56 protein-coding genes and 1 tRNA gene (2 of these 57 running past the window's edge) are annotated in these 57,474 nt (G+C 45.9%); 37 read left to right on the top strand and 20 right to left on the bottom strand.

Annotated elements, in window-relative coordinates:
- The 7 genes from HXT24_RS06465 to rplI form a co-directional block, all read left to right on the top strand.
- Window positions 1–874, top strand: partial view of a PFL family protein gene (locus HXT24_RS06465; RefSeq protein WP_019261510.1) — the 3' portion only. It extends 491 nt beyond the left edge of the window; the window shows 874 of its 1,365 coding nt (coding positions 492–1,365); its start codon lies off the left edge, out of view; its stop codon occupies window positions 872–874.
- A 65-nt stretch (window positions 875–939) separates the two neighbouring features.
- Window positions 940–1,962 (top strand): ribokinase, encoded by a 1,023-nt coding sequence (locus HXT24_RS06460; RefSeq protein ID WP_422119380.1) that lies wholly within the window; start codon window positions 940–942, stop codon window positions 1,960–1,962.
- Window positions 1,963–2,029: 67 nt separating this feature from the next.
- Window positions 2,030–3,046, top strand: a complete 1,017-nt coding sequence (locus HXT24_RS06455) for a ribose-phosphate diphosphokinase (protein ID WP_004121184.1) — start codon at window positions 2,030–2,032, stop codon at window positions 3,044–3,046.
- A 194-nt stretch (window positions 3,047–3,240) separates the two neighbouring features.
- Window positions 3,241–3,537, top strand: coding sequence for a 30S ribosomal protein S6 (gene rpsF, locus HXT24_RS06450; RefSeq protein WP_004112977.1), 297 nt, complete (start codon window positions 3,241–3,243; stop codon window positions 3,535–3,537).
- 94 nt (window positions 3,538–3,631) lie between these two features.
- Window positions 3,632–4,306: a single-stranded DNA-binding protein gene (gene ssb / locus HXT24_RS06445; RefSeq protein ID WP_019261511.1), complete on the top strand. Its 675-nt coding sequence runs from the start codon at window positions 3,632–3,634 to the stop codon at window positions 4,304–4,306.
- A 223-nt stretch (window positions 4,307–4,529) separates the two neighbouring features.
- Window positions 4,530–4,778, top strand: a complete 249-nt coding sequence (gene rpsR / locus HXT24_RS06440) for a 30S ribosomal protein S18 (RefSeq protein ID WP_004105399.1) — start codon at window positions 4,530–4,532, stop codon at window positions 4,776–4,778.
- A 16-nt stretch (window positions 4,779–4,794) separates the two neighbouring features.
- Window positions 4,795–5,241: a 50S ribosomal protein L9 gene (gene rplI / locus HXT24_RS06435; RefSeq protein ID WP_004121179.1), complete on the top strand. Its 447-nt coding sequence runs from the start codon at window positions 4,795–4,797 to the stop codon at window positions 5,239–5,241.
- Here rplI and HXT24_RS06430 read toward each other — a convergent pair.
- A complete protein-coding gene (locus tag HXT24_RS06430; protein WP_422119379.1) occupies window positions 5,222–5,368 on the bottom strand; it encodes a hypothetical protein in 147 nt (48 codons plus the stop codon). The genes rplI and HXT24_RS06430 overlap by 20 nt on opposite strands.
- 379 nt (window positions 5,369–5,747) lie before the next feature.
- Here HXT24_RS06430 and mvk point away from each other — a divergent pair, with 379 nt between their 5' ends.
- The 6 genes from mvk to HXT24_RS06400 all read left to right on the top strand — a co-directional run bounded on the left by mvk (window position 5,748) and on the right by HXT24_RS06400 (window position 14,866).
- Window positions 5,748–6,905, top strand: coding sequence for a mevalonate kinase (gene mvk / locus HXT24_RS06425; RefSeq protein ID WP_422119378.1), 1,158 nt, complete (start codon window positions 5,748–5,750; stop codon window positions 6,903–6,905).
- A gap of 66 nt (window positions 6,906–6,971) precedes the next feature.
- On the top strand, window positions 6,972–8,111 hold the full coding sequence (mvaD, locus tag HXT24_RS06420) for a diphosphomevalonate decarboxylase (protein WP_422119377.1): 1,140 nt from the start codon (window positions 6,972–6,974) through the stop codon (window positions 8,109–8,111).
- Entirely contained in the window at window positions 8,108–10,579 is a 2,472-nt protein-coding gene (fni, locus tag HXT24_RS06415) for a type 2 isopentenyl-diphosphate Delta-isomerase (RefSeq protein ID WP_422119376.1), read from the top strand. Before mvaD ends, fni begins: the two co-directional genes overlap by 4 nt.
- A 144-nt stretch (window positions 10,580–10,723) precedes the next feature.
- On the top strand, window positions 10,724–10,918 hold the full coding sequence (rpmB, locus tag HXT24_RS06410) for a 50S ribosomal protein L28 (RefSeq protein ID WP_004105392.1): 195 nt from the start codon (window positions 10,724–10,726) through the stop codon (window positions 10,916–10,918).
- A gap of 95 nt (window positions 10,919–11,013) precedes the next feature.
- A complete protein-coding gene (locus tag HXT24_RS06405) occupies window positions 11,014–13,482 on the top strand; it encodes an ATP-dependent DNA helicase RecG (protein ID WP_422119375.1) in 2,469 nt (822 codons plus the stop codon).
- A 235-nt stretch (window positions 13,483–13,717) separates the two neighbouring features.
- A complete protein-coding gene (locus HXT24_RS06400; protein ID WP_101886566.1) occupies window positions 13,718–14,866 on the top strand; it encodes a PfkB family carbohydrate kinase in 1,149 nt (382 codons plus the stop codon).
- A 125-nt stretch (window positions 14,867–14,991) separates the two neighbouring features.
- On the opposite strand, the gene HXT24_RS06395 is transcribed toward HXT24_RS06400, so the two are convergent.
- Together HXT24_RS06395 and HXT24_RS06390 are read right to left on the bottom strand one after the other, a co-directional pair.
- Window positions 14,992–16,413: an MFS transporter gene (locus HXT24_RS06395; protein ID WP_004113477.1), complete on the bottom strand. Its 1,422-nt coding sequence runs from the start codon at window positions 16,411–16,413 to the stop codon at window positions 14,992–14,994.
- 28 nt (window positions 16,414–16,441) lie between these two features.
- On the bottom strand, window positions 16,442–17,380 hold the full coding sequence (locus HXT24_RS06390; RefSeq protein ID WP_422119374.1) for a nucleoside hydrolase: 939 nt from the start codon (window positions 17,378–17,380) through the stop codon (window positions 16,442–16,444).
- A 231-nt stretch (window positions 17,381–17,611) separates the two neighbouring features.
- On the opposite strand from HXT24_RS06390, the gene HXT24_RS06385 reads away from it, so the two are divergent.
- Window positions 17,612–18,193, top strand: a complete 582-nt coding sequence (locus HXT24_RS06385; protein WP_422119373.1) for an RsmD family RNA methyltransferase — start codon at window positions 17,612–17,614, stop codon at window positions 18,191–18,193.
- Window positions 18,194–18,196: 3 nt separating this feature from the next.
- On the opposite strand, the gene trmD is transcribed toward HXT24_RS06385, so the two are convergent.
- The 7 genes from trmD to cysS form a co-directional block, all read right to left on the bottom strand.
- Entirely contained in the window at window positions 18,197–19,021 is an 825-nt protein-coding gene (trmD, locus tag HXT24_RS06380; protein WP_422119372.1) for a tRNA (guanosine(37)-N1)-methyltransferase TrmD, read from the bottom strand.
- Window positions 19,022–19,053: 32 nt separating this feature from the next.
- Window positions 19,054–19,650 carry a ribosome maturation factor RimM gene (gene rimM, locus HXT24_RS06375; protein ID WP_422119371.1) on the bottom strand — a complete coding sequence of 199 codons (597 nt, stop codon included), beginning with the start codon at window positions 19,648–19,650 and terminating at the stop codon, window positions 19,054–19,056.
- Window positions 19,647–19,880, bottom strand: coding sequence for an RNA-binding protein (locus HXT24_RS06370; RefSeq protein ID WP_004113470.1), 234 nt, complete (start codon window positions 19,878–19,880; stop codon window positions 19,647–19,649). Before HXT24_RS06370 ends, rimM begins: the two co-directional genes overlap by 4 nt.
- Window positions 19,881–19,882: 2 nt before the next feature.
- The gene (rpsP, locus tag HXT24_RS06365) at window positions 19,883–20,344 is read right to left on the bottom strand and encodes a 30S ribosomal protein S16 (protein ID WP_004114571.1); all 462 of its coding nucleotides are present in this window, start codon (window positions 20,342–20,344) and stop codon (window positions 19,883–19,885) included.
- 390 nt (window positions 20,345–20,734) lie between these two features.
- The gene (locus HXT24_RS06360) at window positions 20,735–21,964 is read right to left on the bottom strand and encodes an endonuclease/exonuclease/phosphatase family protein (protein ID WP_422119370.1); all 1,230 of its coding nucleotides are present in this window, start codon (window positions 21,962–21,964) and stop codon (window positions 20,735–20,737) included.
- 42 nt (window positions 21,965–22,006) lie between these two features.
- Window positions 22,007–23,707 carry a signal recognition particle protein gene (gene ffh / locus HXT24_RS06355; RefSeq protein ID WP_422119369.1) on the bottom strand — a complete coding sequence of 567 codons (1,701 nt, stop codon included), beginning with the start codon at window positions 23,705–23,707 and terminating at the stop codon, window positions 22,007–22,009.
- 72 nt (window positions 23,708–23,779) lie between these two features.
- Window positions 23,780–25,360 (bottom strand): cysteine--tRNA ligase, encoded by a 1,581-nt coding sequence (gene cysS, locus HXT24_RS06350; protein ID WP_422119368.1) that lies wholly within the window; start codon window positions 25,358–25,360, stop codon window positions 23,780–23,782.
- Between the two features lie 139 nt (window positions 25,361–25,499).
- Here cysS and HXT24_RS06345 point away from each other — a divergent pair, with 139 nt between their 5' ends.
- Complete coding sequence (locus tag HXT24_RS06345; RefSeq protein ID WP_019261800.1) at window positions 25,500–25,847, top strand: DUF3039 domain-containing protein; 348 nt, start codon at window positions 25,500–25,502, stop codon at window positions 25,845–25,847.
- On the opposite strand, the gene HXT24_RS06340 is transcribed toward HXT24_RS06345, so the two are convergent.
- Window positions 25,844–27,253 (bottom strand): nicotinate phosphoribosyltransferase, encoded by a 1,410-nt coding sequence (locus HXT24_RS06340; protein WP_415680984.1) that lies wholly within the window; start codon window positions 27,251–27,253, stop codon window positions 25,844–25,846. The two genes, HXT24_RS06345 and HXT24_RS06340, sit on opposite strands and share 4 nt — an antisense overlap.
- Window positions 27,254–27,589: 336 nt before the next feature.
- Between HXT24_RS06340 and coaD the strand changes: the two genes are divergently transcribed.
- From coaD to HXT24_RS06310, 6 genes are all read left to right on the top strand, one after another.
- Window positions 27,590–28,144, top strand: a complete 555-nt coding sequence (coaD, locus tag HXT24_RS06335; protein ID WP_042904246.1) for a pantetheine-phosphate adenylyltransferase — start codon at window positions 27,590–27,592, stop codon at window positions 28,142–28,144.
- A gap of 88 nt (window positions 28,145–28,232) precedes the next feature.
- A complete protein-coding gene (locus HXT24_RS06330; protein ID WP_004121123.1) occupies window positions 28,233–29,162 on the top strand; it encodes a hypothetical protein in 930 nt (309 codons plus the stop codon).
- 2 nt (window positions 29,163–29,164) lie between these two features.
- Window positions 29,165–29,809, top strand: a complete 645-nt coding sequence (locus HXT24_RS06325) for a YceD family protein (RefSeq protein ID WP_419397873.1) — start codon at window positions 29,165–29,167, stop codon at window positions 29,807–29,809.
- Window positions 29,810–29,910: 101 nt separating this feature from the next.
- Window positions 29,911–30,105, top strand: a complete 195-nt coding sequence (gene rpmF / locus HXT24_RS06320; RefSeq protein ID WP_004113441.1) for a 50S ribosomal protein L32 — start codon at window positions 29,911–29,913, stop codon at window positions 30,103–30,105.
- A 255-nt stretch (window positions 30,106–30,360) separates the two neighbouring features.
- Window positions 30,361–31,281 carry a ribonuclease III gene (gene rnc, locus HXT24_RS06315; RefSeq protein WP_422119367.1) on the top strand — a complete coding sequence of 307 codons (921 nt, stop codon included), beginning with the start codon at window positions 30,361–30,363 and terminating at the stop codon, window positions 31,279–31,281.
- A 42-nt stretch (window positions 31,282–31,323) separates the two neighbouring features.
- Entirely contained in the window at window positions 31,324–32,397 is a 1,074-nt protein-coding gene (locus HXT24_RS06310; RefSeq protein ID WP_422119366.1) for a tyrosine recombinase XerC, read from the top strand.
- Between the two features lie 9 nt (window positions 32,398–32,406).
- Here the strand turns inward: HXT24_RS06310 and HXT24_RS06305 are convergent, their stop codons facing one another.
- Entirely contained in the window at window positions 32,407–32,667 is a 261-nt protein-coding gene (locus HXT24_RS06305; RefSeq protein WP_004113436.1) for a Txe/YoeB family addiction module toxin, read from the bottom strand.
- Complete coding sequence (locus tag HXT24_RS06300) at window positions 32,660–32,923, bottom strand: type II toxin-antitoxin system RelB/DinJ family antitoxin (RefSeq protein ID WP_004113434.1); 264 nt, start codon at window positions 32,921–32,923, stop codon at window positions 32,660–32,662. Before HXT24_RS06300 ends, HXT24_RS06305 begins: the two co-directional genes overlap by 8 nt.
- 220 nt (window positions 32,924–33,143) lie before the next feature.
- Here HXT24_RS06300 and sufB point away from each other — a divergent pair, with 220 nt between their 5' ends.
- From sufB to HXT24_RS06255, 9 genes are all read left to right on the top strand, one after another.
- Entirely contained in the window at window positions 33,144–34,688 is a 1,545-nt protein-coding gene (gene sufB / locus HXT24_RS06295; RefSeq protein WP_004125320.1) for a Fe-S cluster assembly protein SufB, read from the top strand.
- Complete coding sequence (sufD, locus tag HXT24_RS06290) at window positions 34,688–36,001, top strand: Fe-S cluster assembly protein SufD (protein WP_016825288.1); 1,314 nt, start codon at window positions 34,688–34,690, stop codon at window positions 35,999–36,001. The genes sufB and sufD overlap by 1 nt, the downstream gene beginning before the upstream one ends.
- An 11-nt stretch (window positions 36,002–36,012) precedes the next feature.
- Window positions 36,013–36,789 (top strand): Fe-S cluster assembly ATPase SufC, encoded by a 777-nt coding sequence (gene sufC / locus HXT24_RS06285; protein ID WP_004113429.1) that lies wholly within the window; start codon window positions 36,013–36,015, stop codon window positions 36,787–36,789.
- An 82-nt stretch (window positions 36,790–36,871) separates the two neighbouring features.
- The gene (typA, locus tag HXT24_RS06280) at window positions 36,872–38,794 is read left to right on the top strand and encodes a translational GTPase TypA (protein ID WP_004114597.1); all 1,923 of its coding nucleotides are present in this window, start codon (window positions 36,872–36,874) and stop codon (window positions 38,792–38,794) included.
- 9 nt (window positions 38,795–38,803) lie between these two features.
- Window positions 38,804–39,238 (top strand): hypothetical protein, encoded by a 435-nt coding sequence (locus HXT24_RS06275; protein ID WP_016825287.1) that lies wholly within the window; start codon window positions 38,804–38,806, stop codon window positions 39,236–39,238.
- A 118-nt stretch (window positions 39,239–39,356) separates the two neighbouring features.
- A complete protein-coding gene (locus tag HXT24_RS06270; RefSeq protein ID WP_016825285.1) occupies window positions 39,357–40,379 on the top strand; it encodes a prephenate dehydratase in 1,023 nt (340 codons plus the stop codon).
- Entirely contained in the window at window positions 40,373–41,455 is a 1,083-nt protein-coding gene (locus HXT24_RS06265) for a prephenate dehydrogenase (RefSeq protein ID WP_422119365.1), read from the top strand. The genes HXT24_RS06270 and HXT24_RS06265 overlap by 7 nt, the downstream gene beginning before the upstream one ends.
- 24 nt (window positions 41,456–41,479) lie before the next feature.
- A complete protein-coding gene (locus HXT24_RS06260; RefSeq protein WP_422119364.1) occupies window positions 41,480–42,499 on the top strand; it encodes a site-specific tyrosine recombinase in 1,020 nt (339 codons plus the stop codon).
- Between the two features lie 53 nt (window positions 42,500–42,552).
- Window positions 42,553–43,392 carry a ParA family protein gene (locus tag HXT24_RS06255; protein ID WP_004121099.1) on the top strand — a complete coding sequence of 280 codons (840 nt, stop codon included), beginning with the start codon at window positions 42,553–42,555 and terminating at the stop codon, window positions 43,390–43,392.
- A gap of 299 nt (window positions 43,393–43,691) precedes the next feature.
- Here the strand turns inward: HXT24_RS06255 and HXT24_RS06250 are convergent, their stop codons facing one another.
- From HXT24_RS06250 to HXT24_RS06240, 3 genes are read right to left on the bottom strand one after another with little or no spacing between them, the layout of a single operon-like run.
- Window positions 43,692–44,036: a DUF6725 family protein gene (locus HXT24_RS06250; protein WP_415704875.1), complete on the bottom strand. Its 345-nt coding sequence runs from the start codon at window positions 44,034–44,036 to the stop codon at window positions 43,692–43,694.
- A 59-nt stretch (window positions 44,037–44,095) separates the two neighbouring features.
- Window positions 44,096–44,359 (bottom strand): Txe/YoeB family addiction module toxin, encoded by a 264-nt coding sequence (locus HXT24_RS06245; protein WP_004121095.1) that lies wholly within the window; start codon window positions 44,357–44,359, stop codon window positions 44,096–44,098.
- A gap of 22 nt (window positions 44,360–44,381) precedes the next feature.
- Window positions 44,382–44,657: a type II toxin-antitoxin system RelB/DinJ family antitoxin gene (locus HXT24_RS06240; RefSeq protein WP_004121092.1), complete on the bottom strand. Its 276-nt coding sequence runs from the start codon at window positions 44,655–44,657 to the stop codon at window positions 44,382–44,384.
- A 358-nt stretch (window positions 44,658–45,015) separates the two neighbouring features.
- Between HXT24_RS06240 and HXT24_RS06235 the strand changes: the two genes are divergently transcribed.
- From HXT24_RS06235 to HXT24_RS06225, 3 genes are all read left to right on the top strand, one after another.
- Window positions 45,016–45,822: a GTP pyrophosphokinase gene (locus HXT24_RS06235; RefSeq protein WP_116692661.1), complete on the top strand. Its 807-nt coding sequence runs from the start codon at window positions 45,016–45,018 to the stop codon at window positions 45,820–45,822.
- 86 nt (window positions 45,823–45,908) lie between these two features.
- Window positions 45,909–46,670, top strand: coding sequence for a Bax inhibitor-1/YccA family protein (locus HXT24_RS06230; RefSeq protein WP_016813367.1), 762 nt, complete (start codon window positions 45,909–45,911; stop codon window positions 46,668–46,670).
- 84 nt (window positions 46,671–46,754) lie between these two features.
- Window positions 46,755–46,839: transfer RNA gene (locus tag HXT24_RS06225), tRNA-Ser, on the top strand.
- A gap of 241 nt (window positions 46,840–47,080) precedes the next feature.
- On the opposite strand, the gene HXT24_RS06220 is transcribed toward HXT24_RS06225, so the two are convergent.
- The 4 genes from HXT24_RS06220 to HXT24_RS06205 all read right to left on the bottom strand — a co-directional run bounded on the left by HXT24_RS06220 (window position 47,081) and on the right by HXT24_RS06205 (window position 52,087).
- Window positions 47,081–48,403 (bottom strand): hydroxymethylglutaryl-CoA synthase, encoded by a 1,323-nt coding sequence (locus tag HXT24_RS06220; protein WP_422119363.1) that lies wholly within the window; start codon window positions 48,401–48,403, stop codon window positions 47,081–47,083.
- A gap of 127 nt (window positions 48,404–48,530) precedes the next feature.
- Window positions 48,531–49,856, bottom strand: a complete 1,326-nt coding sequence (locus tag HXT24_RS06215; RefSeq protein WP_415704873.1) for a hydroxymethylglutaryl-CoA reductase, degradative — start codon at window positions 49,854–49,856, stop codon at window positions 48,531–48,533.
- 234 nt (window positions 49,857–50,090) lie between these two features.
- Complete coding sequence (locus HXT24_RS06210) at window positions 50,091–51,341, bottom strand: thiolase family protein (RefSeq protein ID WP_415704871.1); 1,251 nt, start codon at window positions 51,339–51,341, stop codon at window positions 50,091–50,093.
- Window positions 51,342–51,505: 164 nt separating this feature from the next.
- Entirely contained in the window at window positions 51,506–52,087 is a 582-nt protein-coding gene (locus tag HXT24_RS06205; RefSeq protein ID WP_004121080.1) for a xanthine phosphoribosyltransferase, read from the bottom strand.
- Between the two features lie 313 nt (window positions 52,088–52,400).
- On the opposite strand from HXT24_RS06205, the gene HXT24_RS06200 reads away from it, so the two are divergent.
- From HXT24_RS06200 to HXT24_RS06185, 4 genes are all read left to right on the top strand, one after another.
- The gene (locus HXT24_RS06200) at window positions 52,401–55,238 is read left to right on the top strand and encodes an ATP-dependent helicase (RefSeq protein WP_032812614.1); all 2,838 of its coding nucleotides are present in this window, start codon (window positions 52,401–52,403) and stop codon (window positions 55,236–55,238) included.
- 375 nt (window positions 55,239–55,613) lie between these two features.
- Window positions 55,614–56,048: a DUF4418 family protein gene (locus tag HXT24_RS06195; protein ID WP_016828767.1), complete on the top strand. Its 435-nt coding sequence runs from the start codon at window positions 55,614–55,616 to the stop codon at window positions 56,046–56,048.
- Between the two features lie 21 nt (window positions 56,049–56,069).
- Window positions 56,070–57,281 (top strand): FtsX-like permease family protein, encoded by a 1,212-nt coding sequence (locus HXT24_RS06190; protein WP_016828766.1) that lies wholly within the window; start codon window positions 56,070–56,072, stop codon window positions 57,279–57,281.
- A protein-coding gene (locus tag HXT24_RS06185) for an ABC transporter ATP-binding protein (protein WP_016828765.1) crosses the window boundary here: on the top strand, window positions 57,271–57,474 show its 5' portion. It continues 561 nt past the right edge of the window; the window shows 204 of its 765 coding nt (coding positions 1–204); the start codon lies at window positions 57,271–57,273; the stop codon falls past the right edge of the window. Before HXT24_RS06190 ends, HXT24_RS06185 begins: the two co-directional genes overlap by 11 nt.

Below are 57,474 nucleotides of genomic sequence, written 5' to 3'. Positions count from 1 at the left end.
GGAGCTACTTGGGCGAGTAATCAAACAAATCGCACAGGCGACTGCAGAATGTGACTCCTACGGGTGCGTGAAATTCGTGGCATTCTGCAACGCTCCAGACGATAACCCGTTTATGGCTGGCGGATTCCACGGCGTAACCGAAGGAGACGCTGTGATAAACGTTGGCGTATCGGGACCAGGCGTTGTTTCGCGCGCACTAGATGAAGCGCGTGGGAAGGATTTTGCGTTCTTGTGCGAAACAATTAAGCGCACGGCTTTTAAGATTACGCGAGTCGGACAGCTGGTTGCGCAAGAGGCGTCTAGAAGGCTAGGCGTGCCGTTTGGCATAATCGATTTGTCGCTTGCGCCAACACCAGCCGTTGGAGACTCTGTGGGCGAAGTCTTAGAAAAAATTGGACTTTCTACTGTTGGTGCTCCTGGCACAACAGCCGCTCTTGCAATGCTTAACGACCAAGTTAAAAAAGGCGGAATAATGGCTAGCAGCTACGTTGGTGGGCTTTCTGGCGCATTTATACCTGTTTCAGAAGACGCAAACATGATTGCTGCTGCAAAGTCAGGCTGCCTTAAAATAGAAAAGCTAGAAGCAATGACGTGCGTTTGCTCCGTAGGACTAGATATGATTGCGATTCCTGGAAGCACAACAGCTGCAACAATATCTGGAATGATAGCCGACGAAGCGGCAATAGGCATGATAAACCAAAAAACCACAGCAGTACGCATAATTCCAGTGGAAGGCAAAAGCGTTGGGCAAATGGCTAATTTTGGCGGTTTAATGGGGTATGCACCAATCATGCCTGTAAATACCGCAAGCTGCGAGGAATTTGTTTCGCGCGGTGGGCGAATTCCAGCGCCTGTGCATAGCTTTAAGAATTAGGGCGATGTCGTCTAAAATTGTGTGAATATCTGTGAATATTTATGAATATTTATGAAAGGGTTTCTATGATAGAAAAAACTACGCCACTAAGCAACGAGAATCTTGCTACCGCTCTTAAAAAAATAGGCGAAAGTCAGAATCGTGTTGCTGTAGTAGGTTCCATGAACGCAGATTACACAATAGTTGCCGACCGTCTTCCAAATCCTGGAGAAACTGTAAACGGAAGTGATTTGCGAGTACTACCAGGAGGAAAATCTGGGAATCAAGCCGTTTCTGCAGCAAAAATCGGCGCGAATGTGCAAATGTTTGGTGCTGTAGGCAGCGACGAAAACGCAGAATTCCTTCTTAACACGCTAGAATCTGCAGGTGTAGACACGTCTAAAATTTTGCACGTAGAAGGCATAAAAAGTGGCGCAACAGTAATAACAGTAGATGCAAAAGCTGGCGAAAACACAATCGTCTATGCTCCAGGATCTAATGCAAAAGTAAGCGTAGATTATATTAGTCAAAACGATGTTAAGAAGGCTATTAGCAGTGCAAGCGTACTAGGATTGTGTCTTGAAAGCCCAATGGAAACTGTAACGGAGGCTGCAAAAATCGCGCGCGCAGCTGGTGTAAAAGTTTTACTTAATAATTCGCCGTTTGTAAGCGAGCTTCCAAGTGAGTTGATTGAAAACGCAAGCATACTTCTTGTAAACGAGCACGAAATGGCGCAATTGCTTAAAATTCGCGAGCCAGAAGATGGCAATTGGGATGATTTTGACTGGTTTGATGCAGCGCGCATTATGCACGAGTATGGCTTTGACGAGGCAGTTGTAACTCTTGGTGCAGAAGGCTCTGTTGTTTTAGATTACAATGCGGAAGATGGTAAAAAGGCTGTTCGCATATGTCCGCAAAAAGTTTCTGCAGTAGACACCACGGGATGTGGTGACGCGTTTATGGGAACCGTTTTGGCAGGACTCGCCGCTGGATTTAGTTTAGCTCAAAGCGCGCAAGTGGCAACATATGTTTCTGCATACGCAGCAACAGGATTTGGAGCGCAATCGTCTTACGGCAGCGCGCAGCAGGTGGTTCGTGCGTTTGAGTAGTGGCGCCGTATGCTGATAGACTAGGTTTGTATGCGTTTTTACCGATTTTGCAAATGGGAAGGCAGATATGTCAACAATTCTTGAAGGCACTCCAAAAAAGCAAATGATGCTAGTAACGGGTAGAGCATATCCGCAACTTGCTGAAGAAACCGCAAAATACCTTGGAATAGACGTTCTAGAAACAACTGCCTACGATTTTGCAAACGGAGAAATGTATGTGCGCTTTACGCAGCCAGTTCGAGGCGCAGACGTTTTTGTTTTACAAGCGCACACCGATCCAATCAACAATTGGATTATGGAACAGCTTCTTATGGTGGACTCTTTAAGGCGAGCATCCGCGCGTAGCATCAATGTTGTTGCACCTTTCTTTGGGTATTCGCGTCAAGACAAAAAGCATCAAGGTCGTGAGCCAATTACGGCGCGACTTATGTTTGACTTATTCCGTTCCGCTGGAGCTACTCGTATTTTGACTGTAGACATGCACGCGGCTCAAGAGCAGGGATTCTTCGACGGACCTGTAGACCACTTAACAGCAATGCCAGTGTTGATTGATTACGTTCGCAACACTATGAGCCTAGAAAACACTACGATTGTTTCCCCAGACGCTGGGCGAATCAAAGTTTCGGAGCAGTGGGCTGCAAAGCTGGGTGGATTGCCGTTAGCGTTTATTCACAAAACGCGAGATACAACAAGGCCAAATCACGCGGAAGCGCACGGAATTATTGGCGATATTCAAGGCAGAGATTGCATTGTTGTAGACGATATGATTGACACGGCTGGTACGATTTGTGAAGCTGTGCGCACGCTTAGAGGAGCAGGCGCGAAGTCTGTTACTTTGGTGGCAACTCATGCGCTTCTTTCGGGACCTGCAGTAGAGCGACTTAAAGGTTGCGGCGCTCGCGAAATCATTTTGACAGACACTGTTCCTGTTCCAGAAGAAAAGCGCTTAGAGAATATGACGGTTCTTTCGATTGCGCCTCTTCTTGCTGCTGGAATTAGGTCCGTGTTCAGGTCTGGATCGCTTGTTTCGCTTAGAAACGCACTTCCGGAAGACATGAAGCATAGAAATATTTACGCTCATTAGTGTGGTTGATTAGCTGCGCGGTGGTGAGTCGCCAGCATGATGTAGACTTAGTAGGTTGTTCGTAAAATTAAATATGCAGAAAATTATGCAAAAAATATTGCGTAATATTGCGTAGTAACTTAATTTGCGAACGATTTGCAAACACACTCCTGCTGTGGAAATGCCACAGCCGAATAGTCCGAAGGAGGTGGGTGATGTCTGCACATAAGTATGAACTGATGTTCATTGCCGATCCAGAGCTTGATGAGCGCGGTCTTAAGAAGTTGACCGAGCAGTATCTTGAGCTTGTCACCAAAGAGGGCGGTTCCGTTGACGGTACCGACTACTGGGGTCGTCGTAAGCTTGCCTATGAGATTGATGGCAAGACTGAAGGCAACTACGTTGTAGTGAATTACACTGCTGAGCCAGCTCTTAGCGATGAGCTTGACCGTGTTTTGAATCTTAACGAGTCTGTAGTCCGCACGAAGATTCTTCGCAAGGACGCAAAGTAAAGTCAAAAGACGCAAAGTAAAGTCAAAATAAAGTTGGATTTTTGTTCTAAAATCTCAAAGTAAGAAAAGTCTTAAAGTAGGGAATGAGGCTGCAATGGCTGGAGAAACTGTTATAACGGTGATCGGAAATTTGGCTAAAGAGCCAGAAACTGCCACCAGTTCTAACGGCAGTGTTAGAACTTCTTTCACAATTGTGTCTAATTCTTCGACTTTTGACAGAAGAACAAATAGCTACATCAATGGCACACCATTATCGCTTAGATGTGTTGCATGGGGAGACTTAGCTGAGCATTGCGCACAAACCCTTGCAAAAGGAATGCGCGTTATTGTTCAAGGTAGGTTGCGTGCAAACAACTACGTTGATAAAAACAGCAACGAAAAGCGATACAGCATCGATTTGATGGTTGACGAAATTGGACCATCCCTGCGATTTGCTACCGCTCAAGTTAATCGTTTGAGCTCTAGAGGCGGTTTTGCGGGGAACAATGGTGGATTCAATCAAGGATCAGACTTTGGTGGATACGCTGGTGGCGCTAATGCTAACGCTGCTGCTGGCGGATACACTGGAGGATATGCTGGAGGCGCGAATTATGCGAATAATGCGGCATCTGCTGCTGGCATTAATTCTGGTTCTCCTATGCAGAATGCTTCTAATCAGGGTGTGAACGTTGAAGATCCGTGGAGCGCTTCGGCTCCTTCAAACGACGGGTTTGCTACGTTTGGAGCTACTTCCGATTTTGGAGGAGCAGACGAAGAACCAGAATTCTAGTTTTTACTAGTTTACTAGTTTACTAGTTTACTAGGCGAGATAATGGCGGTTAATCCGCGGTTGCTTGCGACTATCTGGTTAGGCGTTTGCCAGTCTAATCTAAAATATAATTTAGAATTTGATTTAAAATCTAACTAAAAATTGACTTTTATCAACTTAAAAACATCAGTTTAGCGTATAAACAAAAATAAACGTTTATAACGCATTTAAGAGAGGACATCCTATGTCACGTAAGAGGCCGCAACCACCGGTCAAGCCTTTCAAAAAGAAGCCAAATCCTTTGAAGGCTGCCAAGATTACTGAAATTGATTACAAGGACGTTGCTTTGCTGCGCAAGTTCGTTTCGGACCGCGGCAAGATTCGTTCCCGTCGTATTACTGGTGTAACCGTACAGGAACAGCGCAAGATCGCGAAGGCAGTTAAGAACGCTCGCGAAATGGCTTTGCTCCCATACGCCACCACTGGTCGCTGATTGAGAGGATAAGAACATGGCAGAAACCAAGGTTATTCTCACCAAGACCGTTGCAAACTTGGGTCACTCTGGTGACGTTATTACTGTTAAGGCTGGTTACGCACGTAACTACTTGATTCCACAAGGCTTAGCTTTTGCATGGAATAAGGGTGCTGCTTCCCAGATTGAAGCAATGCGCCGCGCTCGCTTGGCTAAGGCTGTTGCCACTCGTGAAGAGGCTGTTGCAGCTAAGGCAGCAATCGAAGGCACTGTTGTGGAAATCGCTGCTAAGGTTAGCGAATCTGGCAAGCTCTTCGGTGGTGTTTCCGCCGATAAGATTGCTGCTGCTTTGGCTCCAAAGGCCGCTGTTGAAGCACGCGCTATTAGCGTTGCTGCAATCAAGACCACTGGCGAATTCCCAGCAACTGTGGCTCTTCACCCAGAAATCACTGCTTCCTTTACTGTTAAGGTTGTAGCTGAGTAGTTAAACGTGTTCCAGCTTCCCACGCGAGTGTTGCGAGTTTTGTAGGATTCTTGCGGATTTGCGAGTTTTGTAGGATTTGCGCTGTATTTGCGTTGGGAAGCAATCCATTTGGATTGATCTTAAGCATTGGCTCTGTGTGAGTTGTGGCGAGTTTTACTTGCTGCGACTCACACAGAGCTTTTTTTATTCTTCCTCATTTTGTACGTGTTTTGGGTCAAATATGGTACAAAGTGCGGAGTTGTTTTCCCGAGTTTGTTGTTCAACGCGCTGATTAGAGCTACAAAGTGCGGAAGTTTATGTAGTGAGTTTGTACCGAGTTTACAGCGTGTCGCGATACAAACGCACTACATGAAGCGGAAAATGTGAATGTGTTGTGTGCGTATAGCGCAAATCGTGGTGTTTAATCGCTTTAGCGACTAGATTATAAAAGTTGGGCAAATAAGCTTAAACGCGCATCAATTAAGCAGTGCCAACAAATAAACCATATGTGTCGCAAAGGAGGATTAGTGACTGAGTGCAACACTTTAGAGAATTGCCACGCATCCAATCCGTGCGAGAGTAAGAATGCGCACAAGAATGAGCGTGATAAAGAGCACAAGAACGAGTTCAATAGTATGCTCGTGGTTGCGCGCGCAAAAAATCGCGTTGGCAGAGGCACAACTTGCGCAAAAGTGATTCTTTTTGGCGAACACTCAGTTGTTTACGGCTACAGCGCAGTAGCGCTTCCATTGCAAAATCTTAAGATGCACGCAACAGTAACAAGTGCACGAACACTCAACGACACAAGCGCCACAGCAAACGAAGGCAAAAGAGCAGAATTATGCGATTCAGCAGAAGACCTTGGCTGCCAGATGCAAAACCTCATAACACTTAAAGCACTAGGATTTGATGGTCTTTTACGAAGCGCACCTGCGCGATTCGCGTCGATTAAAACCGCAATACAAGAGGCATTACGTTTTGCCAATTGGCAGGGCGAAGCATTGCAAATAGAAACCGCTTGCGATTTTCCTCCAGAGCGAGGATTGGGGTCTTCGGCGGCAGCAGCAGGAGCAGTGATCCGCGCAATACTCGACTACTACAGTATCAATGCCAGCGATGAAAAACTATTCGAGATTACGCAAGACGCAGAACGCGTTGCGCACGGGAAAGCATCTGGATTAGACGCCACAGCAACTAGTGCTATGTTGCAACAGCCAGTTCGCTTCTTAGATGGCAAATTTAGCCGAATGACCATAAGCCCAACAATACGCGCTTGGATTGTGCTAGCCGATTCTGGATTCAAAGGAACAACAAAAGTAACAGTAGAAGCATTACGCAAAAAACGCGATAGCCAGCCGAAAATCGTAAATGCACTTTTGCAAGAGCTTGGTCAAATCGCTCTTAACGCAGAGAATGATTTAGAGTTTGGCAATATAAAAAATATTGGATCGAGCATGACTCGTGCTCACAAAATTCTTGCGGAATTAGGTATAAGTACGCCATTTTTAGACGCTCTAGTTAAAAATGCTTGCGAAAATGGTGCTCTAGGAGCAAAGCTTACAGGCGGAGGCGGAGGTGGATGCATTATAGCCATTGCGCAAAGTCAGGAGGATGCGTCTAAAGTAAGCATAGCGCTTAAAAACGCTGGAGCAGCTAGAACGTGGATTGTAGAAATCGGGCAATAATCAAAACAAATGCGTTAGTATGCTTTAAAAGCGCTTTAAAAACTAAAGACTTAAGAAAGGATACGCGTGGAAAACGTTGAAATTGAGCCAAAAATAGCGTTTAACGTGCTTGATGATTTTGATGCGTTTAATAACAGTAATCGCGGAGCCGCTTTTACAGCTACGGCAAACGCAAATATTGCGCTAATCAAATATTGGGGAAAACGAGATGAAGCTCTGATTTTGCCATATGCTTCCTCATTATCTCTGACTTTAGACGGATTTTCCACAACAACCAAAGTACGATTTGATGATTGCCTAGAGGAAGACTCGATTTGTTTAAACGGAGTAAACTTTACAGGCGATTTACTTCAAAGTTCAGAGCGTACGCGAATAGTAAAAATGCTAGATATTGTGCGAAAAATGGCTGGAATTAAGAGCAAAGCACAAGTCGTAAGCGTAAACACAGTTCCAACAGCCGCAGGATTAGCTTCTAGCGCATCTGGTTTTGCGGCACTTGCGTCTGCAGCATCATACGCCGCAGGATTAAAACTAAGCCCACGCAACTTATCGATTCTAGCTCGCAAAGGATCTGGATCAGCATGCAGGTCGATTTACGGCGGATTAGTATTATGGAACGCTGGCACAAGCGACGAAACGTCTTACGCAGAGCCAATCGAAACACCAGAAGAGCTTCAACTTGCAATGGTAGCTGTTATTTTAAACTCTAGTAAAAAGAAGATTTCAAGCCGTGAAGCAATGCGACGCACAGTAGAAACATCACCAATCTACGTAGACTGGATCAAGAACTGCAAAAAAGACCTAAATACGGCGTTATCAGCTATCAAAAATTGTGATATTCAAGCATTGGGAGAAGTATCGGAGAGAAACGCTTTAGGAATGCACGACGCAATGCGCGCAGCTGCTGAAAGCGTAAACTATTTAACAGATGAAACGCATGTTGTGCTTAACGTTGTGCAAAAAATGCGAGATGAAATCGGACTTCCTGTTTGGGCTACAATGGATGCTGGTCCGAATGTTAAAGTTTTAACTAGCGCGGAGCAAGTTTTGCGAGTTAAAAACGAGTTGAGTTTGCGCGTGTTGAGTGAGATTAAGCGTTTGCGCGAGTCGCAGGAATCGCCGTCATTTAGCAGCTTTGCGCAATCCAATCCGCAGTTTGTTATTGCACGCCCAGGAAGTGGCGTTAGCATACGGAGAGAATCATGACTAATGAGCAAGCTTTAGCGCCTGGAAAACTTTACATAGCAGGCGAATACGCTGTTGTAGATGGATGCGCTGCAATCGTAGCAGCTGTGAATCGTTATGTAAAAGTTACGGTTGACGATGACAACCTACTAATACGTGATAGTCATGGAAAAACGTATAACAGCTGCGACTTTAATAAAAAAGAATCCGAAAAAACTAATCTTAAAAAACTAGATTTACCAACATTTTACGGAAAAATCACGAGTGAGTCTAAAAACTATAAGCCTCTTTATTGGAAGCGTGGAATTTTCGGCAGGGAATTTATTTTAGACGAAAAAGATGCAGAAGATACAAATATGAGCGCAAAAGACTCAACGGATGCTTGCGACTTGCCAGCGGAAAAGTCGCCAGCAACCAGCGATGAACAAAACCAAGATTCTCAAATAAAAAAATTAAAAAAAATCTATTCATACGTATTTTCCGCAATGCAAGTAGTAGACAATTTTGCGCGCGAAACAAAAGAAGTAAAAAACGTTCTACTAGATGAAGGAAATCCAGCCATAAACCTATACAATCTACGAATAGAAAGTGATTTAGACGATAAAAAAACAGGCAAAAAATACGGGCTTGGATCATCTGCAGCCGTAACGGTGGCGGCTGTGCGAGCGCTGTGCAAATGGTACGGATTAACGCTCACAACGCCAGAACTGTGCAAACTAGCCATAATTGCATCGTCGCTAGTAAAAAAGTCGGGAAGCGGCGGAGACGTGGCAGCAAGCACATACAGCGGATGGGTAATGTACCGAGCGTACAATCGCGAATGGCTTGAAGCAGAAATAGAAATGATTGAAAGCGGCGACTCAAGTCTACACAAGCTGCTTAGAAAAAAATGGCCGCGATTTGAAGTAAAACGATTAAAAGTAGGCGCAGGCTTACGACTCTTAGTTGGGTGGACGGGGAGTCCCGCCAGCAGCGCGGAGCTCGTTGGAAGCGTAAAAGCTGGAGTGGAATCTGGCGATTTAACCGCGCACAATCCTGCTAAAACAAGCGCTAAGACTTACGTTAAAACATACGAAGATTTTTGTGTGCAAAGCGAAAAATGCGTGCAAAAAATCGCGAATGCGCTAGAAAACGGGAACATAGACGCATTGTTAAGCGGATTCGCGCAAAATCGTGCGCTTTTAAAAGATCTTGGCGAAATCACGGGAACGCTAATCGAAACGCCAAAACTCACGCGGCTAATAGAAGTTGCGGATAATGTCGGATTGCCAGCAAAAACAAGCGGCGCAGGTGGAGGAGATTGCGGAATCGCGATTGCTCGCGCGGAAGATTTTGATGCTGTGTCTGCTCGCATTGAAGAAGAATGGCGAAACAACGGTATTGAGGCGCTTGGTCTGAAAGTCGCAGAATTTGATGAAAGTAGCGACCTTTCGCTTATTGAACAACGCAAAGACGATCATATAGAAATCGCATATCGTCAATACAATGCGCAAGCGGAGTCTGGTTTTGAACACGTACGATTTATTCCAAACGCGTTGCCACAACTAGCGCTAAATGATGTGGATACAAGCGTAAGAGTGTTTGACGAAACCACAAAATGGGATACTCCGCTGTATATTAACGCAATGACGGGCGGAAGCAAAAAAGGCGAAAATATAAACGAGTCGCTAGCAAGAGTAGCTGCAAAAACTGGCTTAGCAATGGCTTCTGGCTCGCTAAGCGCAGCGCTTAAAAATCCGCGGCTTGCAGAAACATTCAGTGTGATTCGTCGCTTTAATCCGCAAGGATTTGTAATGGCGAATGTAAGCGCAGGAGCAAGCGCTGAGCAGGCAATTAAAGCCGTAGAAATTTTGCAAGCAAACGCATTACAAATCCACCTAAACGCGGCACAAGAGCTTGTGATGAGCGAAGGAGACCGCGATTTTAGTGCGTGGCTTAACAATATTGAGACAATTGTAAGCGCGCTTGACTCAATGAAAGTGCCAGTTGTTGTTAAAGAAACTGGATGCGGAATGAGCGCTCGGGATGTGTTGCGCTTGCAAAATGTGGGCGTGCGCGCTGTAGATGTTGGCGGACGCGGCGGCACGAATTTTGTTGCGATTGAAAACGCAAGGCGTGGGCGTGAAAGCGGCTACGAGTTCCTCGATTCTTGGGGGCTTACAACTGTTGAATCGTTGATAGACATAGCGCAATGCGATGAGATTTTGCGCGAGCCGCGCGATAGTGCGCAAATGCAAGTGTTTGCAAGCGGAGGAGTGAGAACACCGCTTGATGTTGTGCGCTCATTGCGGCTTGGTGCAAGCGCTGCTGGAGTTGCTGGCGAATTTTTGCACACGCTTATTAGCGAAGGAGAAGATGCGCTTGTTGAGCAAATTGAGTCTTGGAAGGCGCAGATTCGTGTGATTATGGCGTTGCTTGGATGCAAGAATATTGAGGATTTGCGCGAAAATTCGCGGATTTTGATTGAAGATAAGTCGTGCGCGCTTTAATGTCGGACGTGGTGATATACTTGTGTAGTTGTGCGTTCAAGCATGCTTATTTGTTTATGCGATTTAGCGTCGGTTAGTCGCGTGGGCGGTTTGCGTGGGTGAGCGACGCAAGACTTGCAAGTCAAAGAAAATAGGAGTCCAATTATGGCAGCTCGTTGCGCAGTATGTGGCAAGGGACCGCAAACCGGTTTCAGCGTTTCACATTCGCACATCCGCAATAAGCGCACCTTCCGCCCGAACCTTCAGCCGGTTCGCACCACCATTGATGGCGAAAATGTTCGCCTTCGTGTGTGCGTAAAATGCATTAAGGCAGGCAAGGTTCAGCGCGTTGAGGCGTGAATCGCGTGTTAGATGTAAGGCCCTGAGCAGTGCTCGGGGCTTTTTTATTTCCCTATTTTTCGCTTAAATCGTAGCACGATGATTATAATCGAAGTATGGCAGCACGCATAACACTAAACACAGCAATATCATCAATCATAAGCAACAAGAGACGCGCGTCTGCCCTAAAATCACTAGGCGTAATCACAGTAAAAGACGCGCTAACATACTACCCATTTAGAGTCACAAATCCGCTAAAATCCACGCATTTAAGCCAGATTATTCCAGGGCAAGAAGTGGCGTTCTCGGCGATAATACAATCCATAAACATAGTGCAAATGGCGGCGCGAAGAGGATATCGGCTAGAAGTAAACGTAGCGCAAGATGCAGCACAAGCACAGATTGTGTATTTTTCAAAGAACAGACAATACGTGCAATGGGTTAGTGGCAGAATTGCAGTAGGACAAACCGTTGTTGTAGGAGGCACAAGCGGCGAGTTCAATGGGAGACTACAGTTTACACATCCGCAGATTCTAACTGTTCGAGCAAAGAGTGGCGAAAGCGATGATTCTGCTTATAATACTGATGCGCGCATGCAAAGCAGCGATGATTTTTCTGTGCAAAGTGTAGAAGAAGGGATTGAAAAACTTTGCGCCCCACAACCGATTTACCACGCAAATTCGAGAATATCTAGTGAACATATTCACGATACGATTTTAGGATTATTGCAACTTTTTAAGAATTGCGATTCCGGCGATTCTAAAGTTGATGCTACAGATGTTCCCGATACAGATGTTCCCGATACAGATGTTCCCGATACAGATGTTCTTTCAGATATTTTGCCAGACGTTCTGCCACAATTCGTGACAAACAGTAGAAACCTAATGCACCGCGCAGCAGCATTCGAATCAATCCACAACCCACAAAACAAAAACGACTTTGAAAACGCAATACACACAATGCGCTACGAAGAAGCATTCATATCACAAATAGCAGTTTTGCAATCACGCAAAAAATCAGGGGAAAATAAGTCATACGCGTGCGAAAACAGCGAGCTAAGAAAACACTTTGAAGAAAGCCTACCATTCGAGTTAACAGAAGGACAAAAAAACGTTATTGCCGAAATAACAGCAGATATGCAGCGCGCGCAAAACACAATACGCAGTGCGGAACAGCGAAATACAGAACAGCGAAATACAGAACAGTTCCCTAAAGAACAACGCCCAATGAGACGCCTATTACAAGGAGAAGTCGGCTCCGGAAAAACAATAGTAGCAATGAGCGCAATGCTACAAGCCGTAGGATCAGGACACCAAGCAGTACTAATAGCCCCAACACAAGTATTAGCATCACAGCACGCCACAAACCTACAACAGATGATTGAGCGTGCAGGGCTAAACGTTGAAATAACGCTCATAACAGGCGGAATGAAGCTAGCCAGCAGACGAAGTGCACTAGCAAAAGTAGCAAGTGGAAAGCCAGCGATTATTGTGGCAACACACGCAGCTTTCTCCGCAAGCTTTAAACCAACAAACCTAGCGCTGGTGATAATCGACGAACAGCACAGATTTGGCGTAGAACAACGAGACACACTACTACGCAAGATAAGCGGAAACGCGGTTCCACACTTGTTAGTTATGACAGCCACACCAATACCGCGATCCGCAGCAATGACATGGTTCGGAGATCTAGACGCATCCTATTTAACAGAGCTTCCAGGCGGACGCAAACCAATCCGCACCTTTGTAATAAACGAAGAAGACTCGCACAAGATGGCATCCATGTTCTACCACATTCGCTCCAGAATCGATGCAGGAGAGCGAGCATACGTTGTATGTGCTCGAATAGACAGTGAAGACACTGAAGAAAACAACGATAATACTTACAATACTTACAATAATGCGGATGCAGTCTACCAAGAAAACCAAGACTCATACACACTAAATTCACAAAATACACAAATCACACAGCGAGAAGTACACACAGTTTTACAAATATCAAAACGCTTACAAAACCTACCGCAATTCAAAGGCGTAAAATTCGCACAACTAACAGGTCGTACAAGCGACGAAGAAAAACGCGAAATAATGCACAAATTCGACAGTGGACAAATACAAATCCTAGTTTCCACAACGGTTATAGAAGTCGGAGTAGACGTAGCAAAAGCCAGTTGTATAGTGATTTTCGACGCAGACCGCTTCGGGCTAGCGCAACTACACCAGCTCAGAGGACGAGTTGGACGTTCAGGCACACAATCCTGGGCTTTCCTAGTTTCAAACGCACCAAACAACCAGTTAGCAGCTGAACGTTTACAAGTAGTAGAAAACTCGTTAGACGGCGCCATAATAGCCCAAAAAGACCTAGAATTAAGAAACGTTGGAGACGTTCTAGGAGACAGCCAGTCAGGTGGAAAATCCAGTCTAAAACTATTAAGAGTAGTAAAAGACGCAAAAATCATTGCAGAAGCAAGAGAGGACGCAAACAAGCTACTAGAACACGACCCAAACTTACTAGAACATCCACAAACAGCTGGAGCAGTCTTAGACTTTACGCAAGGTAGCAGCACAGCAATACTAAGCAATTAGATTCATAAAATCAGATTAATAAAACACAGATTGCCCAAGTAGTTTTGTACAAAAATCGCTTTTAATAAGCTGAAAGCACTATTAAAAGCGGCTGATAACGATTCAACACCCAGACGCCAAATAAAAAATAATAAATAAAAAAATAATATATATTTTCACAATAAACGTGCGAAAAAAACAATTTTTGAATATCCTAGATATATAGAAAGGTAAAATCGCGAGAGATGAGGCAAAGATGACTGAGCGCGAACAACAAATTCTATCGTGGATTCAACAGAACCCTATGATTAGTCAGCAAGAACTTGCAGACCTAGCAGGAATAACAAGATCAGGCGTAGCTGCACACATTTCCAATCTTATTCGCAAAGGATACCTTAGAGGAAAAGGATATATAGTCACACCACCTAGCTACGTAACAGTAATAGGCGGAATAAGTATGGACGTTCTGGGAATCGCGTGCGGAGACCTAATGGACTACACTTCAAACGCTGCAAAAGTACGATACGCGCTAGGCGGAGTCGGACGAAACATAGCTGTGGCACTAGAAAGAATGAACACACGAGTAAGCCTAGTATCCGTGTACGGCGGCGACCACAACGGAGAATTATTCAAAGTCGACGCGTCTGTAAACGGATTAGAAATAGGATACTCAAAGCAGCTACCAGACGCAATGACAGCATCATACATGTATGTAGGAGACGCATCGGGGCAAAGGCTTTTAGCACTAGACGATATGAGCATCTACGATTACATGACACCAGACTTCTTGCGCGAAAGAATATCGATAATAGAAAACGCAGACATAGTTGCACTAGACACCAACATTTCACAAAAATCCTTTGAATGGGTGTGCGACAACTATCACAGACCAATAATGGTGCGCGCAATAACCGACGCAAAAGCTCCACGAATACTTTCCAGACTACACTGCATAGACACACTCATATTAGACACAGCCGAATCGCAGGCGTTAACAGGCATTTGTGCGGTAGACGAAAAATCTGCAGTAAGATGCGCTAAGGTATTGCTAAAACGCGGAGTTGGACATGTGTTTGTTAACTCGGGGCGCGAGGGAGTAGCGTATGGCGTAGCGGACGAGGGAGTAGCGTTCTATCCCGTACCGCTAAAACGTGTACAAAGAATGATTGTTGCGCGCGGAAACGGTGGAGAAGGCGTGCGCGCGGTTGGCAACGACAATGGATCAAGCGATGCTGCTACAGCGGCGTTGATCTACGCTAGGTATAATCATTTTGATAACACAAAGACAGGGCGATTCGCTGTAGCCGCCGCAGCTCTTAACACGGAGTCAGTAGAAGCTGTGCACGAGTCGATGACTCCAGAGCTTGTAATGGAGAGAATGGAAAACATTCACGAGCGCGTGTGAGTGCCGAATCTCTACCTTTGGTGTTGAGCAAAAAATTAGCCTGAGAATGGTGCGCAAAATATGATTTCTGCAACATTCTCAGGCAATTATTAAAAGAATGAAAACGAATGAATTAGATTAGTGAATCACTCGCAATCTTCTGGCTTAGGAATCAAGAACGAGCATGCAAACGCCAAAGCAAGTAGCACGATTCCAGCAACCATCGAAGCAATATATCCAGCTGATGCTCCAGCAGATTGTACAAAATTAGTCATAACAGCGTAAAGAATCGCAAAGCTCAAGCCTGCACCAAGATTAAACGCGCCAGCATTCATTCCAGGCAAATATCCAGGATTATCCTTTGGCGAAAGCACAATTCCAAGACCGTTAAGCATAATGTTTGCAACGCCAGCATAACTTATACCAAGCCACAAAGAAAGCACTACAAGCGCCCAAACAGAAGGCGAGGCTGCAACATAAATTCCAAATACCACGCCAAGAACGCTCACAAGAATTCCAGCACGCAGCACCAGACGATACCCGAACTTTGCAGCAAGCATACCCGCAACAGGTCCAAACACGAAGCCGATGATTGCGTAAGGGGTAAGAGTTGCGAAGCTTACGATGTCCGCACCCATTCCAGCGCCAGCCTTAGCATCTTGAGCTAGCTGTGGAACAACGCCGTTCATAATTGCAAATACTCCAGTCATAGTAAGAAGTGTGCAAGAAAGCAAGCCCCAAGTGCGGCGTTGACTCATATATTTTGTAGAAACAAGAGGAGCAGAGTTTTTGCCCTCTACGTTCCAGAACACTACAAAGAATACTGCTGCAAGAACCACAAGACCTGCTACAAGACTCAAATTCGCGCCAGCAAGTTTACCAATCTCGTTGATAGCAAGATATGCTGCTAGGAATGCTATGCCAAGGGTTACAACTCCAACCCAATCCATCTTTGGAGTATCTTGAGCATGGGATTCTTCAGCATAGAAAGCAACCAAAAGAACAGCGATTATACCAATTGCTGCCATAGTCCAGAATACGGATCTAAAGCCAAAGTTTCCTGCAAGCCAGCCGCCAAGAAGCGCATCAACGCCTGCAATACCGCCGTTCACAGAAGTCAGAATTGCCATTAGCTTTGCGTAGCGTTTTTCTTCACTAACGCGCACGCGAAGCATAATCAAGCACATTGGCACAACAGGTCCGCTTGCTCCTTGAAGGATTCGTCCAATCATAAGAACTGTTACATTTGGCGCAATAGCGCTAACTGCACAACCCAAAATAGTGGAGATTAAAATTCCAGTAAGAACCTTTTTTCGTCCAACAAGATCAGCTAAACGCGGCAAGAACAGCGAGAATAATGCTGCTGCAGTAAAGAATACTGTTTGCGTTAAGGCGATTTGAGAATCCGTTGTTTTAAGCTCTCGAGTCATTGTTGCTAGAGCTGGAGAAAGCATAGATGCGTTAAGCTGGAATGCGAAAATCGCCACAAGCAGCGCTACCATAAGCGCTACGATTGATCGTCCACCCTTATCCAGCATAGATGGTTTTTTAGATGAAACCTCAGTCATGATTAACCTCTATTTTCAATTACCTCAATTATTTCAATTCTTTTAAAGCGTCAATAATCAAATCCCAGAACTTGTTAAAGTCGAGTTTAGTTGCCACTTGAGTATGGCACTTGTCAGCCGATGGCTCTGGTCCACGCAAATCTGCTACCGTCATGCCAAGCGTCAAATCTCCATTAATCTCAACGTCTACAGGGCATCTGCGAGTTTGTACAACGCTGTGATCTATCAAATATGCAACCGTGCAAGGATCGTGAACTGGTGGGTCGATAAAGTCTTGGTTGTTCTTGTATGCCTTACGGAAGAAGTCCATCAATCCGCTTGCAAAAGCAGAAAGAGGCGTACCGATAGCGTCAATCCTAGCTTGTACTTCTGGAGTGCAAAGTGCCTGATGAGTTAAATCAAGACCAACCATTGTAATAGGCCAATCTTCATTAAACACAACGTGAGCGGCTTCAGGATCTACCTTAATGTTAAACTCTGCAACTGCGCTCCAATTGCCAACGTGATAGCCGCCGCCCATGAGAACGACTTCCTTAACTCGGCTAACGATTCGTGGCTCTAAGCGAACTGCCATAGCGATGTTTGTAAGAGGTCCAGTTGGTACAAGTGTGATCGTGCCTGGCTCATGACTCATTATTGTGTCAATAATCCAGTTTACTGCGTGTCCCTCATCTAAAGGACGAGTCGGCTCTGGCAGAGTCACGCCATCCAAGCCAGTTTCTCCGTGAACAGCAGCAGCAACTTCTAGAGGACGGATCATTGGGCGGTCGCAACCTGCGTGCACAGGGATATTTGTAGCATGTGCCATTTCTAGCGTTGCTCGCGCATTGTAAGTCACCTTTTCTAGGCTTTGATTGCCGCCGACTGTTGTTACGCCAAGCAAATCGATGTTTGGATTGCCAAGCGCTAGCAGAATAGCCATAGCGTCGTCATGACCTGGATCGCAATCTAGAATGATTGAGGTCATTTTAACTCCTTAGTTGTTTAGTTATATTGATATGTCAGTTGTAGATGGGATTTAGATATTTTATGCTTAGGCTTTTTAGCAAACTTCATTGTTTAGCGTAGTCTGGGATAAATCGTCAGAAACCTGTGCTAAGCAACATTTGTTTATATAAATAAACAAATGACCGTTCCAAGTATATCAATAACAAAATTCGACACAAGTCTAAATAATTTAAAATGATATGCTTGAAACATGCACGTAATTGCAGGAAGATTTAAAGGCACGCCATTATGCGCTGCAAAGTCATGTACAAGACCAACAACAGATCGCACAAAAGAGGCGATTTTTTCTAGACTCGACTCATGGGGAGTATGCGATGGCGCTCGCGTACTCGACTTATTTGCCGGAACCGCGGCGTTAGGCATTGAGGCGATTTCTAGGGGCGCAAAAGAACTCGTGTGCGTAGAAGCGAACGCAGCTGCGGCGGCGTTAATAACAAAAACTGTTAAAGTACTACAAAGTCAAGGCGCGTGGAGTGAAGATTTAAGCGCTCGCGTAAATAAAAAGCGCGCGGAGCAGTTTGTGCAAGACTACAGCGGCGAAGCTTTCGATTTGGTGTTTATAGATCCGCCGTACGCATTAGAGACAGAGCAAGTTGAGCTTTTGATTGAGAATATGGTCAGTAAGGGAGTTGTAAGTGCCGCAGCTGACACGCTTATTGTTTTAGAGCGTAGCGCGCGCAGTGTTGCGCCTAAGATTTGTGCTGGGTGGGAGATTTTCGACACGCGCAACTATGGCGAAACTGCTGTTATGTTCATTCAATCTACTAATTGACCTTTATAGGCGTTTTGGTGAATCGCCAGAAACCTCCCACCCAAGGCTAATCAGAGTTTTTCTATCCTGCTTACTAAGCGACTTGCAATCAAGTTTCTCAATCAAATCTGGTCTAATCCGGCTAGTGCGCGCTAGTGCATCATCTCTGCGGAATCGATTCACTTTAGCGTGGTCGCCCGAAGTAAGAATCGCAGGCACGCTAATGTCGCGCCAAGTTGTGGGACGAGTGTATTGGTGATGCTCAAGAATCGCATCCGCGCCAGTGTACGACTCTTCAACAATCGACTCTGGGTTACCCATAAAGCCTGGAATCAAGCGCGTAATGGCCTCTACCATAACGCTAACAGCCACTTCTCCGCCGTTAAGAACGTAGTCGCCAATGGAATATTCGCGCACATCTACTCCGCGCGATTTATAGTATTCTGGGATTCGCGCGTCATAGCCTTCGTAGCGTCCGCACCCAAATACGAGTCGCTTTGCGCTTGCTAATTGTGTAGCGTCTTTTTGCGAAAACAGTGGGGCAGAAGGGTTTGGGAAGATTAGAACTGTGCCGTTATCGCCATTATCGGCTTTGTTATCGTCATTATCGGCGTCATCTCCATTATAAAGCAGCTCATCAAGGCATTCCGCCCACACTTCTGGCTTCATAACCATTCCAGCGCCGCCCCCAACTGGCGTATCATCAACAGATTGGTGAACGTCATGCGTCCATTTTCTAAGATTATACGCGTTGATTTTAAGCAAGCCATTATCTTGCGCTTTACCAAGCAAGCTCAGATCTAGCATGCGAAAATATTCAGGGAACACGGAGATTATGTCGATTTGCATTTTATAAAGCCTTTAAGCTTAAATCATGTGTTTTAGATTCCTGGGATTAATCCACCTGGAGGATCTAAAGTCAAATATTTTTCTTTAAGATTAACTTCTGGAACCAGTGCTTGAACGAAAGGCACTAGCGCAGTTTTCTCATCGCCAACAGGAGTTGAAAGTCGGATTTTAAGCAATGATTGAGCACCATCAATAACGTCTACGACTTTGCCGATTTCACGCGGCGCAACTCCAAGTGAATTATTCTCACAAATGCGCGCGCTAAGACCCACCAAATCCTTAATATACCAAGCATTTTCTTGCTCTAACTCTTGCGCGCTTTGAGCCTTAGTGTAAAGCTCCAAGCCGTTTAAGGCCTCTGCATCGTTGCGATTTAGACTTTGTTCAAAAAGCAAAATCCAACGGCTTTTAAACGTTCGCGCAGACTCGATTGTAAACTCGCGCTCGCCGTCTTGCGTGTAAAGCACATTGCCTGCTTTAAAGCGCTCATGAGGTTCGTCGGTAAAAATTTGGACAGTGACTTCGCCTTTTAGTCCTTGCGCTTTTCCAATACGACAAACCCTCAGTAGGTTGTTTGAACCTTGCTGAGGGTTGTCAAAAAGTTGGTTTTTAGCCACGTTCAATCTCACTTACGTACGTCCATAATGTCTACGCGAACGTTGTGGCGGCTTAAAGCCTGTACAACAACGCGAATGGCATTAGCGGTACGACCGTTTCTTCCAATAACTCTACCGATGTCTTCTGGATTTACGCGCACGCGCAAGAGTTCGCCGCGAGCGTTTTCGTGAGAACGCACGGACACGTCATCTGGAAAATCAACGATGTTTTTAATGAGATGTTCCACAGCTTGAGCCAGCATAATTACTCAGCCTTTTCCTCGGCTTCAGCATCTGCTGCTGGAGCTTCTTCAGCTTCGTTCTTAGCGGCTTCTGCAGCAGCCTGAGCCTTTGCAGCGGCTTCGGACTTAGCAGCCTTAAGCTTCTGAGCTTCGGCTTCTACAGCCTCAACGCGAGCCTGTGCGTCTGGACCAGCTTCGCCAGTCTTCAAAGTGCCTTCTGCACCTTCAAGACCCTTGAACTTCTGCCAATCGCCAGTAATCTTTAGCAGCTTCAACACTGGTTCGGTTGGCTGTGCGCCAACGCCAAGCCAGTACTGTGCGCGGTCAGACTTAATCTGAATCAAAGATGGCTGCTTGTTTGGATCGTAGATGCCGATCTCTTCGATGGACTTGCCGTTACGCTTGTTGCGTGAATCAGAAATTACAACGCGATAGAAGGCGTAGAACTTCTTGCCCAATCTCTTAAGACGAATCTTGGTTGCCAAAATGGCTCTCCTTATAACTAGAGTCGTAGAATTTCGCTCGGGTGTGGGGCACTCCTTGCGAGTTCCACTGTTCCTCGCGTGGTCGATAAGAGGGCTTCGATTCACGCGAATAACTTTTCTATTATGACTGATTGCGTGGACGTTCGCGCGCTTAGACCGCGCGAGCGAAACATCTCATTCGCTGCGAAAAATCTCGAATCTCTACCTGACTTAGTGGGGTATTGTATGCAAAGAGCATAGTTATTCGCGTGAAGAAGCGCTTTGACTGAGCTTGAAATTGCATAACGCATTTCAAGCTCCTTCAAAGCGTGATTTGGCTCAAGCATAAAGTCCAGTGGACTTTATGTGCCAAATCAGCCGAGCGGCTACTAATATCCGTGAGGAATAGAGCTAGATGTGGATTGAAACGCAAACGATTAACGCAAAGTGGTCGCTTCCATCCACGCGAATCGCGCGTTGCTCTGTGGCTATAGCGTTGCATCCTGTTGATTTTACTAGCACATGGTCAAGTGCAAGATTCGGCCATTTCTGCCACGTTGGCCAAGTCTTTAGTCGCTTGCCGATTTGCATTGATGCGTCTAAAAAGCCTGATTTTAGTAGCGCTCTAAAGCTTGGGTGATCTGGAGTAGAGTTTAAGTCTCCGCCGATTATTGTGACTTTTTTGACGTCTTTGACGTTGTTTTCATTATGATTTTCGCCGATTTTTGCAAGCGCCATTATTCCGTTGCTCCAAGCCGCACATCCGCGCATAGGTGACTTTGGATGCGCAGAAGCGAATGTTATTAAAAGATTTTCCGCGGATGAGTCGCAAGTAACCGCCGTAACAATTGGCACGTTTGCTGCATCAATTTTAATCGACTTACCAAAAGATTTAACATTGCTTAATCGCGTATAAATCGCGTTAAAGCCGCCATTTTCATGTCCGTTCGCGCTTCCCAATTGCACATGCGCAAAATCGTGTTTAATCCCAAGTTTTTCAAGGTTTTTTACAAGTTTTTTGCTTACTTCTTGTAAAAGAATCGTATCGATTTTATGCGTTTTTGCTAACTTTATTATTTGACTTGCGTTTGCGCGACCATATCTGCAATTAAGCGTCATAACGCGGATTTCTCTCGATTTTTCTAATTGACGCTCTAGAGTATTTTCCCACGTTTGTTTCCGTTTTTGCTGTTTTGGTAAACAAATGCGGGCATGTGTTCCCGCGTTTGTTTCCGTTTTTGCTGTTTTGGTAAACAAATGCGGGCATGTGTTCCCGCGTTTGTTCCCGTTTTTGCTGTTTTGGTAAACAAATGCGGGGAAGTGTTCTTGAATTTGTTTCCGCAATCTTACTGCCCAATACGGCGTATACGATTTTAAAGAGATTAAGAACAACACAGCATATGCAACGCACAAGAGTACATAAGATTTATAAAATTCATTTTGCGAGCGCGTTGCAACCGCAGCCACAGCGCTAACGACTAGCCCAAGCACAGCGCAAAACGGCGCAATTGGAAGCAACGCAATAACATAGGGCAGTGGCTTTAGTCTATCCGCTCCAGCTGGCAGCCACCTAAGTAGCTGCCAAGCTAGAAGCAAAACAAGTGCAACAAGTAAAATCGCAAGTAAAATCGCGTAAATCATCTACTGATTGTTTGGATTATATGTTTATTTGCGTTATTCACATTATCTGCCGAAAAGACCTGCGAGTCCGCCGCCCAAATTAGGCGGTAAATCAGGCATTTCGTCAGCAAAGTCGCCTTCGCCACTCATAAGATTTTGAAGATTTTCTGGCAAATTATTAGGCAAATCCTGCTTCTTCTTCATAAAAGCAGACTCGCCATTCGCGTCATCATTTGCACTATTTGCAGAAGAATTTCCAGACAAGCGTTCTCTAAGCGCGCGCTCCTCGGCCTCGCGACGCATAGGATTACCAGACTTTCCGCCCTTCTTCTTGCTCTTCTTGTCTTTACGCTTAGACTTTCCGCCAGGACCGCCAAACCCAGGCATTCCGCCCATTCCAGGCATTCCTGCGCCGCCGCCATTGCTCATGCGCTTCATCATTTTAGCTGCTTGCTCAAAGCGTTGCAAAAGCGCATTCACTGCAGAAACTGGAACGCCTGCGCCAGATGCAATGCGGGCGCGCCTAGAACCATCAATAATCTTGGTGTCTTTGCGCTCTTTAGGCGTCATCGAACGAATAATCGCCTCTGTGCGGTCTATCTCGCGGTCGTCAAACTGTTCAAGTTCCTGCCTGTGCGCTGCCATTCCAGGCATCATACCAAGAATCTTCTTCATAGAACCAAGCTTTTTAACCTGCTGAAGCTGATCCAAAAAGTCGTCTAGTCCAAAAGTTCCTTCAGATATTTTAGCGGCAGCTTTTCTAGACTCTTCCTCGTCAAACTGCTTTTGCGCATTCTCAATAAGCGTTAGAATATCGCCCATGTCGAGGATTCTTGAAGCCATTCTATCTGGATGGAAAATCTCAAAATCCTTCAAACCTTCGCCAGTAGAAGCGAACAAAATCGGCTTTCCTGTAACGCTTGCAACAGATAGCGCAGCGCCGCCTCGTGCATCGCCATCTAACTTAGAAAGAACAACGCCCGTAAAGTCAACGCCCTCGTTAAACGCTTGAGCGGTGCGAACAGCGTCCTGACCAATCATGGCGTCTATAACAAACAGAATTTCTTGCGGATTAACAGCATCGCGAATTTCGCGCGCCTGCTGCATAAGAGCATCGTCCACGCCGAGGCGACCAGCGGTATCGATAATAACCGTGTCGTACATTTTTGCGCGCGCGTAGTCAATAGAATCTCGCGCAACTTTAACAGGGTCTCCAGTGGCTAAACCAGCCGAAACGACTTTGCTGCCGCCGTCACTTTGTACGCCTCGCTCTGGCGCAAAAATCGCCACACCTGCACGCTCTGCAACAACTTCAAGCTGCGTAACGGCGTTAGGACGTTGCAAATCCGCCGCAACAAGCAAAGGCGTATGACCCGAATCCTTAAGCCAGTAACCCAACTTTCCAGCGAGCGTTGTTTTACCAGCGCCTTGCAAACCAGCAAGCATGATTACAGTTGGTGGATATTTTGCAAAGTTCAGCGGTCTATCAACGCCTGAACCCAAAACGTTTGTAAGCTCGTCGTTTACAATTCGCACAACTTGCTGAGCAGGATTCAGCGCGCTAGAAACTTCCTCGCCTAGTGCGCGCTCGCGAATTTTAGCAGTAAACGATCGCACAACATCTAGAGCTACGTCTGCGTCTAAAAGCGCACGGCGAATTTCACGAATCGTGCCGTCGATGTCTGCGTCGGATAATTTCCCTTTTCTGCGCAAGTGTTTGAATGCGCCAGAAAGTCTTTCTGTTAACGAACTAAATGCTGCCATAATTGCTCTATTCTACAGGTTGTTTGGAATGTTTTGTTGTATTGCTTTTTATTATGTTTACATTGCTTTTGCTTAAGACAAATGCCACGATGATCCTTGTGCGCAATCTTCGATTACAACGCCGGCGGCGGTTAAAGAGTCGCGAATCGCGTCTGCGCGTGCAAAATCCTTAGCTGCGCGTGCAATCGCTCTTTGTTCAAGCTGATTTGCAATCAAAGATTCAAGAGCCTTGTGTTCCGCGCTTGCGCCATTATTCGCACCCAAATCCTGCGATTTTTGCGCGTTGCTGCGCCATTGTGGAGAGTAAGGATCTAGTCCAAGAGTGTCTAGCATTGCGCGAACTTGCAAAACACAAGTCCTAATAAGGCTTTTAATGCCGTTGCTTTGATTTTCGTTTTGATTTTGCGCATAGTCATCCAAAAGCGCGTTACCAGAGCGAATCGCAGTAAAAATCGCAGCCAGTGCGCCCGAAACGTTAATATCGTCGTTCATAGCTTTAGTAAAATCTTCTGGAAGATTATCTGCATCAATGCTTTGAACTTCCGCATAATCTGGCTGATTTTCGATTACGCGATTTGCGCGCTCGAGGAAGTTAGATACGCGATCATAAGCAGATTGTGCTTCGTTCAGAGACTGATCTGACCACTCAAGCATTGCGCGATATTGCACGCCGCCTAGCGCGTATCGCACAACCCACGCGGATTTTTGAGCCAAAACAGATGGAACAGAAAGACCGTTTCCCAGGGATTTGCTCATTTTTTCGCCTTTAGATGTAACCCACGCGGAGTGCATCCACACGTTTGCGCTTTTCCATCCAGCAGCAAGTGTTTGCGCCATCTCGTTTTCGTGGTGTGGGAAGCGCAAGTCAAGTCCGCCGCCGTGAATGTCGAAAGCATCGCCAAGATAGCGGTGGCTCATTGCCGAGCATTCAATGTGCCAACCTGGGCGTCCTGCTCCAAACGGCGTGTTCCAGCGCGCGTCTTTTTGGTCAAAATCGCAAGGTGCTTTCCAAAGTGCAAAATCGCGAGCATCGTGCTTATCTGGGCTTGCGTCAGCTGGGTCAATCGGATTGTATTTGTCGGCTTTGTCAGCACTATTGCTGTCATCAGAATTACCATTTTGATGCGTTAGCGCGCCGTAATCTTGCCAACTTGGCACACTAAAATACACGTTTCCAGTAGGATTTCCATTTGCGTCTGTTATTGCGTATGCATGACCGCGATCAATAAGGCGTTGTATAAGCTCCACCATATCGTTTATGTGACCAGTTGCGCGCGGCTCCACAGTAGGCGGCATAACGCCAAGAGTGTCGTAAGCTTTAGTGAACTCGCGCTCGTAAATGTAGGCGCGCTGCCACCATGTTTGACCATTTTCGCTAGCTTTTTTGATGATTTTATCGTCAATATCTGTAACATTTCTAACAAAAGTGACAGTGTAGCCAAGGCGCAAAAGCCATCGGCGAACAACGTCGAAGGCGATTGCGGCGCGAATATGACCTATATGAGGCGAGCTTTGCACAGTCGCGCCACACACGTACATTCCAACGTGGCCAGGAGTAACCGTTGTAAACTCGCTAGTGTTGTGCGTTGCTGTGTTATATAGGCGCAATCGTGCCGCTGCTGCTGTAAGAGTTCTGTTCGTATTTTCAAGCATAATCTCAATTATATGTTTAGCTAATAACTCACGCGTTAAGCTCGAGGTTGTCGATTCGAGTATTTGTTGCGATTATGACTTATGCTTGTATAAACATGAGTCGCAATCAACAAAGCGCGATTTGTACGAAAGGGATGCAATGACGTTTTCAAATGATTCAAAGTATAGCGAAGATCCAAACGCTGCTAATTTGAACGCTGTTATGGAAGACGATTCACAAAGCCTCCCAGATTCTGGGTCTAGCACAAGCACGAGCGTACTTGAAAAGCCAGAGGTAGATGAATCAGCGCGAATGGACGATGGCGGTGATGCAGACCGCTTTGCACACTACGTTTCCAAGGATCGCGTAATCGAATCGCGACTAACTGGCCGTCCTGTTGTAGCACTGTGCGGAAAAGTATGGATTCCAAAGCGCGAAGCTAACGACTACCCTGTTTGCCCAGAGTGCAAAAAAATCTACGAAGAGATGAACAGTTTTGGGTTCTAGCCTAAAACGTTGATTTCTGTAGGAATCGCAGGGTCGCCACGCATAAGACTTTGAGCAGAAATCGGAAGTCTGCTAAGTGCTTTAGCACAATAGTCCTGTGCGCGCATAATTGCGTCATGACCCATAAACTCTGTATTAAATTCGCCATTTTGCACATAGTCAACTAGCAAATCTTCCCAAGAATCTTGCGGCTTAAAAGTCGCGAGCGCATTCTCTGAGCCAGAAATTACATGCTCACAATCGGCTACGCCATTGCTAGCTACGCCACCATTCACATCGACGCTAAAATCGTAGGAACGGTACGCAAGCTTACGCCCTGGAACAGTCGCCTTATTCTTAGACTTCTTAGCAACAGGTTGCATAACTCCATCCGCGCCTTCACGTTCTGTGAGTTTATAAACCATTGCGCAAGTAGGCGCGCCCGAACCTGTAACAAGCATTGTTCCAATGCCGTAGGAATCGACTGGCGCATTTTGCAAAGACGCGAGCGCATACTCGTCCAAATCGTTCGTAACCGTGATTTTAGTATTTTTAGCACCCAACGCATCGAGCTGTGCGCGAACGCGACGAGCCATAACGCACAAATCGCCCGAATCAATGCGCACGCCGCCAAGATCCGCACCAGCAACTTGCACGGCGGTTTTAACAGCCTCTTCTACGTTGTACGTGTCTACAAGCAATGTTGTGCCTTTTCCGAGTGCTGCAATTTGTGACTCAAAGGCATCGCGTTCCGAATCGTGCACAAGCGTAAAGCAATGCGCGGCCGTTCCAATCGCCTTAAGCCCGTAAAGCTTTGCCGCAAGCAGGTTTGCCGTGCCTTTAAAACCGCCGATTACCGCCGCGCGAGAAGCAGCCACAGCCGACCACTCGTTTGTACGCCTGCCACCCATATCCATGCACGGCCTTCCAGCAGACGCGGAAACCATGCGTGCGGCGGCGCTCGCCACTGCGCAATCGTAGTTAAGCACGGAAAGTAGCAACGTTTCTAGCAACGTGCACTCGCCAAAAGTGCCTTCAACTTGCAAAATCGGCGAATCTGGGAAGAACATTTCGCCTTCTCTGTAACCGCGGATTTTGCCGCTAAAATGGTAGTTTTCTAGCCATTTAATAGTGTCTTTGCTTACAATTTTGCGGTCTTGCAAAAATCGCAAGTCATCGTCGCTAAAGTGGAATCGCGCTAGCTCCTCTAGGATTCTGCCTGTGCCTGCTACCACTCCGTAGCGGCGGCCTTGAGGAAGGTGACGCGCAAAAATCTCAAAAACGCATTTGCGGTCTGCTGTGCCGTCTTTTAGCGCCGCGTCTAGCATTGTGTACTCGTACATGTCGGTCATGAGTACGGAAGAGTTTGTGTAGGACTTTACTTCGGACTTTGCTTCAGACTTTGAGAAATCAAAAGAATCAAGCATTTTCAATCCTTTCTTGCGATTTTAGTAATCAAACTTAAAGCGCGTTCTTTACGACTTTTATACGCGACTTTTACCTGCAGCCAATCATAGTCCTATGCCTATCTACGATTAGTGCGCGACGACCTGCCTTTTCGCTTAGAGCGTAGCGCGAAAAGGCAATTCGGAGCGCTGAGCCGCTCAAACGTAAAGTCCAGTGGACTTTACGTGCGGCGAAGACGTGAGCGCGCTGTAACGCGCGAACGACACAATACGCCGTAAATCCAGTACAAACTCGTGCAAAATATGCTAGTTGCGGCTTGTGTCAGACTCGTGGCAGATTCGTGGTAACCTAAAAATATGACTATAGCTGTTTGCCCAGGCTCGTATGACCCCGTTACAGCCGGACACTTAGACGTGATACAACGTTGTACGCATCTCTTTAAAGAAGTGCATGTTTTGGTGGCTGTTAACGCGGCAAAAACGCCAATGTTTTCCGAATCGGAGCGTGTGGATATTATTCGCAATGCTGTTAAAAACCTAAAAGATGATTTTCCAGTCGGGAAATTTGCTCCACCTTTATGCGGAGCAGCACAGTCGCCAGCGTGCAAAATAGTTGTTGCCTCCACAGATGGTCTTATCACAGATTATTGCAAAAAAGTCGGCGCAACCGTAATAGTTAAAGGATTGCGTCAAAATGGCGACTATGAGGCGGAGCTTGGAATGGCGCTGGTTAATCGCAAGCTTGCTGGGATAGAAACCATGTTCCTTCCTGCAGACCCTATTTTGGAACATGTTTCTAGCTCCGTTGTAAAAGATGTTGCTCGTCACGGCGGAGACGTTTCTGGAATGGTACCAGATAATGTGGTTCCACTTTTACAGAACGTTTTTTCTAAAACAAGTGCAATATCATAAAAATACGTACAATAAAGTCATAAAATTAAAATAATAAAATAAAATTATTAGGAGAAACAGAGAGCAGCTACTTAGCGAAGGAGACAAAATGAGCGAAAACGAAGACGACACAATGGAAAGCCAAGTATCGGCAAATCGCAGCCAAAAGTTGCCATTAAATCCAGTGATTGCAAACAACGATGATTCGCCCAGTGCTGCTTTTGAAGCTTACGACGCAGTACCTGCGGCAAATAAGACTAACGATGATAATGCTGGCGATTCTGCGGCTGCTGGCGATTCTTCTTCTGATTCTGCGGCTGCTGGCGATAATGCGCAAAACTTGTTCCCAATGCCAGATTTGCGTGAACGCGAAGACGGTGGTGCAATAGAGTTTGAAGATGAAGAAGAAAACGTGTTTAAAGCCGCGAATCCGCAAACAGTAAGCGAAGAAGTGCGAACAAAGTCGCGTGAAGAATTCACAACAGTTTACGACATAATCGACACAATGGAAACTACGTTAAATGAAGCAAAGGGCGTGCTGTTTTCTGCTGGAATGGCGAAGATTGATCGCGAAGAATTCGGCGATTACTTATCTAGGTTAAAAGACATGCTACCAGTGCAACTTGAGCGCGCGAGTGCATTAATGCGAGAGGCAGAGAGACGCTTGCGTACAGCTCAGGCTCAAGCAAATTCAATCGTAAGTTCTGCGCAAAGTCAGGCTGCTCAGATGGTTGAAGAAGCACAAGAGAGGGCTAAATTCTTGGCTGGTCAAGAAAACGTGGTTGCCATTGCAAGAAATCAGGCGCGAGGAATCGTAAACGAGGCGCAGGCAAAGGCTGATAAACTCACGCGTGGTGCGGATCAGTACAGTGCTACGGTTATGGAAGGTTTAAAACAGCAGTTAGACAAGCTAGAGCAGGATGTTCAGGCGGGTCAGCGCGTTCTAGAAGAACGCAGGCGTGCGGCGGCGCATGTGCAAGACGAGATTAACAGACAAGTTAATGGAGAAGTTGTAAACGAAAGCGAAGAAAGGAACTAAAAATGGCATCGCATCCCTCCCAGTCTTTATGGGCGGTACCAGTTGCGCAAATGGCGGCACGAGCAGGAAGTAGCATGCAATTGCATCGTGTGTTTCCAGCGCCAGAAGGTATAGGAGACAGCGTTATTGGCGTGAAGCCAGGGAGCGATGTTACAGTAGACGGCAACTTTGATTCCGTAGTGGACGGGCTTATGTTTCAGGGCACGATTACAGCGCGCGTACACGCAGAATGCTCTAGATGCCTGATGTCGTTGCATAGGGATTGGAGTGTTGATGTGTGCGCGTTCTTTGCGCAGGTGGAAAGCAAGGGCGGTGCGCGTTTCAATAATTCTAAATCTAATAGAGCTAATGGCGATAATGATGATTTAGAAGACGCTGATATTTGGGACGAGGGCGACGATTCTGGAAACGTGTATCCTCTGGTTGGCGGAGGAGACTTTGCTGATATCGAGGCATTGATTCGAGACACAATGGTTAGTGAGCTGCCGCTTAAGCCTTTGTGTGAGCCAGATTGCAAGGGTCTTTGCTCGCAATGTGGAGAAAACTTGAACGAACATCCAGATCATCATCACGATATTACGGATATTCGGTTTGCGGCGCTTGAAGGACTTAAGCAAAAGCTTGAAAACTCGCAAAATCGCGGCTGATTTACACTAATTGCGTAGTGTGTTTGTACATAATGTATGGCGCTTGCTGTAATATACAGAACGCTTAAGCTCAATCGGTTGAACGAAATAGAGGAAAGATTATGGCACTGCCAAAGTACAAGACCTCGCGCGCTAATACTCATTCGCGTCGCGCCAATTGGAAGGCTTCTGCCGTGCAGACTATTACCTGCCCGAACTGCGGTTCGCCAGCGTTGTCTCACATGGCTTGCCCAACCTGCGGTAACTTCCGCGGTCGCGTGTATCGCGAAGCAATTCGCTCTGCGCACACCAAGTAGGTTGTATTTTAAGAGAACCCTGCCATCGACGGGTGGCAGGGTTCTTGTGTTTTTCCTAGTTTTTGTTGTTTCCCGAAAATGTACGTGATTTAGGTCAAATTTGGTACAAAGTGCGTCAGTTTGTTCCGGTTTTTGTACGTGATTTAGGTCAAATTTGGTACAAAGTCGGGAAAAGTTGACGGGTTTTGTTGTTTTGCACGCTGATTATAGCAACAAAGTCGGGAAGCGAATAGTGTAAATCAACGACTTCAACGCATGCGCTATAATGTTGAAAATATGAGTGGGAACAATACAAAAGATCAGCATTATGGCAATAATGATGTAAAAAGTGACGTCAAAAGTAATGATAAAAATGACGTTCAAAATCGCTCTTATCAGAACCCAAATCATCCAGAAAATGCTAGAACTAGCAGCATAGGTGTTACGCGTTCTAAAGACGGACATACGCATGATGGAGACCCTACTCAGGAGCTTTTACGCGCGCTCGGTACTACGATTTCGCCAGATTTACTTGTGGAGGCGCTCACTCATCGCTCGTTTTCGCACGAGCATCCAGGCACTAAAAACTACGAGCGTCTAGAGTTTTTGGGAGACGCTGTTTTGGAGCTTGTTTCTACAGAAACGCTGTTTTCTGCTCACCCAGATATGACGGAAGGTCAGTTGGCTAAGCTTCGCGCTAAGGCTGTTTCGGAGTGGGCTTTGAGCGCTGTTGCGCGAGATAAGTTGCATGTTGGACCGTATATTCTTTTGGGTCATGGCGAGATGGAGCATGGCGGCGCTCAAAAAGACTCGATTTTGTGCGATATTGTTGAGGCGCTTATTGGCGCGACTTTTGTTGAGCATGGCATTGACGAGGCGCGCGCTGTAGTGCATCGCTTGATTGATGACACTTTGGCGGAGGTTCTTACAGAAGGTCCTGCTCTGGATTGGAAGACTTCGCTTACGGTTTTGGCGCACGAGATGGGGCTTGACGAGCCGCAATATAGGATGTCGGTTTCTGGACCAGATTACGCGCCCGTGTTCCATGCGCGTGCGGTTTTGGCGCACGAAAGCGGCGACGAGTTGTTGGGTGAGGCGGATGGCTCTAGCAAGCGCAAGGCTCAGCTTGCTGCTGCAGATAAAGCTTGGCACGTGTTGGATAGAAGGCGTAAGTCTAGCGGAGAAAGCGGTAATTAGAGCTTTCTGATTGCTGTGATATAAGCGATTTGAGGCGGTTCTATGGCTAGCAGTCGTAATAATAATGATTTATTATTTGACGATGGTTTGGTATCGTCAACGGAAGCTTCCGACTTATCCGATCGGTATATTGATTATTTGCGTTCAAATAAAGGCCTTGGAAGTCGCACTCTCCGCGCATATAGGGTAGATGTTTTGCAATGCCTTGAATGGTGTGGTGTAAACGATCTTTCTGATTTAAATTCTGTGTCTACAAGCGTTCTGCGTCAATGGATGTATTGGCTTAATAAGAATCACGCGCGCTCTAGTTTGGCTCGCAAAGTAGTGGCTGTGCGCGGTTTTTTTGCATGGACTACACACGTTGGTTTAATTAGTTCGGATCCTGCGCAAATTCTTAATACACCTAAAATTGTTAATGAGCTTCCTACGGTTTTAGACGAGGCGCAAGCGGAAAAGTTGTTGGATTGTGCTGAGGATCGTTCTGAAGATTATGCTGTGGATAAGTCGCCAGAAACCGAGCATCAAGAAAATACACCACTAAAGTCGCAAATAAAAATGCGAATAAAATCTAAAATAAAATCTCAAACAAAAACGAAACAAGAGTATGTAATCGCACTCAGAAATGCTGCGATTTTAGAACTTTTATATGCCACGGGCATGCGTGTGGGGGAGCTTACGGGTCTTAATGTGCAAGATATGGATTTTGAAAATCACACTGTAAAAGTTACAGGTAAGGGAAACAAGCAGCGTGTAGTACCATTCGGTGTTCCTGCTGCAAAAGCGTGTAAAAAGTGGCTTGACTGTGGGAGGAGTGCGCTGCAAGAAAAATCTGCCGCAAGCTCGCCAGCGTTGTTTTTGGGCGTGCGCGCAAAACGTATCGATCAGCGCGTTGTTAGGGATATTGTGCACGCTGCCGCTGCGGCTGCAAACGTGCCCGATGTGGCGCCGCACGCACTTCGCCACAGTGCTGCAACTCATATGCTCAACGGGGGAGCGGACCTTCGCGAGGTTCAGGAGCTTTTGGGGCATTCATCGCTTAACACAACGCAGCGCTACACGCATGTTTCTATTCAGGCTCTTAAACAGCGTTACTCGCAAGCCTTCCCGCGTGCGTAGATTTTGCGATCATCTATCATAATGTGAACCGCACTGAACTATTCTCATTATGTTTCCATCGATTCGGTAAACTATTCTGTTACAGTCATCAATCCGTCTACTCCAGTATCCAGAAAAATCACCTTTCAGAGGTTCTGGTTTACCTATGCCGTTGTATCCGTTGCGATCAATATCTTTAAGAAGCTGAAGGATCCTCTTAAGAGTTTTCTTATCTTGCTTAGACCAGTACTCAAAGTCTTCCCACGCTTCATCTGTCCAGGCTTTAATCATCGAGCGGGACCTCGTGTATAGTTCCGCCTGTTTCTTCCATGTGTGCTATGGATTTTTTCAGACGACTTATATTCTCTGGATTGTAAAACGGATCTGCTGAAACTTCGAATGGTATTCTGTGTTCTCTTCCAACTTTCTTAGCAAATATTGTGAATGCTGCACTCATTGAAAGTCCTAGTTCTCGGCAAACATTTTCCATAAGTCGTTTATCGTCTGCATTTAGCTTGAAATTAATGTTCACTGTATTTGTTGTCATCTAAATTACCACCTTTCAAATAAGATTTTAATAAAAATGCAATAAAAAATAAAGTATTTTTCTTTATTTTCATTTATGCGGACAACGTTTATGCAGAAAATGCAAAGATGTGATTTGAGTCACGTTTGGCGGCAAAATGACGCAAAGTCAAAAATCTCGGAGCGTGCGTTGCGTGGCTAAATGTATAATCGATTTATAAGCTTGATAGGAGGGTAAAACAGTGGTTGATGATTCAAATAAGCCTGAATCAAGCGCATCATTGAATGAGAATGTAGCTAATCAAAACGAATCCAGCGCCGCAGACGTTGAAATGAGCCAGTATGTGGCAGATCGCGCTCGCGTAAACGAAGAGAAAATTCGCCAAGACGAGCAAATCGTTGCCGAATTTGGTGAGTACAATTACGGTTGGCATGATTCGGATGCTGCAGGCGAAGCTGCTAAAAAGGGTATTGATGAGTCGGTTGTTCGTGCAATTTCTGCCGACAAACACGAGCCAGAGTGGATGCTAAACCTTCGTTTGCAAGGCTATCGCGCGTTTCTGCAAAAGCCGATGCCTGATTGGGGTGTGGATTTAAGCGGTTTTGACGCAGACGATTTTAAGTACTACGTGCGCCCAGTTCACGATCAAGCGAAAACTTGGGATGATTTGCCAGAAGATATTCGCAAAACTTACGATAGGCTTGGCATTCCAGAAGCGGAGAAAAAGCGCTTAGTTTCAGGTGTTGCAGCACAGTACGAGTCGGAAGTTATTTACAATTCGATTCGCGAGGACTTAGCGGCTCAAGGCGTGATTTTTGTGGATACGGATACAGCAGTTCAAAAGTATCCGGAGCTTGTAAAAAAGTATTTCGCAACTGTGATTCCAGTTGACGACAACAAGTTTGCGGCTCTTAACACAGCGGCTTGGAGTGGCGGCTCGTTCGTATACGTGCCAAAAGGCGTGCATGTGGATATTCCGCTTCAGGCTTACTTCCGCATTAATACGCCAAACATGGGTCAGTTTGAGCGAACTTTGATTATTGCAGACGAAGGATCATACGTGCATTACGTTGAAGGTTGCACGGCTCCGATTTATTCCACGGATTCTCTTCACGCTGCAAACGTTGAAATCGTTGTGGAAAAGCATGCGCGAGTGCGATACACAACTGTGCAAAACTGGTCAAATAACGTGTATAACTTGGTAACTCAGCGAGCTTACGTGCGCGAAGGTGGCACAATGGAGTGGGTTGATGGAAACATTGGCTCCAAGGCAACGATGAAGTATCCTGCTTGTATTCTCGCCGAGCCGTATGCAAAAGCGGAGACTATGTCTTTGAGCTTTGCTGGACGCGGTCAGTATCAGGATACGGGTGCAAAGATGATTCATTTGGCTCCGCACACGAGTTCCACGATTGTTGCTAAGTCGATTTCGCGCGGCGGCGGACGCTCTGCCTACCGCGGTCTTGTGAAGATTGTTAAGGGTGCTAGCGGCTCCAGCTCTTCGGTTGTGTGCGATGCTTTGCTTGTTGACGATTTTTCGAGATCTGACACTTATCCGCATGTTGACGTGCGCGAAGATAACGTTTCTATGGCTCACGAGGCAACTGTTTCCAAGGTTTCCGAAGATCAGCTTTTCTACTTGATGAGTCGAGGGCTTGAAGAAAAAGAGGCTATGGGAATGATTGTGCGCGGATTTGTGGAGCCGATTAGTCGCCAGCTTCCGATGGAGTATGCTTTGGAGCTTAATCGTCTTGTGGAATTGCAAATGGAAGGATCCGTGGGGTGATGAGCGAAGATTTGAAAAAGAATTTGAGCGATAATTTGAGCGATAATCTAGGCAATAAAATGACGGAAAAAGAAATCAATATTCCTGTGGCAGACCCTAACGATCCTTACGCAATTCCTGCTGCAATGCCTTCTAGTGCAGATAAATCCGTGCGCTCTTTTAACGTGCAAGACTTTGCGATTCCAACTAGAAAGCAAGAAGATTGGCGATATACGCCAGTTGAGCGAATTTCTGAGTTTTTTGAGAGCTTTGAGCCGTCTAATGACGTTACAGTAGCGCTAAAAGGCGTTGATGGTGACTCGCAGGCAACGCTGCAAATTTTGCCGAAAAGTGAGGCTCCACACACTGAAATGAAGCCTTCGGATCGCGTGGCTGCTGTTGCGTGGAATTCTGCAAAGTCGGCGTACGTTTTGCATGTTTGTGGCGAAGTTACAAAGCCAGTAATATTGCAAATTCACGGGAATAACTTGCAATCATTAGACTCTGCGCAATCGCTAGACGCTTTGCACTTAGTGATTGAAGCTGATCCCAGAACAAACGCGGATATTATCGTAGAACACACGGGAGTTGCAAAGCTTGCAGAAAGCGTGGAAATAATTCTTGGAAAGCATGCGCATGTTTCTACAACGTTCATTCAAGAGTGGGATTCTGGCAGCAAGCACGTTGGAAATCATAGGATTCACGTGGGTGAGGGTGCTTCTTTGCGCCACACGATGGTCACTCTTGGCGGAGACGTTGTGCGAATCCGCATGGATCAGGATTTTGGCGGCGAAAAGGGCGATTTGAACATGCTTGGCATGTATTTTGTTGACCCAGGCGAGCATGTTGAGCATCGCACGATGGTTGTGCACAATCACCCAGAATGCAAGTCGCGAGTAGTGTATAAGGGCGCGCTTTACGGCAAAGGAGCGCATTCTACGTGGGTTGGAAACGCTCTGATTAAGCCAGAAGCTCCTGGCACGGATTCGTACGAGTTGAACCGAAATTTGGTGCTAACTCCTGGCGCGATTGCTGATTCGGAGCCGAATTTGGAAATCGAAAACGGCAATATTATTGGCGCAGGTCACGCAAGTTCTGTAGGCAGATTCGATGACGAGGAGCTGTTTTACTTGCAATCTCGCGGAGTGAGCGAAGCGGATGCTAGAAAGCTTGTTGTGCGCGGATTCTTTAACGAGCTTATTGAGGAGATTGGCGTTCCGCAAATCGTAGATCATTTGATGGCTGCGATTGAGCGTCGTTTAGCTAAGACGGAAGATTCAGTAAAGACGGAAGATTGCGCGAATGCGGATAAGTCGCCAGCAACCGAAGAATAGGAGATAGAAACATGTCAACTTTAGAAATTAAGGATTTGTACGCGTCTGTAGAAACAAAAGAAGGACGAAAGCAAATCTTAAAGGGTGTAAATCTTACAGTTAATTCTGGCGAAACGCACGCGATTATGGGTCCTAACGGATCTGGAAAGTCTACTCTCGCATATACTTTGGCAGGTCATCCAAAGTACGAAGTGGATTCGGGTCAAGTGCTTCTCGACGGCGAAGATATTTTGAAGATGACTCCAGACGAGCGCGCAAAAGCTGGTCTGTTCCTTGCGATGCAATACCCGGTGGAAGTACCAGGCGTGTCGATGACGAACTTTTTGCGTACAGCAAAAACAGAAGTGAGTGGCGAGGCTCCGACTTTGCGCGCGTGGGTTAAAGAACTTAACGAGGCAATGAAGCGCTTAAGAATGGATCCAAAGTTTGCGTCTCGTTCTGTAAACGAGGGATTTTCTGGCGGCGAGAAAAAGCGTGCGGAAGTTTTGCAACTAGAAATTTTAAAACCAAAATTCGCGATTTTAGACGAGACTGATTCTGGACTAGATGTGGATGCTTTGCGAATTGTTTCGGAAGGCGTAAATCGTGCCAAAGAAAGCACTGGTTTAGGCATTATGATGGTTACGCATTACACGCGAATCTTAAAGTATATTAAGCCAGATATTGTGCACGTTTTTGCGCAAGGTCACTTTGTAAAGACGGCAGGACCAGAGCTTGCGGACGAGCTGGAAGAAGAAGGATACGACAAGTATTTGCCAGAAGGCGCCAGCGAATCTGCGATTGCGTGAGTTTGCGATTGCGTGAGCGGCGTGTCTAAAGCCGCGAGTAAACTCGTTTAAGTTTGGCTAAATAAAACGGAAGAGGTTTGTAATGACTGTTCGCGGTGATATCAGAAATGTGGCAATCGTAGCGCACGTTGACCATGGTAAGACAACGCTCGTAAATGCCATGCTTCAGCAGTCGCACGTATTCTCTGAGCGAGAAGAAGTGCCAGACCGCGTAATGGACTCCAACGACCTCGAGCGCGAAAAGGGCATCACTATTCTTGCCAAGAACACGGCAGTGCAGTACACTGGCCCGCTGGCAGAAAAGTACGGTCATCCAGAGGGAATTACAATCAACGTAATCGATACCCCAGGTCACGCTGACTTTGGCGGCGAGGTGGAGCGCGGAATCTCCATGGTTGATGGCGTTGTGCTGCTTGTTGATGCTTCCGAAGGCCCACTTCCGCAAACTCGATTCGTTTTACGCAAGGCACTTGAGGCAAAGCTGCCAGTGATTTTGTGCGTTAACAAAACGGATCGTCCAGATGCGCGTATTGACGAGGTCGTGAGCGAAGCTACAGATTTGCTTCTCGGTCTTGCACAAGACGTTGTTGAAGAAGGAATCGATCTTGATATTGATTCGCTTCTTGATTTGCCTGTGATTTATTGCGCTGCAAAAGCTGGCTATGCATCCTTGAATCAGCCAGAAAACGGCGGTTTGCCAGACAATGATAATTTGGAGCCGCTTTTTGACTCTATTATTTCCAACATTCCAGCACCAGAATACGAGGAAGGCGCACCTCTTCAGGCTCATGTTGCAAACATCGATTCCTCTGACTTCTTGGGTCGTCTTGGTTTAGTGCGAATCTACAATGGCACTTTGGAAAAGGGTAAGACTTACGGGCTTTCTCGTGTAGATGGCTCGATTGAAAACTTCCGCGTTTCTGAGCTTTTGCGCACGCAAGGCTTGGAGCGCACTCCTGTTGCATCTGCAGGTCCTGGCGATATCGTTGCAGTTGCAGGCGTTAATGACATTATGATTGGCGAGACGATTGTGGATCAGAATGATCCAAAGCCTCTTCCGTTGATTCACGTTGACGATCCAGCTATCTCCATGACTTTCGGCATTAACGATTCGCCGCTTGCTGGAACAGAAGGCAAGGATCACAAGCTTACAGCACGCATGATTAAGGATAGACTTGATCGCGAGCTTATTGGTAACGTGTCTATTAAGGTTCTTCCAACAGACCGCCCAGATGCTTGGGAAGTTCAGGGTCGTGGCGAGTTGGCGTTGGCAGTTTTGGCGGAGCAAATGCGTCGCGAAGGCTACGAGCTTACAGTTGGTCGTCCTCAGGTTGTTACTAAAACCATTGATGGTCAGATTAACGAGCCTATGGAAAACACTACGATTGACGTTCCAGAAGAATACATGGGTACTGTTACGCAGCTTATGGCGGATCGCAAGGGTCGCATGGATTCTATGAGTAATCACGGATCTGGCTGGATTCGCTTGCAATTTACTGTTCCTTCGCGTGGTCTTATTGGTTTCCGTACAGCTTTGCTTTCTGCTACTCGCGGAACGGGTATCGCAAGCTCTATTTCTGCGGGCTACGCGCCTTGGGCTGGTCAGATTGTAACTCGTCAAAATGGCTCTATGGTTTGCGATCGCAAGGGTGTTGCTACTCCTTATGCTATGCAGCGTTTGCAAGCTCGTGGCGTGTTCTTTGTGGATCCGCAAAGCCCTGTTTACGAGGGCCAAATCGTTGGTATTAACAATAAGCCAGACGAGTTGGATGTTAATATTACCCTTGCTAAGCATATGACTAATATGCGTTCTTCTACAGCAGATGTGCTTGAGACTTTGACGCCACCAATTAAGATGAGTTTGGAAGAGTCTCTTGACTTTGCTAACGAAGACGAGTGCGTGGAAGTTACACCTGAGTCGATTCGCGTGCGCAAGATTATTTTGAGCCGTGACGAATGGTATAAGTGGCGTGCTAAGCAGCGTCGTCAAAATAATGCTGCGTGATTCCTTAAAATGATGTTCAACATGAAGTCGCATTCTGTGCTATTTGCTAGCAAGTGTGCGGCTTCATGCGTTTTAGCGGTATTTTGCGCGGTTTTGGGCACTTTTGCGCATCGAATGGGCGCTATGTACGGCTTTCCGTATGGGCTTATAATCGCTCTTTTGCTTGTTACTCTTGGCGCGTGTTTTTCTCGCATGCTTTGTGGCATGTTTGGCTTGATTTTGCACGCAATTGTGTGTTGCTCGGTTGTGTGGATGATTGCGCTTGGATTGTTTAGGATTTTTGGCGCGTTTCGAGGCGTGCTTGTTGCCGTTGGTTTTGGCGTGGATAATCTTCCTTGGATCGCGCAAAATGCTGGATATTTTTGGCTTTATGGTATTATCATCGCTCACGTAGTTTTGCTTTGTATGCCTAATAAATTTTTTATTATTTCTGGTGCTAAATAAGTGGTGCTAAATCAATGTAAGGTAGTCTTACTTATAGTCTTAGTCTTATAGTCTTAGTCTTATAGTCTTAGTCTTACAGTCTTAGTCTTACAGTCTTAAAGTAGTTTGAGGAATAGTCATGAATAGCAATAAGAACAGCGGTAATGCCCGTAAATTATGTTATTTAGGGCCAGAAGGTTCTTTTACTCATCAAGCGGCTTTAAAAGTTAAAGAGCACTGTAAATCGTTGGATACTTTGCGCCTTATTCCAACTGCGTGTGAGAATGTTTGTAATATTGCTAGTGAAATTGAAGAGAAACATCATTTGGGTATTATTGCGTGGGAAAACAATATTGAAGGCGTAGTAATACCTAATTTAGATTTATTAATTGATGCAAAGAATATGGTTGGCATTGCTCGCTTGGGTGTTGATATAAGTTTTGATGCTGTTGTCTGCAAGTCGGATTCAATCGATAACTGTTCGACTATTGTTGCTCACCCTCACGCGTTGGCACAATGCCGTAAGTTTGCTCAAAAGCGCGGATTGAAAGAAAAAACTGCGTCTTCAAACGCTGCTGCTTGTAGGGATTTAGTTCCTGGCGAAGTTGCTTTGTGCCCTAAAATTTGTGCTGACTTATACAATAGGCGGATTGTGAGCGAAGCTGTTGAAGATTTTTCTGGCGCACGCACTGAGTTTTTGGTGCTAGCTCCTAGAGATGAGGCTTTAAATTTTGTTAATATGCAGCGAGAAAGTTCTTCATCTTTTTCTTCAATTATTGCTTTTATTCCGCGTTCTACAGGTGCTGGAGTATTAGCAAATTTGCTTGATGTTGTGCGCGATCATGGGCTTAATATGACTTCTTTTATGTCTAGACCGATTAAAGGTCAGGATGGTTTATATAGTTTTATTGCAACTGTTGATTCTGCTCCTTGGGATTCTACGTGTAAAGCTATGATTCAAGAAGTTGTTGAACATGGTGATTGGGTTCGAGTTTTAGCAGTGTATCCTTCTGATAATCGCAATAATCCGGTTATGAATGATTGGATGCTGCCTAATGGTGGAGTGTGCATTGATGTTTCGGCTGATGCTTCAGCTGATGTTTCGGTTGATGTTTTGAGTACTTTGAATGTAATGCGTGCAGAAAGAGAATTATTATGGTAGAAGATGCTGAATTTTCTCAAAGATTTTCTGTTGGTATTGTAGGGCTTGGGCTTATTGGAGGCTCAATCGCAAAACGCTTGGCGGCGACTGGTGCTTGCAAAGTGTACGCGTACAATCGCCATCAAACAATGTATGACGAGGCGCGCGCACTTGGAATCACTTGCGTTGAAAGCGTTGCGGATCTTGCGCGCATGCAGCCAAATGTTTTGATTTTGTGTAATTCGCTTGCCGCTATGCCAGAAGTTCTTGGCGAAATTTCGCGCGGAATCAACAAGCAGCGCACTACTTTGACGGATGTTGGCAGTGTTAAGGGGCTTGTGCGAGAGCAGGTTAAGGTCGCAGGTCTTGGTGATTGCTACATTGGCGCGCATCCTATGGCTGGAAGCGAGTTTACGGGTTGGCAAGCGTCGAGCGCGGAGTTGCTGGACGGCGCGCTTTGGGCAATTAGCGTTGATGAGAGCAGTGATTTTTGGCGATTTTTGGCGATTTTGCGCGTGATTGTTAAGCTGTGTGGCAACCGTGCGCTTGTGTTGAACGATTCTATACACGATGCTTCAGCGGCGTTGATTTCGCACATGCCGCACGTTGTTTCTACAGCTCTGGCGAACGTTTTGTGTGGAAGCGCGAATCGCAATATTGCGTTGCAAATGTCGGCTGGTTCTTGGCGAGATATGACGCGAGTGGCGCTTACGGACCCAAATCGCACGCGCGCGATGGTTGCGGAAAATCGGCGAAATGTTGCGGATTTGCTGGGAGATGTGATTGAGGAGTTGAGTTTTGCGAAGAAGATGCTTGAGGAGGGCGATGGCGATTCTGCGGCGGTTGCTGGCGATTTGGTTGCTGGCGATGAGCGCGCGTTTTTTGCTAAGGCTGATTCTTGGCGCGAGTACAAGTATAAAGAGCGCGCAGCGGCTTTCGATGAGTCTGGCGATTTGCGCGAGCTTCGATTTGCGCTTGATTGCCCAGGTGATTGGCAAAGTCAGCTGATTCAAAGCGCGCAAAGTGGCGAGCAGATTGTTGGCGTGGCGTTTAGCGACTCTGCGGTTGCTTGCGCATTACGCAACTCGAAGTGGTAGATTCGAGCGGCATATAATTAACATATGACCGAATCGCAGCAATCGCCATTTTCCCCAAAAATCCAGCAGTTTCTAAACCACATAAGCGTGGAGCGCGGGCTTTCTCCCAAAACCGTTGAAGCCTACGAGTCGGATCTTACAAAATACACGAACTGGCTGCGCGAATCCCAAAAAATCAACGATGTTAATGAAATCACGCAACTAGATATTGAAGAATACGTGCGCGCGATGTCATCACAAGCAATGGCATCACAAAGTTTAGGTCCTCGCACGATTGCACGGCGAATCGCAAGCATCCACGAGTGGAACAAATTCATGCTTTCCAACGCGCAAATCACAAGCGACCCTTCTGCAGAAGTCAAAGCACCAAAGCAGTCGGAGCATCTTCCAGACGTACTCAGCATTAGCGAAGTGGAGCGTGTAATCGATGCAGCTGGCGGCTTTGGCAGCACGGATGCTGTCTCGCTTCGAGACCGTGCGCTTGTGGAATTTTTGTATGCTACGGGCGCGCGCGTTAGCGAGGCGGTTGGCCTAAAATTCGAGGACATTGATTTAGATGAATCGGTTGTGCGTCTTACTGGCAAGGGACAAAAGCAGAGGCTCGTTCCGATTGGAAAGTGCGCGGTATGCGCATTGCGCGATTATTTAGCTAACGCCAGACCTATTCTTTTAAGTCGCGCGCAAAAGTCGCCAGCAACCGCAAAGTCGCAAGTAAAGTCGCGACTCAAGTCACCCTTAAACTCATCGTCAAAATCTGCTAATACTCACGTGATTTTCCTCAACAAACGTGGCAAATCGCTATCTCGTCAATCCGCGTGGGAGGCGATTTCGCGTGCTGGCAAAATGGCTAAAATTGGCAAAGAATTGCATCCGCACACGCTTCGACATTCTTTTGCAACGCATTTGATTTCGGGCGGAGCTGATGTGCGCACTGTGCAGGAGCTGCTTGGTCATGCGTCCGTTACAACTACGCAAATTTACACGCATATAAGCCCAGACGCGCTTATGGAGGCGTATGTTATGAGCCATCCGCGCGCGAGATAGCTCCACAACGACGCATCGATTCACTGAACATACCTTTTGATAGACTGAAGTTTATGCCTACTGATTTACTTGGACGCGAATATGAGACTTTCCGCGCGCCAGATGCGCTTACAACGCACGGTCCTGCGCGCATTATTGCTATGTGCAACCAGAAGGGTGGCGTTGGTAAAACCACCAGTTCCATCAATATAGCTGGTGCGCTAAGTCAATACGGTAGGCGAGTTTTAATTGTTGACTTCGATCCGCAAGGCGCTGCAACGGTGGGACTTGGGATTAATGCGAACGCACTTGATAACACGGTTTACACGGCGCTTTTTGATTCTTCTGTAGATGTGCACGATGTGATTCGCCACACTGCCACCGAAAACATTGATGTTATGCCTGCAAACATTGATCTTTCTGCTGCCGAGGTCCAACTTGTTACCGAAGTTGGTCGCGAGCAGATTTTGGCTGGCGTGCTGCGCAAGGTTCGTAACGAATACGACGTTATTATTATTGACTGCCAGCCTTCGCTTGGCTTGCTTACCGTCAACGCGCTTACGGCGGCGGATGGCGTGATTATTCCTGTTGCAGCGGAGTTCTTTGCGCTTAGAGGCGTGGCGCTGCTTATGCAATCTATTGAAAAAGTGCAGCATAGAATTAACCCAGATTTGCAAGTATTTGGCGTGCTCGTTACTATGTTTACGCGCACTTTGCACAGCGAAGAGGTTTTGCAAAGGATTTACGAGGCTTTCCAGGGGCGCGTGTTGCATTCTGTGATTTCGCGTTCGATTAAGCTGCCGGATTCTACTGTTGCTGCAGTTCCGATTACGATTTTTGCTCCTGAGCATAAGACTGCTAAAGAGTATCGCGAGGTTGCGCGCGAGCTCATTTCCAACGGCGTTGTTGCGTAGCGCGCCAACCTGCCGGAGCGCTTGAAGCGTAGCGCGCTAGCGACGTTCTTGCTTTTGTTTCCCAAATCGACCAAAAAGGGAACAAACGCAGGCACATTTTCCGCGTTTTGTAGTGTGTTTGCGCGATGACCTGCCTTTTCGCTTAAAGCGTAGCGCGAAAAGGCAATTCGGAGCGCTGAGCCGCTTAAACGTAAAGTCCAGTGGACTTTACGTGCGGCGAAGACGTTCGCGCGCGTAGACCGCGCGAACGACACAAAACAACAAAATCCAGTACAATCGCACTACATAACTCGCGTGGATTAGCCGCGATGTTTGCGTTCGGGTATTGGCTTTAGTCTTACGATTGTGTGCGCGTCGATGAACATTTCTTGCTCGGGTCTGCTTCCGTTTGCGGCCGCGTCGCGCATAAGATGCAATGTTGCGCCGTCCCAGCTGATTACGTGACCAATCGCGTCGTGGTATTCGATTTTTGGCGCGCGACCAGTTGTTGGAGCGCTTGCGATTATTGGTGCGATTCCACTTGTTTCTGTGCTGCTAGCTGTTTGAGTGCTGCTAGTTGTTTCTGTGTTGCCAGCGGTTTGTAATCTTTCGTCGCCGCCTAATTGCGCGACTTTGTATGTTCGAACTACGATTCGTGCTCCCACTGGTATAAATTCTGGCAGAATTTGCCGTCTGATTAAGCTGCTCGTAGTGCGCCTCCGCGTTATTTATCGTCGTAGTGGCCTTTGCATGCATAAATTATAATCGTGTCATCTGTAAACGAGTATACGATTCTATCTTTATCGCTTACTCGTCTACTCCAACAACCAGAATAGTTTCCTTTAAGTGGTTCGGGTTTACCTTTTCCGTCGATTGGATTCCGCATAATCTCTTTAATAATATTGTTAAGCTTTTTACGAGTTTTATTATCGCTTTCCCAATAGAGATAGTCACTCCAAGCGTCTGGAGTCCAAGCAATTTTTCTCATTGTTTGAATCCTAAGGTTTAATCTAATCCATGATTAAATTGTGCTCTTCGAGCTTTATGGTGCCATTTTTAACGCCATCAATCTGCGATTTCAAATATGCTTGATTTGACGGCGAGTAAAATGGGTCAAGCGAAAAATCTAACGGTATTCTCTTTTCGCGACCAATCGTTTTGATAAACACGTTCAGCGCGGCGCTCATAGAGATTCCGAGTTCTTTGCAAACTCGTTCTGCGTTGAGTTTGTCTTCTTTCTTTGCGCGAAAGTTTACGTTTACTATGTCTGTTGTTACTGTAGTCATCTTGGTTCCTGCTCTTATGTTTTAGTGTAGAATTTTATACTTTTGCATAAATGTATACGATAATTATATATGATGTAACGTAAATGTCATTAATTATGCAAGCAATTGTTGATGATTTTAGTGTGCTCCGAATTGCCTTTTCACGCTACGCTTTAAGCGAAAAGGCAGGTCCTGTCGTTCGCGCAGATTAGATGCGCTCACGTCTTCGCCGCGCAGAAGCAGTGCTTCTGCCTTGAGCGGCTCAGCGCTCCGAATTGCCTTTTCACGCTACGCTTTAAGCGAAAAGGCAGGTCGGAACGCACGCAGATTCTCAGGCGATTATCAGACTTGTAACAAAATTACGAGTAGAATAAGAACTGTGATACTTGATCGTCATAATCGTTTAAATTTGGCTGAACTTTACGCAAGCTTGCAAGGTGCTGGCGATGGTGAGTCGACAGAAACCGCTGCGGAAAAATCGCAAGCAACCGCCGACGAAAAGTCCGCGCAAAAATCACCTATAAAAAGCGAAACTCCGCATCTTCCGCCCGAGCAGATGGACGAATTTGTAAACATGATGCAGGTGTATGAAGGCGCGATGTACGAAATCAGCACGAAGCTGGAGATTTTGGACGGTGAGTTTCAGGTGCGATTTTCGCACAATCCCGTGCATCACATGGAGCGGCGATTAAAATCCGTGCACTCGATTTTTGAGAAGCTGCGCCGCAGAAACCTAAGCATATCAACGCGTTCGATTCGTGACAATCTGTTCGATGTGGCTGGAATCCGCGTGATTTGCAACTATCGCGATGACGTGTATGCGGTTGCGCAATACCTTTCCAAGCAAACGGATATTCAAGTGTTGCAGGTTAAGGATTACATTAAAAACCCAAAGCCGAACGGGTATCGCAGTTTGCACGTGATTTACGCTGTGCCAGTGTTTTTGTCGTCGGGCGCGCATTACACGCCTGTGGAGGTGCAGTTCCGCACGATTGCAATGGATTATTGGGCGAGTTTGGAGCACGCGTTGCGTTATAAGGCGGATTTGCCTGACGCAAAGTTGGCGGAGCATTCCAAGACGCTGCTTGAGTGTGCGCAGAATTTGCAGGCAATTGAGGCGCAAATGCAGGGGATTCATCGCGATATTAATGGTGCGCCGCGCGTGGAGGATGCGCCTGAGTCGTAACAAGCTAATTCATATTGATCTGTGCGACACACATAGTCGTACAAATGTACTATAATTAGATACTTAATAATGATTTAGGAGGAATTATGGGAGATTTTGGAAATTTTAACAGCAATTATGCTGGCAACTTTGCACAAAACCCAACAATTGTCGACGCGCAGGCTACTTATGTGCGTGAGCAGGCAGAGCGAGTGAGTGTGCGTCGAGTTTACGCAGAGATGACCGTTGGACTAATCGTCACAACGCTTGTGGCAATGTTTACGCAAAGTACGGGTGCGCTTTACTATTACTTGTATGCTACGGGTCGATTTGGATTCTTCGGCATTATTATTGCGCAAGTAGCGCTTGCTGTTATTCTTGGAATGCGCGTTATGAAAATGAGCGTTTTTGCTGCGCGTGCGATGTTCTATGCGTATGCTGCACTTACTGGCTTTACGCTTAGCGCGATTTTTACTGTGTTTAGTCTCGGCTCTATTGCAATGGTTTTGGCTTTAACTGCTGGATTCTTCCTGTGTCTTACAATGCTTGCACTCACTACGAAGGTGAATATGCTTAAGGCTGGCCCGATTCTTATGGTGGCTTTGTTGGTGTTGTGCGTGAGTCAGGTAATTCTTATGTTTGTTGCTCCAAGTGCTGGAACAATGCGACTTATTGCTGCGATTGCAGTGCTGATTTTTGCAGGTCTTACGGCTTATGATGCACAGAAAACTCGTGCGATTTTTGAAGCGTATGCTGATCAGCCAGAAATGATTAAACGTATTTCGATTATTTGCGCGTTTAATCTTTATTTGGACTTCATCAACATGTTTGTCTATTTACTGGAATTGCTTGGGAATAGGCGCGACTAGATACGAGTGTGTGCGTTTTCCTAGGGATTATGATAGGCTATTCGCTTGTGTGATTGATGCGCATATTGCGTAGCGAGCACACATGGATGGGTGTCCGAGCGGTCTAAGGAGACGGTCTTGAAAACCGTTGTAGGGAAACCTACCGCGAGTTCGAATCTCGCCTCATCCGCGAACGGGGTTTCTAGCCAATCGCTAGAAGCCCTTTTTTCATGCCAAAAACCCTTGAAATATCAACGTTTTTGGCTTGTTTACAATGTTTTTCTGTTTTGCATCTTGTTGTATTAAATGTCATTATTTTTGATTACGAACGGGGTGTTTGGCGGGGTGGTTTTGATATCAAGTTGAGAGTTTTTGCCGAGAATGTACGCATTTTGTGTGTTTTTATATATTTATATTTTCGGGAAACTGGATTAGATAGAACGATAGTGACGCTCTTGAGATGTGATTGAGTCAAGCACAAATTGCGCGCCACTTCTATTCTCCTGGCTGCTTACAAAATCTTGCGGAGAATAAGGCGCCGCGCTGTTAAACATTTCCTCGTATTGCGAAACGCTTAATTGAGTGCGATTGTTTAGCGCTTTTAAGTGCCGATTAGAAAACAGCGCGCTACGCCAGTCTGGAACAAGTGTTGCACTAAAGAATTCTGCTACAGCACCAGAACCATATGAGAACAAGCCGATTTTTTGGCCTGGGAGTAGGGGAGAAGACGGTGATTCGTTTGTGTGTGTTCCAGAAGATAAGTCGCCAGTAATCGACGAATCATAAGAAACCGACGAATCGCCAGCAGACTCTGACGAATAGTCAAAATTCCTAAAATAATCGTAATCAAGTAAAGAAATTAAGCCTAAATAGAGTGAACCAGTGTAAATATTTCCGATTCGGCGACTATATTGTGTGCTGTCTTGGTATCTAGCAAGAAGACGTTCGCGCGTATCGTCCGTAAGAGACGCGCACGAATTTGCCTCAAAACCAGCTCGAAGCGCTTTAAGCCCCATTTTTGTGTACGGAAGATGGAAGCAAATCGCCTCAAAATCGTTGAAATTGCAGTCGTTTTTCGCGCTGTATTGCTGCCACACATCGCAGAACATGTGAATATATTGTTCGGTTGAAAACTTTCCGCGCGCCAAAGCAGTGCTTTGATATACGGGTCGCCAAAAATCCTGAATTTCTGCCGATTTTACAACGCTGTCGTCGTTGATTTGCAACACGTGCGGATTCTCGCTAACAAGCATTGCCGCAGCGCCAGCGCCTTGCGTAACCTCGCCAGGAGTTCCCACGCCATAGCGCGCGATGTCTGCCGCAATCACCAAAACTTGCGCGCTAGGATGCGTCAAAACGTAATCACGAGCCATCATAAGCGCCGCAGTTCCGCCATAACATGCCTCTTTTACTTCAACGCAGCGCACCCACGGACTGAGATCCAACAGTCGGTGAATGTAGAGCGCACTGGATTTGCTGGCATCGACGCCGCTTTCTGTGCCAACAATCACCATTTTGAGGCGGCTGTTATCGATGTACGGCAGCAGCGGCAGCGCAGCTTGAGCGCCAAGTGTTACGATATCTTGATGATTTGGCGGCACTGCTTGCTGGCTTTGACCGATTCCGATCGTGAATTTGTTCGGGTCTATTCCGCGCGCGATCGCCAGATCTTTCATGCTTAGATAGCAATTTGGAGTTGCGAAAGTTATGCGGTCGATTCCGACTTTTGGCGTGTTTTTTGAAGTATTGCTCATGGTTTCCTATTTTTTTTTAAGGGCGATTTTAGTGGTGTAAATTTTACGGCGCGGTTGCTGGCGACTTATCCCAAACAGAAGAAAGTCGTAGTTAACCGAGTAACACGTGTAATTATTATTGTAAACTCTAAGTATTTTTGTCTTTTCGTAAATTATCAAGAATCATCCTTGCAGAATTCGTGTTCAAATCTGAACGCTTTTCGTTTAGAAGCGCGTGCACAACCTTCTGAATTTCGTCTCCATGTGCGCCAGATGCGATAGCGATGTTTGCGGCTTGAAGGCGCATGTGACCAGCTTGGATTCCAGGACCTGCGAGTGCGCGAAGGGCTGCCAGGTTTTGTACGAGTCCAACGGCGGCAAGAACGTTACGGAAATCATTGGCGTTTTCGACTTCAGCAACTTGCAGCGCGACTTTTGACATTGGAAGTGAGGAGATTGCGCCACCTACTGTGCCGATTTGCAATGGTATTTCGATACGACCGTAAAGGATTTGACCTGAATTTTGCAAGGTCCATGTTGAAAGAGGCATGTAACGACCGGATTTTGCTGCACATTCGTGCGCTGCTGCTTGTAATGCGCGTGTGTCGTTGCCAGATGCGAGTGCTGCTGCCACTATTCCGTTTAAAATTCCTTTGTTGTGGGTTGCAGCGCGCTCCGCGTCTACGGCGGCTAGGGAGCTTAAGGCGGCGATGCGGCGCGCAAGGCGCATGCCGTCGGCATCTCCAGCCGCGGCTGTTTTTGCGCTATGCACAAGCGCTTCTACAGGTAGGTGAATTTCGGCGATTGTTGCCGCGCGGCTGGAGTTGGCAAGAATTGCCACTAGCGCCTTGCGCCCCACCCAGCTTTCCAGCTGGGTTTTCACGGCTTCGCCAATGGTGTTTGCTATGTTTGCTCCCATTGCGTCGCACGCGTTTATGTCTAGTGTTAGTTTGGCGAAGCCGTTCAATGTCGCCGCCTGTGCGCGTTCTAATCCGCCGCCGCGTTGGTATATTGATGGGTGTGCGGAGCGCGCAACCTCACTAATCGTCGTGCGTTTTGACTCGTCGCGCATTATTTCGTCTAGTTTTTTGGCTACACTTCCGTCTTTGTCTTCAAACACGATTTGTGTACTCGTAACGTAATGTGCGCTGTGTGCCACAACGCCATTTTCTAGGCTTTTTGACGCTATTTTTGCACCGTTGCATGCAGCAGCGATTACGGATGGCTCTTCTGTAGCCATCAGCACGTTTCGCGTTACTCCGTTTACTTTTAGTCCGCGCACAACGCCTACTGGCAGGCTGAATCGCCCGATTTGATTTTCGATCATGCTGTTCGCAACGCTTGCAGGAATGTTTGTTTCGCTGCTTTGTGCGAGCTGTTCGAGCATCAGTTGCGCGCAATCCTCACTAAGCGCGCCTTCTGATTCCAGAGTTTTTATGCGCTGTTCTACGCTTAATTCTCGAAAAGCTGCCATGTTTCTCCATTTTTTTTTTTGCGCTATTTTCACGATTTTCACTTTTGCAATGTTGCTTTGACGCTATTGACGCTATTTTCAAGTCGCCAGCAACCGCAAAGTCGTAAGTAACCGTCCGCGTTGTAGCCAACCGCCATAGTCGCCATCAACAGCAAAGTCGCCAGAAGTACCGCCATAGTCGCCAGTAAACTCGCGTATTGCAACGCTACTACTACGGACTACTACGGACTACTACTACTTTCGCATCCTAACTTGCATGCTCACTCCGATTCCGCCGCCCACACACAACGCCGCAACGCCGTTTTGCATGTGATTGTCTTTAAGCGCGTAAAGAAGTGTTGTTAAAATCCTGGCTCCGCTGGCCCCCAAAGGATGTCCGAGCGCTATTGCTCCGCCTCTTATGTTCAGTTTGCTTTCGTTAATGTTCAGCTGCTGGCAGACTGCTATGCTTTGTGCGGCAAACGCTTCGTTAATCTCAAAAAGGTCAATGTTTTCAACGGTGTATCCCGTGTTTTTTAGCATGCGTTCCATAACGTGTTTTGGCGCGTATCCCATAAGATCTGGGCTGATTCCGCCTTCTGCAAATCCCACGATTTCTGCCAAATAGTCGATTTCGTGCGCGATTGCGTAGTCTTTGCTCATCAAGACGAGTGCTGCGGCGCCGTCATTGATGCCACTCGCGTTTCCAGCGGTTACAGTAGGCGAGTGTTTTGCGCTAAAATCCGCCTCGCAAGTTTCATCCGCTTCGCACATTCCATCCGTCTCGCGCACATCAAAATCCGCTTTAAACAACGTTTTAAGCTTAGCAAGCTGCTCCATAGACGTGTTGGCTCGCGGATGTTCATCGCGGTTAATCACAGTTCCGTCATAAAGTTGCACTGGCGTAATTTCTGCGTCAAAATCGCCATTATTTTGTGCAAAAACAGCTTTTTGGTGGGATTTTAATGCGAAAGCGTCTTGCTGTTCGCGCGATATTCCAAATTTTGCAGCCACGTTTTCCGCGGTAACTCCCATTTCTTTGCCAGTAAAAGCGTCACAAAGACCGTCTTTTTTTAGTCCATCAACCAGTGCGCTATTGCCGTAGCGAAGTCCACCAAATCGCACGTTTTGTGCATAAAAAGGCACGTTGCTCATGCTTTCCGTGCCGCCAGCAACTACAATCTGTGCGTCGCCCATGCAAATCGCCGTCTGTGCGAGTCGTATGGCTTTAAGACCAGACCCACAAACTTCGTTGATTGTCATCGCGCAACTTGACTCGTCAAGTCCAGCGCTAAGAGCGATTTGGCGCGCAACATTTTGACCGCTACCTGCCTGAAGCACGTTTCCAAAAATCGCTTGATCTACGGATTTTGGGCTGATTCCTGCGCGTTTAATTGCGGCTTTTGCTGCGATTGTTCCTAACTCAACCGATGTGAGCGATTTTAATGCGCCTCCGAATTTACCTATCGGTGTGCGCGCTGCGCTTACAATCACAACATCAGTCATACGTTTAGCCGCCTAATCAGTTGAAACTAGCCTATCTAGCCTATTGAAAGTATCATGCTGAAAACACTAACCGAACTACTTTATCGTATTTTTACGCAAAATTGCGATTTGTGAAGAATTATGCTTAATTTTTTCACAATTTGCGCACAATCACATTGACTAGTCTATTTGCGGAAGGTGATTGACCCATCGTTAGGATCCATTGCGTCCACAATCGCAAGCGAATCCAAATCATACCCAGCTTCGCGCAATGCATCTCCGCCGCCTTGGAAGCCTTTTTCAATTGCAATACCGATGCCAGCAACCGTGGCTCCAGCGTGGTTGCAAATGTCAATCAACCCTTGTAAAGCCTTGCCGTTAGCCAAAAAGTCGTCCAGAATCAAAACTCGGTCGTCTGCGTTTAAATACTTTCTAGACACAATCACTGGGAACTCGCGCTGCTTTGTGAACGAGAATACGGTAGACACGTATTGGTCTCCGTCTAGATTGATCGATTGCGCTTTCTTTGCAAAAACCACTGGAACGTTGCCGAAATGACGAGCCGCAACGCACGCGATTCCGATTCCCGAAGACTCAATTGTTAGAATTTTGTTTATTTGTGAGTTTTTAAAATGCTTCGCCCAAGCTGCGCCCATTGCGTCAAAAAGCGCGCAATCGCACTGGTGGTTAAGGAATGCGTCAACTTTCAAAACATTTCCCGGCTTAACAATGCCTTCTTTTTGGATGCGTTCTTCAAGTTCTTGCACGATTATTCCTTTCAAATTGCGCCGTATTTTGCGTATGTAGCGTGTATTTGTATAGCTTACCCCTCGCTTTGACTCACTTAGCGCGTTACTCTTTAAGCTCGAAGGTATGTCGTATAGCACGAGTTTGTTTCTTTCCCCGAGTTTGTTTCTTTCCCCCTGCATTTGTTTACATTTCGACCCAAAAAGGGAACAAACGCGGGAATAGCGCGACTAATCGTCGATTCGCAAAACGCTGCGATTGTGTTTAGCTGGTGTTCGTTAAAATTGGTTAGAGTTTAATTTTTGCGATTTGAAACACAGGAGCGAGGGGCTTTTGAGCAAGTACGGTTATGATTTTGATTTGTTTGGCAATCCAGAAGATTCCAGCGAGCAGAGTAATTCGCTTATTAATAAAGATATGACGAGCGAAGTTTCTGCTTCTACGGTTGCTGGCGACTTTTCCGTGCAATCTTCAAATTCCGCACAATCTTCCCAAACAGCTCAATCTTCTGCCGTTGCCCAATACGCTCAAACATCCGCACAATCTTCCGACCTACCCGAAATCAATCCACAATCGCTTTTAGAAGGTCTAAATCCTCAGCAATATAAGGCTGTTCAATACGAGGGTCCCGCGCTTTTAATCGGTGCAGGTGCAGGCAGTGGCAAAACGCGTGTTCTTACGCGTCGAATTGCTTGGATTTTGGCTAATCGCAAGGCGTGGCCGAGTCAGATTCTTGCAATCACGTTTACTAACAAGGCTGCAGCTGAGATGCGTGAGCGTCTTGCGAACCTAATTGGCAATAATGCAAATAGCATGTGGGTCTCCACTTTCCATTCTGCTTGCGTTAAGATTCTTCGCGCTCATGGTGATTCAATCGGCTTAAAATCAGGTTTTTCTATCTACGATTCTTCGGATTGTGAGCGTCTTGTCAAAATAATCGAATCTGAATTGAATATCGACATTAAAAAGTTTACGCCTAAACTTTTATTGTCTAAGATATCTGATTTTAAAAATAATTTGGTTACTTGGCAGGAAAATCTTAAAAATTGTGCTCCAGATTATAAGCCAGGCGCGTCTGTATCTGGTGCATCTAGCTTTAATGCTGCTGGCAATGCTGATGCGCTTTACGCTGCTGTTTACGCGGAGTATCAAAATAGGCTTAACGTGTCGAATGCTGTTGATTTTGACGATTTGATTATGTTAACGGTTAGGCTTTTGCGCCAAAATCCGCAAGTTAGTGCGTATTATAGACGAAAGTTCCGCTACATTTTGGTTGACGAGTATCAGGATACTAATCACGCGCAATACGTGTTGATTCGTGAGCTTGCAGGTGTGGATGATGCAGGTGTGGATGATTATTCCGCAGATTCATCAGTTTCATCAGATTCATCAGATTCATCAGATTCCACTCAACTTCCGCAGTCTTCAATCACGGTTGTTGGTGATTCAGACCAGTCGATTTATGCTTTCCGCGGTGCAGATATTCGCAATATTCAAGACTTTGAGCAGGATTTTCCAAACGCTACAACAATTATGTTGGAGCAGAATTATCGCTCTACGCAAACCATTTTGGACGCTGCAAATGCAGTAATCTCCAACAACGCTAATCGAAAGCCTAAAAAGTTGTGGACTTCTTTAGGTAAAGGTTCGCCGATTATTGGTTATGTTGCTGATAATGCGCAAGGTGAGGCTTCTTGGGTTGCTCAAGAAATCGCGCGTTTGCGTGGCGAAGATGGCATAAACTACTCGGATATTGCGATTATGTATCGCGCAAATTCGCAATCTCGTAGCTTGGAAGATGCGCTTATTAAGTCGGGTTTACCGTATCAGCTTGTTGGCGGAACTAAGTTTTATGAGCGTCGCGAAGTCAAAGATGCGCTTGCTTACTTGCAATCTATTGCAAACCCTGATGACGATGTCAATATGCGCCGCATTTTAAACGTTCCAAAGCGTGGTCTTGGAGCACGTGCTGAGTCGCAGATTACGTCTTATGCAAAAGAAAATTCTATAAGTTTTTGGTCTACTCTTAATCAAATAGATAAGATTGCAGAACAAATTGGTATTTCATCTCGAACTTTTAATGCGCTTAAGAGTTTTAGGGATCTTATGACTTCGCTTATCGACTTTATGAAAGCTAACGATTCCAAGCCTTCTAAGGTTGTAGAGAACGTGCTTAATCAAAGCGGATTGTTGCAGGATTTGCGAGAGTCTAAGGACCCTCAAGACGAATTTAGAGTAGATAACTTGTCTCAATTGCAATCGGTTGCAGCTGAATATGAACAGAATACGCCTGATGCTAATGTTGCTGGTTTTTTGGAGACTACGGCTTTAGTTGCAGATTCGGATCAGCTTCCAGACCAGGGCGAAGATACTGGAAAAGTTACGCTTATGACACTTCACACGGCTAAAGGTTTGGAATATCCTGTTGTGTTTTTGACTGGAATGGAGCAGGGCACTTTCCCTCATTTGCGCTGTGTTGACAATCAAAAGGAGCTTTGCGAAGAGCGTCGTCTTGCATACGTTGGTATAACTCGCGCTAAGAAGATTTTATACGTTACTTGGGCGGCTGAGAGATCGCAATGGGGCAAGTCGGCAGAAATGATTCAAAGCCAGTTTTTGGACGAGATTCCTGCTGATTTGATTTCTTGGAAGCGCACTGAGGCATCTGTTATGCGAGCTGGGCTTAGGGGAGCGGGTAGTGATTTTGACCGCGATTTTGACAGTGACTTTGGAAGCGATGGCGGTTGGGACGATGATTCGTACACCACTTACGGCGGATCGAGTTACAGAAAATCGCATTATGGCAAGTCTTATGGTTCAAAGTCTTATGGCTCTAATTCATATGGCAATTCATATGGTTCAAAGTCTGGAAAAGTCACCACTCGTATCGCCAGAAAATCTAGTGCATCCTACCAGTATCAATCATCCACATCAAATTTGCAGTCATCTTCATCATCATTGTCTTACAAAAAACAGAGTTTGCAAGAAAAGGACAATCACTTAAACATCAATGATTTCCACGAAGGTGACAAAATTTCGCACGACACTTACGGTCTTGGAACCGTTATTAAAACGCAAGACAAGGGAAGAAACTCAATTATTACAGTTGACTTTGGTTCGGATGGTGTAAAAAGACTTATGTTAAGAGTTGCACCGATTGAGAAATTGTAAAATTGTAATTTTTTTCGTTTTATAAATGTTGCACTTAAAATAATGCAATCTTACTGAAGATTACTTTAAAATATCAATTGTAATATTGTTATAACTAGTGCGTGATTATATACACTAAAACAAAATATTCAAGACTTGTTTTCTATTAAGCTATACGAAAAAATATAAAAGTAGGAAAAATATAGAAGTAAACGAAACCGCAAATGTGTAAGATTCGTGACTCAAGAGGAAGTTGATTAAGCTCTTAAGCATTGCGATTGTATTTATAAACGAGATTTTAAAAGGCGTGGCGCTTACAAACGTGAGTGCCGTAAAGCGTGTTGCGTTAAAAAGCAACACTAAAAAATAATAATTAGATTTAATGAGGTATTTATTATGAAGAACAAATTATTCGCATCGCTTCATGCAATTATTTTTGGAATTCTTATTGCTATAGCGCCATTGACATTTGCAAAACCATGCTCAACTGGAGGCATGCACAAAATGGCTAAAATGTCTAAAATGCCTATGATGATGCAACCTATGGCATGCTACTACACCAGCCGCGTGGCTATTGGAATTGGCGTAGTTATTGCAATTCTAGGTATTATTGCGCTATTTGTTAAAGAACACGTTCGCGCTGGCTTAAATATTGCTGTAATCATTAACTCTCTGTTTATGATCGCTACTACAACGTTCCTTATTGGTGTTTGCAAAAGCCCGATGATGCATTGCACATCTGTTATGCGCCCAACGTTGATTGTGTTATCTGTACTCGCGTTGGTGTTTGCATCTGTTAGCGTGTATCTTGACACTAAATCTGCTTGCTAGTGCGCATCTAAGTAATTTACTATGCGAACTATTACATTAAAGCGATTGCCGCTAGAAAACCTAAAGCAAAAGCCGCTTAGAACCGCCGCGTTAATCGTGGTTTCCGCGTGCTTAGCTGCAGTGTTTTTTGGCGGCTCGCTAATCTCCCTAAATCTTTCAAACGGCCTAAACAGCATGCGCGCTCGTCTTGGCGCGGATATTATGGTTATTCCGCAAAACACTTACAATCGCGCGGAAGCGTTGCTAACTAATGGCGGATCTAGCACGTTTTACTTTACAAACAATATTGAGGATTTTGTGCGAAAGTCAAAAGGCGTTGAAAAAGCAAGCGTACAAACTTACATATCTTCTCTATCGGCTGGATGCTGTGCGGAAAAGTTGCAAATCATAGGTTTTGATCCTACTAGTGACTTTGTAATCGCTCCATGGATTTATTCACAGCACAAAAGCGATCTTAAAAAAGGTCAGATGATTGCAGGCGCAAACGTGCTTGTGTCTTACCAAAACACAGTTCGCTTGTATGGACATGAATGGCCGATTGTTGCGCAACTTGCTAAAACAGGCACTAGCTTAGACAACTCAGTGTTTGTAAACAGAGATACGATTCCAGCGGTTGTTAAATATTCGTCGAAAGTTGGACACACTGCGATTCCTGCAAAATATGCACGCAAGGCTGTTAGTGCGGTTCTTGTAAAAGTGCGTAAGGGTTTTAGTGCGCAAAACGTTGCGGAAAATATTCGTAAAACTAGCGGAATTAAAAGTCTTGGAATGGTGTTTCCAGGAGGAATTACCGAGCAGACTAAAAAGAGTTTAGAAGTGCTAAACAAGGCGATTTTTCTTGGCATTCTTGCGTTTTGGCTTGTGGGAATGCTGATTCTTGTGTGCGTTTTTGCATCTTCTACTTCGGAGCGCAAAAGAGAATTTGCTTCTCTTAGGATTTTGGGCGCCAATAAGAGCATGCTTCTAAAGATGGTCGCGCGTGAATCGTCGGCGATTGGTTTTGGTGGAGGCGTGATTGGTGTTGCTTTCGCTTCGCTTATTTTGTTCCCATATAATATTGTGATTTCTCAACAGCTGCAACTACCGTACCTGGAGTCGAATGTTTGGTTTGTGTGCGCGATTGCAGCGGTTTCTGTAGTGTTTTCGCTTGCTAGCGTTTTGGTAACCTCTGCAATTGTTGTGGGGAGAATCGCAAACAGAGAAGCATATTTGACTTTAAGAGATGGCGAATAAAATGGCGAATAAAATAGTTAGCAACGATTTAGTAGTAAATCTTAAAAACGTCACTCGCGAATTTAAACGCAAAAATAGGAAGTTTATTGCTGTAGACGATGTTAATTTTTCGCTTAAAGCTGGCGACTTTGTGGCGATTATGGGCAAATCTGGCAATGGAAAGTCTACTCTTTTAAACATGATTGCAGGACTT

Source organism: Gardnerella sp. DNF00354, from assembly GCF_049262755.1.
Taxonomy (GTDB): domain Bacteria; phylum Actinomycetota; class Actinomycetes; order Actinomycetales; family Bifidobacteriaceae; genus Bifidobacterium; species Bifidobacterium vaginale.
This window is presented reverse-complemented; position numbering and strand designations above follow the sequence as displayed.

What these genes read in the sequence shown, in the direction of transcription:
- HXT24_RS06460 (WP_422119380.1), top strand. Translation starts at nt 940, where the DNA reads ATGATAGAAAAAACTACGCCACTAAGCAACGAGAATCTTGCTACCGCT.
- HXT24_RS06455 (WP_004121184.1), top strand. Translation starts at nt 2,030, where the DNA reads ATGTCAACAATTCTTGAAGGCACTCCAAAAAAGCAAATGATGCTAGTA.
- rpsF (WP_004112977.1), top strand. Translation starts at nt 3,241, where the DNA reads ATGTCTGCACATAAGTATGAACTGATGTTCATTGCCGATCCAGAGCTT.
- ssb (WP_019261511.1), top strand. Translation starts at nt 3,632, where the DNA reads ATGGCTGGAGAAACTGTTATAACGGTGATCGGAAATTTGGCTAAAGAG.
- rpsR (WP_004105399.1), top strand. Translation starts at nt 4,530, where the DNA reads ATGTCACGTAAGAGGCCGCAACCACCGGTCAAGCCTTTCAAAAAGAAG.
- rplI (WP_004121179.1), top strand. Translation starts at nt 4,795, where the DNA reads ATGGCAGAAACCAAGGTTATTCTCACCAAGACCGTTGCAAACTTGGGT.
- HXT24_RS06430 (WP_422119379.1), bottom strand. Translation starts at nt 5,368, where the DNA reads ATGCTTAAGATCAATCCAAATGGATTGCTTCCCAACGCAAATACAGCG.
- fni (WP_422119376.1), top strand. Translation starts at nt 8,108, where the DNA reads ATGACTAATGAGCAAGCTTTAGCGCCTGGAAAACTTTACATAGCAGGC.
- rpmB (WP_004105392.1), top strand. Translation starts at nt 10,724, where the DNA reads ATGGCAGCTCGTTGCGCAGTATGTGGCAAGGGACCGCAAACCGGTTTC.
- HXT24_RS06405 (WP_422119375.1), top strand. Translation starts at nt 11,014, where the DNA reads ATGGCAGCACGCATAACACTAAACACAGCAATATCATCAATCATAAGC.
- HXT24_RS06400 (WP_101886566.1), top strand. Translation starts at nt 13,718, where the DNA reads ATGACTGAGCGCGAACAACAAATTCTATCGTGGATTCAACAGAACCCT.
- HXT24_RS06395 (WP_004113477.1), bottom strand. Translation starts at nt 16,413, where the DNA reads ATGACTGAGGTTTCATCTAAAAAACCATCTATGCTGGATAAGGGTGGA.
- HXT24_RS06390 (WP_422119374.1), bottom strand. Translation starts at nt 17,380, where the DNA reads ATGACCTCAATCATTCTAGATTGCGATCCAGGTCATGACGACGCTATG.
- HXT24_RS06385 (WP_422119373.1), top strand. Translation starts at nt 17,612, where the DNA reads ATGCACGTAATTGCAGGAAGATTTAAAGGCACGCCATTATGCGCTGCA.
- trmD (WP_422119372.1), bottom strand. Translation starts at nt 19,021, where the DNA reads ATGCAAATCGACATAATCTCCGTGTTCCCTGAATATTTTCGCATGCTA.
- HXT24_RS06370 (WP_004113470.1), bottom strand. Translation starts at nt 19,880, where the DNA reads ATGCTGGCTCAAGCTGTGGAACATCTCATTAAAAACATCGTTGATTTT.
- HXT24_RS06360 (WP_422119370.1), bottom strand. Translation starts at nt 21,964, where the DNA reads ATGATTTACGCGATTTTACTTGCGATTTTACTTGTTGCACTTGTTTTG.
- ffh (WP_422119369.1), bottom strand. Translation starts at nt 23,707, where the DNA reads ATGGCAGCATTTAGTTCGTTAACAGAAAGACTTTCTGGCGCATTCAAA.
- cysS (WP_422119368.1), bottom strand. Translation starts at nt 25,360, where the DNA reads ATGCTTGAAAATACGAACAGAACTCTTACAGCAGCAGCGGCACGATTG.
- HXT24_RS06345 (WP_019261800.1), top strand. Translation starts at nt 25,500, where the DNA reads ATGACGTTTTCAAATGATTCAAAGTATAGCGAAGATCCAAACGCTGCT.
- HXT24_RS06340 (WP_415680984.1), bottom strand. Translation starts at nt 27,253, where the DNA reads ATGCTTGATTCTTTTGATTTCTCAAAGTCTGAAGCAAAGTCCGAAGTA.
- coaD (WP_042904246.1), top strand. Translation starts at nt 27,590, where the DNA reads ATGACTATAGCTGTTTGCCCAGGCTCGTATGACCCCGTTACAGCCGGA.
- HXT24_RS06330 (WP_004121123.1), top strand. Translation starts at nt 28,233, where the DNA reads ATGAGCGAAAACGAAGACGACACAATGGAAAGCCAAGTATCGGCAAAT.
- HXT24_RS06325 (WP_419397873.1), top strand. Translation starts at nt 29,165, where the DNA reads ATGGCATCGCATCCCTCCCAGTCTTTATGGGCGGTACCAGTTGCGCAA.
- rpmF (WP_004113441.1), top strand. Translation starts at nt 29,911, where the DNA reads ATGGCACTGCCAAAGTACAAGACCTCGCGCGCTAATACTCATTCGCGT.
- rnc (WP_422119367.1), top strand. Translation starts at nt 30,361, where the DNA reads ATGCGCTATAATGTTGAAAATATGAGTGGGAACAATACAAAAGATCAG.
- HXT24_RS06310 (WP_422119366.1), top strand. Translation starts at nt 31,324, where the DNA reads ATGGCTAGCAGTCGTAATAATAATGATTTATTATTTGACGATGGTTTG.
- HXT24_RS06305 (WP_004113436.1), bottom strand. Translation starts at nt 32,667, where the DNA reads ATGATTAAAGCCTGGACAGATGAAGCGTGGGAAGACTTTGAGTACTGG.
- HXT24_RS06300 (WP_004113434.1), bottom strand. Translation starts at nt 32,923, where the DNA reads ATGACAACAAATACAGTGAACATTAATTTCAAGCTAAATGCAGACGAT.
- sufD (WP_016825288.1), top strand. Translation starts at nt 34,688, where the DNA reads ATGAGCGAAGATTTGAAAAAGAATTTGAGCGATAATTTGAGCGATAAT.
- sufC (WP_004113429.1), top strand. Translation starts at nt 36,013, where the DNA reads ATGTCAACTTTAGAAATTAAGGATTTGTACGCGTCTGTAGAAACAAAA.
- typA (WP_004114597.1), top strand. Translation starts at nt 36,872, where the DNA reads ATGACTGTTCGCGGTGATATCAGAAATGTGGCAATCGTAGCGCACGTT.
- HXT24_RS06275 (WP_016825287.1), top strand. Translation starts at nt 38,804, where the DNA reads ATGATGTTCAACATGAAGTCGCATTCTGTGCTATTTGCTAGCAAGTGT.
- HXT24_RS06270 (WP_016825285.1), top strand. Translation starts at nt 39,357, where the DNA reads ATGAATAGCAATAAGAACAGCGGTAATGCCCGTAAATTATGTTATTTA.
- HXT24_RS06265 (WP_422119365.1), top strand. Translation starts at nt 40,373, where the DNA reads ATGGTAGAAGATGCTGAATTTTCTCAAAGATTTTCTGTTGGTATTGTA.
- HXT24_RS06260 (WP_422119364.1), top strand. Translation starts at nt 41,480, where the DNA reads ATGACCGAATCGCAGCAATCGCCATTTTCCCCAAAAATCCAGCAGTTT.
- HXT24_RS06255 (WP_004121099.1), top strand. Translation starts at nt 42,553, where the DNA reads ATGCCTACTGATTTACTTGGACGCGAATATGAGACTTTCCGCGCGCCA.
- HXT24_RS06245 (WP_004121095.1), bottom strand. Translation starts at nt 44,359, where the DNA reads ATGAGAAAAATTGCTTGGACTCCAGACGCTTGGAGTGACTATCTCTAT.
- HXT24_RS06240 (WP_004121092.1), bottom strand. Translation starts at nt 44,657, where the DNA reads ATGACTACAGTAACAACAGACATAGTAAACGTAAACTTTCGCGCAAAG.
- HXT24_RS06230 (WP_016813367.1), top strand. Translation starts at nt 45,909, where the DNA reads ATGGGAGATTTTGGAAATTTTAACAGCAATTATGCTGGCAACTTTGCA.
- HXT24_RS06220 (WP_422119363.1), bottom strand. Translation starts at nt 48,403, where the DNA reads ATGAGCAATACTTCAAAAAACACGCCAAAAGTCGGAATCGACCGCATA.
- HXT24_RS06215 (WP_415704873.1), bottom strand. Translation starts at nt 49,856, where the DNA reads ATGGCAGCTTTTCGAGAATTAAGCGTAGAACAGCGCATAAAAACTCTG.
- HXT24_RS06210 (WP_415704871.1), bottom strand. Translation starts at nt 51,341, where the DNA reads ATGACTGATGTTGTGATTGTAAGCGCAGCGCGCACACCGATAGGTAAA.
- HXT24_RS06195 (WP_016828767.1), top strand. Translation starts at nt 55,614, where the DNA reads ATGAAGAACAAATTATTCGCATCGCTTCATGCAATTATTTTTGGAATT.
- HXT24_RS06190 (WP_016828766.1), top strand. Translation starts at nt 56,070, where the DNA reads ATGCGAACTATTACATTAAAGCGATTGCCGCTAGAAAACCTAAAGCAA.